This window comes from Streptomyces sp. NPDC048734 (assembly GCF_043198675.1).
GTDB lineage: Bacteria > Actinomycetota > Actinomycetes > Streptomycetales > Streptomycetaceae > Streptomyces.
Genome location: NZ_JBICUZ010000025.1, coordinates 1 through 57,671 on the forward strand (window position 1 = coordinate 1; position 57,671 = coordinate 57,671).

Here is a 57,671-nt window from a genome sequence, read left to right on the forward strand (position 1 = left end):
TTTTGGTGATAGTAAACCGAGCGGCGGGGGGGGGCCTAACTTACCACCCAAAACCCCCCCCCCCCCCCGGGGGTGGCCCGGGGGGGGGGGGCCCCCCGGCCCGGGGGGCGCGCCCCCCCCCCCGCCGGTGCGGCGCGGCCGGCCCCTCCTCCCTCCCCGGGACGGGACCGGCCGCGCTTCTTTGTCCGCCGCGGCTACCCGGCCACGGGCAGCCGCGCCCCGTCCCGCAGGAACAGCGGGATCCGGTCCAGCGGCGCGTCGACCGTCACGGCCGAGCCGCCCTCGTACGTCTCGCCCGTCCACGCGTCCGTCCAGCGCGCGCCCACCGGGAGGTAGGCGGTCCGGACCCTCGCGCCCGCCGTCAGCACCGGGGCGACCAGCAGGTCACGGCCGAGGAGGTAGGAGTCGTCGACGGACCAGGCCGCCCGGTCGTCGGGGAACTCCAGGAACAGCGGCCGCATCACCGGCAGTCCCTCCTCGTGCGCCTCCCGCATGACCCGCAGCACGTACGGCTTCAGCCGCTCGCGCAGCCGCAGGTACTTCTCCAGGACGGCCCCGGCCTCCTCGCCGTACGACCACACCTCGTTGGGACCGCCGGTCATCTCCGGGCCCAGCGGCATGCCCGGGTCGCGGAAGCCGTGCAGGCGCATCAGCGGGGACAGCGCGCCGAACTGGAACCAGCGGACCATCACCTCGCGGTACTCCGGGTCGTCCGGGTCGCCGCCGTGGAAGCCGCCGATGTCGGTGTTCCACCACGGGATGCCCGACAGGGCGGTGTTGAGACCCGCCGCGACCTGCCGGCGCAGGGTCGCGAAGTCGGTGCCGATGTCACCCGACCACAGGGCGGCGCCGTAGCGCTGACTGCCCGCCCACGCCGAGCGGTTGAGGGTGATGATCTCGTCGTCGCCGCAGCCGGACGCGCGCAGGCCCTCGTAGAAGGTCCGGGCGTTCTCGGCCGGGTACAGGTTGCCGACCTCCAGGCCCGGCCCCGCCCAGTACCGCAGGTTCTCCGAGAAGCCCGGCTTCAGCTCCGGCTCGCAGGCGTCCAGCCAGAACGCCGTGATCCCGTAGGGGGCGAGGTAGTTGTCGCGGACCCGCGACCACACGAACTCACGGGCGTCGGGGTTGGTGGCGTCGTAGAAGGCGACCTGGACCGGGGTGGCGACCTCCTTGTCCGGCCAGTCGGCGTGCGCCGCCGGGCCGTACTGGGTGCCGATGAAGTAGCCGCGCTGCTCCATCACCGGATGGTTCTCCGACAGCGGGGACACCGACGGCCAGACGCTCACCACCAGCTTGACGCCCAGCTCGTCCAGTTCGCGGACCATCGCGGCCGGGTCCGGCCACTCCTTCGGGTCGAACTTCCACTCGCCCAGGTGCGTCCAGTGGAAGAAGTCGCACACGATGACGTCCAGGGGCAGCCCGCGCCGCTTGTACTCCCTTGCCACGGAAAGGAGTTCGTCCTGGGTGCGGTAGCGCAGCTTGCACTGCCAGAAGCCGGCCGCCCACTCCGGCAGCATCGGCGTACGGCCCGTCACCGCGCTGTAGCGGCGCTGGGCGTCGGCCGGGGCGCCCGCGGTGACCCAGTAGTCGATCTGGCGGGCCGCGTCGGCCACCCAGCGGGTGCCGTTGTGCGCCAGCTCCACCCGGCCGATCGCCGGGTTGTTCCACAGCAGGGTGTAGCCCCGGCTGGAGGTGAGCACCGGGATGCCGACCTCGGCGTTGCGCTGGACCAGGTCCAGCACCAGTCCCTTCTGGTCGAGCCGCCCGTGCTGGTGCTGGCCCAGGCCGTAGAGCTTCTCGTCGTCGTAGGCGGCGAACCGCTGCTCCAGACGGTGGTGACCGCCTCCGACGGCCGTGTAGAGCCGCGGGCCGGGCCACCAGAAGTGGGCGCGCTCCTCGGCCAGCAGCTCCCGGTCGTCGGAGCTGTCCAGGAACCGGACCAGCCCCTCGGCGTCCACCTCGACGGTGAGCGCGCCGACCGTCAGCCGGCCCCGCCCGTCCTCGATCTTGACCGTGGAGGAGGCCGGCGGGGCCTCGGCGAGCAGCGCGCCGGGCAGACCGTCGAGGACGGGACCGCCGAGCCGCGCACGGACCCGGACCCCGTCCGGACCCCACGGCTCGACACGGACGGTCTCCTGGCGGCCGCTCCACTCCAGCGCACCGTCCCGCTCGCGGAAGGTGCCGACGGTGGGAGACGACTGCGCCAGGCTGACCTGGGGCTGGTTTTCGGCAGGCTGATTCACGTGGCGTGCTCCTGTGCTCCTGGAGGAGTGAGTCATGGAGGGGGAAGAGACGTGGGGGTGCCAGGGACGCGGCACCGGTGCGGCTCGGGACGTCGGGGACGAGTGGGGGCGTGCGGGGACGACTGGGGCGTGCGGAGGCGCGCAGGGGCGTGCGTGTCGGTCAGGACGTCGGGAACGTACGGGTCGGGCGGGAGCGCACGGGGGCGTTGCGGGGGCGGTACGGCCCTCCGGTCAGGAAGCGGCCGGCGCGGGGCCCGAACTCGCGCGGACCGTCAGCTCCGGGGCGAGCAGCACCACGTCGTCGTCACCCCGGCCGTCGAGCTTGGCCATCAGCTGCTCCACGGCCCGCCGCCCCATCTCCTGCGCGGGGACGGCGACCGACGTCAGCCGCACCGACGCCTGCACGGCCACCTGGTCGGGGCAGATGGCGACCACCGACACGTCCTCGGGGACGGCCCGGCCCTGCTGGCGCAGCAGCGCGAGCAGCGGCTCGACCGCCGACTCGTTCTGCACGACGAAACCGGTGGTGCCGGGCCGCTCGTCGAGGATCCGGGCCAGCGTCACCGCCATGGCGTCGTACCCGTTCTCACAGGGGCGGTGCAGCACGCGCAGGCCCAGTTCCTTCGCGCGGGACCGGAGCCCGTCGAGGGTGCGCTCGGCGAAACCGGTGTGCCGCTCGTACACCGCGGGCGCCTCGCCGATGACGGCGAGGTCGCGGTGGCCGAACGTCGCCAGGTGCTCCACGCACAGCGCGCCGGTCGCGCTCCAGTCGAGGTCCACACAGGTCAGGCCCGTGGTGTCGGCGGGCAGCCCGATCAGGACCGACGGCTGGTCGTCCCCCCCTCTCGACTTCGCTCGACCGGGGGTGCCCCCATCGCGCAGCAGCGGCAGCCGCTCGTCGTCGAGCTGGACGTCCATCAGGATCATCGCGTCGGCGAGTCCGCTGCCGGTGACCCGGCGCACCGCGTCGGGACCCTCCTCGCCGGTGAGCAGCAGGACGTCGTAGCCGTGCGTACGCGCCGTGGTGGTGACCGCGATGGCGATCTCCATCATCACCGGCACGTACATGTCGGTGCGCAGCGGGACCATCAGCGCGATGATGTTCGACCGGCTGCTGGCCAGGGCCCGCGCGCCCGCGTTCGGGTGGTAGCCGAGCTGGCGGATGCTCTGCTCCACCCGCTCCCGGGTGGTCGCGGAGATGGACCGCTTGCCGCTGAGGACATAGCTCACCGTGCTCGCCGAGACTCCGGCGTGCTGGGCGACCTCGGCGAGGGTGACCATCCAGCTCTCCAAGATGTGTGAAGCGCTTCGACAGTGCGCAGGGGGAACAAGGGCGGGTGAGGGTGCTTTGACAGTAGCTCTAGCGGGAGTGGGTGTCCATAGGTTGTCGAAGCGCTTCGACAGGGTTTCTCCGGCGTTTCCCCGGCACGGTTCGGCGGGCCGGATTCCGCGGCCGCGGCAACCTTGCGTGCCCGCTGCGACCACTGGGAGGACGTACAGGAACCGTCCCCCCGGAAGGACCCCCGATGCAACACCGCAGACCCCGCCTCTCCCGGACGGCGAAGGGCCTCGTCGCCGCCTCGGTCGCGCTCGCGGCCGCCGCCGGCGTGACCGTCGCCCAGGCGGGTGAGTCGAGCAAGAAGTGCGCGGCCTTCGACACCGTCACGCTCGGCAAGTACTACGTGAACAACAACCTCTGGAACCAGGAGAAGGCCGTGGGCAGCCAGTGCGTCTGGGACAACTCCCTGACGGGCTCGACCGTGTCCTGGGGGACGAGCTACGACTGGGCCAACAGCGCCACCGGCAAGGACTACGACGTGAAGTCCTACGCCAGCACCGTCCTCGGCTGGCACTGGGGCTGGAAGGTCGACAAGGCGAGGACCGGACTGCCGATCCGGGTCGGCGACCGCAAGAAGGTGACCGTGAGCTGGGACTTCTCCGTCTCCGCGAACCCCGGCGTCATGAACGTCGCCCACGACCTGTGGCTGCACGACAAGAACACCGCGGACTGGCAGGACCAGCCCACCGACGAGGTCATGATCTGGCTCAACCGCCAGGGCGGCGCGGGCCCGCTGGGCACCAAGTACGGCAGCGTCAGCCTGGGCGGCGCCATGTGGGACATCTACCGGGGCGACATCGGCTGGAACGTCTACTCCTTCGTCCGCCGCACCAACACCACCAAGGCCACGTTGAACCTCGACGACTTCACCCAGGCACTCGTCCGGCGCAAGCTGCTGAGCAACGACAAGTACGTCTCCGGCATCGAGTCCGGCACCGAGGTCTTCAAGGGCAAGGGCCGTCTGGACACGAAGTCGTACACGGTCACCGTCGGCTGAACGGGCCCGCGAGGGGTGGTGGGTCCGCCCCGGATCGGGTACCAACGATCGGGTAGCACCCATCGGTGACCGATTCGGTGACCGATGCGGTCCGAGATCCCGATTCGCGGCGAGGTGAGCCTCATGTCCGCACCACCCCTCAAGAAGCCCGTCGTCACCGAACGTGAGGCCCGGCAGGTGGCGGAGGCCGCCCGGGAACAGGACTGGCGCAAGCCCAGCTTCGCCAAGGAACTGTTCCTGGGCCGTTTCCGCCTCGACCTCATCCACCCCCACCCCCTCCCCGCCGACGAGGCCGTACGGCGCGGTGAGAAGTTCCTGGCCGAGCTCCGCGCGTTCTGCGAGACGCGGATCGACGGCGCCCGCATCGAGCGCGAGGCCCGCATCCCCGACGAGGTCGTGGCCGGCCTCAAGGAACTCGGCGCCCTCGGCATGAAGATCGACCCCCGGTACGGCGGGCTCGGCCTGACCCAGGTGTACTACAACAAGGCGCTGGCCCTGGTCGGCTCGGTCAGCCCGGCGGTCGGCGTGCTGCTCTCGGCGCACCAGTCGATCGGCGTACCGCAGCCGCTCAAACTGTTCGGCACCGACGAGCAGAAGCAGCGGTTCCTGCCGCGCTGCGCCCGCACCGACATCAGCGCCTTCCTCCTCACCGAGCCGGACGTCGGCTCCGACCCGGCCCGCCTCGCCACCAGCGCCGTGCCGGACGGCGACCACTACGTCCTCGACGGCGTGAAGCTGTGGACCACCAACGGCGTCGTCGCCGACCTGCTGGTCGTCATGGCCCGGGTGCCCCGGAGCGAGGGCCACCAGGGCGGCATCACCGCCTTCGTCGTGGAGGCGGACTCGCCCGGCATCACCGTGGAGAACCGCAACTCCTTCATGGGACTGCGCGGCATCGAGAACGGCGTCACCCGCTTCCACCGGGTCCGCGTCCCCGCCGCGAACCGCATCGGCCCCGAGGGCGCGGGCCTGAAGATCGCGCTGACCACCCTCAACACCGGACGGCTGTCGCTGCCCGCCTCCTGCGTGGCGGCCGGCAAGTGGAGCCTGAAGATCGCCCGCGAGTGGTCGGCGGCCCGCGAGCAGTGGGGCAGGCCCATCGCCGGCCACGAGGCGGTCGGGGCGAAGATCTCCTTCATCGCGGCGACGACCTTCGCCCTGGAGGCCGTGCTCGACCTGTCCTCGCAGATGGCCGACGAGAACCGCAACGACATCCGCATCGAGGGCGCCCTGGCCAAACTCTTCGCCTCCGAGATGGGCTGGCGGATGGCCGACGAACTGGTCCAGATCCGCGGCGGCCGCGGCTTCGAGACCGCCGACTCCCTCGCCGCCCGCGGCGAGCGGGCGGTCCCCGCCGAACAGGTCCTGCGCGACCTGCGCATCAACCGCATCTTCGAGGGCTCGACGGAGATCATGCACCTGCTGATCGCCCGCGAGGCCGTCGACGCCCACCTCTCGGTCGCCGGCGACCTCATCGACCCCGACAAGTCCCTCCAGGACAAGGCGAGGGCGGGCGCGGGCGCGGGTCTCTTCTACGCCCGGTGGCTGCCGAAGCTGGTCGCGGGGCCCGGTCAACTCCCGAACTCCTTCACCGAGTTCAAGCACGAGGTCGACCTCTCCCCGCACCTGCGGTACGTCGAGCGGCACGCCCGCAAGCTGGCCCGCTCCACCTTCTACGCCATGTCCCGCTGGCAGGGCCGCATGGAGACAAAGCAGAACTTCCTCGGCCGGATCGTCGACATCGGCGCCGAACTGTTCGCGATGAGCGCGGCCTGCGTGCGCGCCGAACTCCTGCGCTCCCGCGGCGAGCACGGCCGCGAGGCCTACCAGCTCGCCGACGCCTTCTGCCGCCAGTCCCGCATCCGGGTCGGGGAACTCTTCACCCGCCTGTGGTCCAACACCGACGACCTCGACCGCAAGGTCGTCGAGGGTGTCCTCACGGGCACCTACGAGTGGCTGGAACAGGGCGTCCTCGACCCCTCGGGCGAGGGCCCGTGGATCGCCGACACCACCGCGGGACCGTCCGAACACGAGAACGTCCATCGCACGATCGGGTGAGACCGCGCACACCGGGCCCCGGGTGTCCCGCCCAGAGCCCTCCCGTGAGGAGGGCCGTGGGGGGACACCCTGTCCGCCCACCCGTGCGGTGCGGCAACAATGGGGGCATGAGCGACAGTCCAGCCCCACTCGCCGACCCGCATCTCGTCTACGACCCCGTGGCGGGCGACGGCCCCAAGGACGTGGTGATCCTCGGGTCCACCGGGTCGATCGGCACCCAGGCCATCGACCTCGTGCTGCGCAACCCGGACCGCTTCCGGGTGACCGGCCTGTCCGCCAACGGCGGCCGGGTCGCCCTCCTCGCCGAGCAGGCCCGCCGACTGCGGGTGCGGACCGTCGCGGTCGCCCGCGAGGACGTCGTGCCGGCCCTGCGGGAGGCCCTGAGCAGCGCGTACGGCCCCGGCGAGCCGCTCCCCGAGATCCTCGCCGGACCGGACGCGGCCACCCGGCTCGCCGCCTCCGACGGCCACACCGTGCTGAACGGCATCACCGGCTCCATCGGCCTCGCGCCCACCCTCGCCGCCCTGGAGGCGGGCCGCACCCTCGCGCTCGCCAACAAGGAGTCGCTCATCGTCGGCGGCCCGCTGGTGAAGGCGCTCGCCGAGCCCGGCCAGATCATCCCGGTCGACTCCGAGCACGCGGCGCTGTTCCAGGCCCTCGCGGCCGGCACCCGCGCCGACGTCCGCAAACTCGTCGTCACCGCCTCCGGCGGCCCCTTCCGCGGCCGCACCAAGGACCAGCTGGCGCACGTCACCGTCGAGGACGCCCTCGCGCACCCCACCTGGGCCATGGGCCCGGTCATCACGATCAACTCGGCGACCCTCGTCAACAAGGGCCTGGAAGTCATCGAGGCGCACCTCCTCTACGACATTCCCTTCTCCCGCATTGAGGTGGTCGTGCACCCGCAGTCGTATGTCCACTCGATGGTTGAGTTCACGGACGGATCGACACTGGCGCAGGCGACGCCCCCCGACATGCGCGGGCCCATCGCCATCGGCCTCGGCTGGCCCGAGCGGGTTCCCGACGCGGCGCCCGCCTTCGACTGGAGCAAGGCGTCGACGTGGGAGTTCTTCCCGCTCGACGACGACGCCTTCCCCTCCGTGAACCTCGCCCGGCACGTCGGCGAGCTCGCGGGGACGGCCCCGGCGGTGTTCAATGCCGCCAACGAGGAGTGCGTGGAGGCGTTCCGCGAGGGCGCGCTGCCGTTCAACGGGATCATGGAGACCGTGACGAGGGTCGTCGAGGAGCACGGCACCCCACGCGCGGGAACCTCACTCACCGTGCCGGACGTCCTCGAAGCGGAGACCTGGGCGCGCGCCCGGGCCCGGGAACTGACGGCACAGACGGCGGAGGCCCGTGCATGACGACCCTGATGTTCATCCTCGGCATAGTGGTCTTCGCGTTCGGCCTGCTGGTGTCGATCGCCTGGCACGAGCTGGGCCACCTGTCCACCGCCAAGCTCTTCGGCATCCGCGTCCCGCAGTACATGGTCGGCTTCGGCCCGACCCTGTGGTCCCGCCACAAGGGCGAGACCGAGTACGGCGTCAAGGCGATCCCGTTCGGCGGCTACATCCGCATGATCGGCATGTTCCCGCCGGGTGACGACGGCCGCGTCACGGCCCGCTCCACCTCGCCCTGGCGCGGCATGATCGAGGACGCCCGCTCGGCGGCGTACGAGGAACTCCGGCCCGGCGACGAGACGCGCATGTTCTACACGCGCAAGCCGTGGAAGCGGGTCATCGTGATGTTCGCGGGCCCCTTCATGAACCTGGTCCTCGCGGTCGCCCTCTTCCTCACCGTCCTGATGGGCTTCGGCATCCAGCAGCAGACCACGTCCGTCGCCTCCGTCTCGCCCTGCGTCATCGCCCAGAGCGAGAACCGCGACACCTGCGAGAAGTCCGACCCCGCCTCCCCGGCGGCGGCCGCCGGCATGCAGAAGGGCGACAGGATCGTCTCCTTCGCCGGCAAGCCCACCGAGGACTGGGACACCCTCTCCGACCTCATCCGGGTCAGCGCCGGCAAGGAGGTCGCGATCGTCGTCGACCGGGACGGCCGCGAGGTCACCCTGAACGCGAAGATCGCCACCAACCTGGTCGCGAAGAAGGACGCCGGCGGCTCCTACGTCCAGGGCGAGTACGTCAAGGCGGGCTTCCTCGGCTTCAGCGCGGCCACCGGGGTCGTCAAACAGGACTTCGGCGAGTCCACGGTCTGGATGACCGAACGCGTCGGGGACGCCGTCGACTCCCTCGCCGCCCTGCCCTCCAAGATCCCCGCCCTGTGGGACGCGGCCTTCGGCGACGGCCCCCGCGAACCCGACTCCCCGATGGGTGTCGTCGGCGCGGCACGGGTCGGCGGAGAGATCGCCACCCTCGACATCCCGGCCTCCCAGCAGCTCGCGATGTTCGTGATGCTGCTCGCCGGCTTCAACCTCTCCCTGTTCCTGTTCAACATGCTCCCGCTGCTGCCGCTCGACGGCGGACACATCGCGGGCGCCCTGTGGGAGTCGCTGCGCCGCAACCTCGCCAAGGTGCTGCGCCGCCCCGACCCCGGCCCCTTCGACGTGGCGAAGCTGATGCCGGTGGCCTACGTGGTGGCCGGGATCTTCATCTGCTTCACCCTGCTCGTCCTGGTGGCGGACGTGGTCAACCCGGTGAGGATCTCCTAGTCGTACGGCGTTCAGGGCGGCCCGGCACGATCCGTGCCGGGCCGCCCTCCCCCGAGCGGGGTCCGATGGCCGGCGAGGGTGCCCCGCCCGGGTGTTCCGAGGACGGGGGAGTGCCCGCGCAGGGGCGTCCGTGCCGTAATCTCGAAGCCTGGAGCCCGCCACCGACGGGACCTGGACGTTGATCCACGACTTGGGGTTGCACAGCAGATGACTGCGATTTCTCTCGGCATGCCGTCCGTTCCGACCAAGCTCGCCGAGCGCCGCAAGAGCCGGCAGATCCAGGTCGGGTCCGTGGCGGTGGGCGGTGACGCTCCGGTGTCCGTGCAGTCGATGACGACGACGCGGACCTCGGACATCGGGGCGACGTTGCAGCAGATCGCCGAGCTGACGGCGGCGGGCTGCCAGATCGTGCGGGTGGCCTGTCCGACGCAGGACGACGCGGACGCGCTGGCGACGATCGCGCGCAAGTCGCAGCTGCCGGTGATCGCGGACATCCACTTCCAGCCCAAGTACGTGTTCGCCGCGATCGAGGCGGGCTGCGCCGCCGTCCGCGTCAACCCCGGCAACATCAAGCAGTTCGACGACAAGGTCAGGGAGATCGCGAAGGCCGCCAACGAGCACGGCACCCCGATCCGCATCGGGGTGAACGCCGGCTCGCTGGACCGTCGCCTGCTGCAGAAGTACGGCAAGGCCACCCCGGAGGCGCTGGTGGAGTCCGCGCTGTGGGAGGCGTCGCTGTTCGAGGAGCACGACTTCCGCGACATCAAGATCTCCGTCAAGCACAACGACCCGGTCGTGATGATCGAGGCCTACCGCCAGCTCGCCGCGCAGTGCGACTACCCCCTCCACCTCGGCGTCACCGAGGCCGGCCCCGCCTTCCAGGGCACCATCAAGTCGGCCGTGGCCTTCGGCGCGCTGCTCTCGCAGGGCATCGGCGACACCATCCGCGTCTCCCTGTCCGCCCCGCCGGTGGAGGAGGTCAAGGTCGGCAACCAGATCCTGGAGTCCCTCAACCTCAAGCAGCGCGGCCTGGAGATCGTCTCCTGCCCGTCCTGCGGCCGCGCCCAGGTCGACGTCTACAAGCTGGCCGAGGAGGTCACGGCGGGCCTGGAGGGCATGGAGGTCCCGCTGCGGGTCGCCGTCATGGGCTGCGTGGTCAACGGCCCCGGCGAGGCCCGCGAGGCCGACCTCGGCGTGGCCTCCGGCAACGGCAAGGGGCAGATCTTCGTCAAGGGCGAGGTCATCAAGACTGTCCCCGAGTCCAAGATCGTGGAGACCCTCATCGAGGAGGCCATGAAGATCGCCGAGCAGATGGAGTCCGACGGCGTGACCTCCGGCGAACCCCAGGTCTCGGTAGCGGGCTGACCACTGCCGATCGCCGCAGGCGTCCAGGGCGCGGGGAACCGCGCGCCCGGCCGCAACGCTCCCGCACGGGTACGACCGGCCCGCACCGCCGGGCGCCGCAGGCCGGTCGTACCGCCTCAGGAGTCCGGGAGCGGCGGGAACCGTGCGTACCGGCCCGGAGGCTCCCGCAGGGGATCGTGGCACAGGCCCCTCACAGCGGGCGGCGCCGCACAACCTCGGCGGGTACAGTGCGGAGATCAGGCAGACCCCAGTGTGAGGCCCCGCACGTGTTGACGCAGACCACCTCCCGGGTCCTCGAACCGAGCGACCTGGACGCCGCCCTCGCCGTCCTCGACCGTGAGCCGGTCACCAACGCCTTCGTGACCTCGCGGGTGCAGGTCGCGGGCCTGGACCCGTGGCGCCTCGGCGGAGAGATGTGGGGCTGGTACGAGGACGGCATGCTGACGTCCCTGTGCTACGCCGGCGCCAACCTGGTCCCCATCTGCGCCACCCCCCGCGCCATACGCGCCTTCGCCGACCGCGCCCGCCGGGCCGGCCGCCGCTGTTCCTCCATCGTGGGCCCCGCCGACGCCACCGCCCTGTTGTGGCGGCTCCTCGAACCGCACTGGGGCCCCGCCCGCGAGGTCCGCGCCCGCCAGCCCCTGATGGTCACCGACCGGATGCCGGACGACATCGCTCCGGACCCGTACGTACGCCGCATCCGCAAGGACGAGATGGACACGATCATGCCGGCGTGCGTGGCGATGTTCACCGAGGAGGTCGGCGTCTCCCCGATGGCCGGCGACGGCGGCCTGCTCTACCAGGCGAGGGTCGCCGAACTCGTCGGCTCCGGCCGCTCGTTCGCCCGCCTCGACGACCGGGGCAGGGTCGTCTTCAAGGCGGAGATCGGCGCGGCCACGCCCCGTGCCTGCCAGGTCCAGGGCGTCTGGGTGGCCCCCGAGTACCGGGGGAGGGGCCTGGCCGCCCCCGGCATGGCGGCCGTACTGCGCTACGCGCTCGCCGACGTCGCCCCGGTGGTCAGTCTCTACGTCAACGACTTCAACACGACGGCGAGGCGGACGTACCACAGGGTGGGCTTCGAAGAGGTCGGCGCGTTCATGAGCGTCCTGTTCTGAGGGTTTTGTCCGAGGGTCCCGGGGTCGCTCCCCCCGCGCCGCGTCCGGCTCCGCCCCGGGGCACGACCTGCCCCGTCCGCTCGGCACCCGCCGACCGGACCCCCTGTAGGCTCCCGCCATGGACCTCGTCATCGGCCCCTTGGACCTTCCCGCCCACGTGGACGAGGCTCTCGCAGTGCAAGCCGTGGCCTTCGGGCTGGGCCCGGACGAGGTGGCCGTCCGCCGGCAGATCGTCCTGCGCCACATGACCAGCCCCGGCGCGCGGGCGTACGGGGCGACCGTCGGGAACAGGCTCGTCGGCTTCGTCTACGGCATGCCCAACGACCGCACCCACTGGTGGTCCGCCGTCGTCGAGCCCTACCTGCGCGCCAACGGCACCGACTTCTGGCTCGACGACTCCTTCGTCATCACCGAACTCCACGTCCACCCGCACCACCAGAACCGCGGCGCGGGCCGCTCCCTGATCACCACGATCACCGACACCGCGACCCAGCCGCGCTCGATCCTCTCCGCGATCGACGTCGACAGCCCCGCCCGGGCGCTGTACCACTCCCTGGGCTACCGGGACCTGGCCCGCCGCGTCCTCTTCCCCAGCGCCCCCCGCCCGTACGCCGTGATGGGCGCCCCCCTCCCGCTGCGCCGGGCGTAAACGGATTTCCGGCCGCGCGGGGCTCCCGGCTAACCTCCTAGTGCCGCAACAGGCAACGTTCGCCCCGTCGCGACGCCCGGCACGCTCCCCGGAGGGGGGACCCCGCTCGCCGCACCGGCCGAAAGCCCGAGTACGTCCAGTACGAGGACTTCCGGCCGGCACGCCGAGAGCACGCACCGGACGCCGCTCCTCGACGGGCAGATGTTGCCTGCCGCGGCACCAGCCAGCACCCTCCCCACCCTCGGCCCGTTCCGAGCGGGGCGATTATCCCGATCGGCAGGAGTTCGTACACCATGGCCAACGCACCGGTCCAGCGCATGTCCCAGTTGATGGCGAAGACGCTGCGCGACGACCCGGCGGACGCCGAGGTCCTCAGCCACAAGCTCCTCGTCCGCGCCGGCTACGTCCGCCGCACCGCCGCCGGCGTCTGGAGCTGGCTGCCGCTGGGCAAGAAGGTCCTCGCCAACGTGGAGCGCATCGTCCGCGAGGAGATGGACGCGATCGGCGCCCAGGAGGTGCTGCTCCCCGCCCTGCTGCCGAAGGAGCCGTACGAGGCGACCGGCCGCTGGGAGGAGTACGGCCCCGAACTCTTCCGCCTGAACGACCGCAAGGGCGGCGACTACCTCCTCGGCCCCACCCACGAGGAGATCTTCACCCTGCTGGTCAAGGACCAGTGCACGTCCTACAAGGACCTGCCGGTCATCCTGTACCAGATCCAGACGAAGTTCCGTGACGAGGCCCGCCCCCGCGCCGGCATCCTGCGCGGCCGCGAGTTCCTGATGAAGGACTCCTACTCCTTCGACACCGAGGACGAGGGCCTGGCCGCGTCCTACGCCCTGCACCGCGAGGCGTACCAGAAGGTGTTCGAGCGCCTCGGTCTGGACTACCGCATCTGCGCGGCGACCGCGGGCGCCATGGGCGGCTCGAAGTCGGAGGAGTTCCTGGCTCCGGCCGAGGCCGGCGAGGACACCTTCGCGGACTGCCCGAACTGCGACTTCGCGGCCAACACCGAGGCGATCACGTACGAACTGAAGCCGGTCGACTCCTCCGCCGTGCCCGCCGCCGAGGAGATCCCCACCCCGGACACCCCGACCATCGAGACCCTCGCCGCCGCCCTCGGCGTCCCGGCCTCCGCCACGCTGAAGAACCTCCTGGTCAAGGTGGACGGCGAGATCGTCGCCGTCGGCGTGCCCGGCGACCGCGAGGTCGACATGGGCAAGGTCGAGGCGCACTTCGCGCCGGCCGCCGTCGAGCTGGTCACCGCCGAGGACTTCACCGGCCGCCCCGACCTGGTCCGCGGCTACGTCGGCCCGCAGGGCCTGGGGAAGGTGACCTACGTCGCCGACCCGCGCGTGGCGCCGGGCACCGCATGGGTCACGGGCGCCAACAAGGAGCACACGCACGCGAAGAACGTCGTCGCGGGACGTGACTTCGAGGTCGACGCCTACGTCGACGTCGTGGTCGTGAGGGAGGGCGACCCCTGCCCGAAGTGCGGCACCGGCCTCAAGCTGGACCGCGCCATCGAGATCGGCCACATCTTCCAGCTGGGCCGCAAGTACGCCGACGCCCTCAAGCTCGACGTCCTCGGCCAGAACGGCAAGCCGGTCCGCGTCACCATGGGCTCGTACGGCATCGGCGTCTCCCGCGCGGTCGCGGCCCTCGCCGAGCAGAGCGCCGACGACAAGGGCCTGTGCTGGCCCGCCGAGGTCGCCCCGGCCGACGTGCACGTGGTCGCGGCCGGCAAGGCCCTCCAGACCGAACTGGCCCTCGACGTCTCCGAGAAGCTGCGGGCGGCCGGCCTGCGCGTCCTGGTCGACGACCGGGCCGGGGTCTCGCCGGGCGTGAAGTTCACCGACTCCGAGCTGATCGGCGTACCGAAGATCCTGGTCGCGGGCCGCCGTTCCGCCGAGGGCGTCCTGGAGCTGAAGGACCGCAGGACCGGCGAGCGCGAGGAGCTGACGGTGGACGAGGCCGTCGCCCGCCTCACGACCGCGTAAGCAACGCCCCGGACCACCCCCGGACCCTTCCCGCGCCCTCCCGGGGCGCGGGAAGGGCGCGCCGGGCCGCCCCGGAACCGAGGCCCCGGACCACCCCGCCCGAGGGGAACCCGCCCGGGCCCGCCCGCCCGGAGCCATCCGGCTAGACCCACCCGGCGAACTCCAGCAACAACTCGGCGTCCTTGGGCCGTCCCACGCTCAACGCCCGCACGCCCGACTCCACCGCCCGGAACAGCGTCCACCCCCGCAACCGCTCCTGCTCCACCTCCAGAGACTCCGCGAGCCGCTTCACCCGCCGCCGGGTCGTCGCCGCCCCCGACGGGGAGGCGATCAGGTCCTCCACCCGGTCCCGGACCAGCCGCGCCAGGTCGAAGGCGCACTCGCCGACCACCGGGTCCGGCCCCACCGCCAGCCACGGCATCCGCTCACCCGCGAGCACCTTGCTCTGCCGGAACGTCCCGTGCAGCAGCCGGTGCTCGGGCGGCGCGGCCAGCAGCTCCTCGCGGGCCGCGAGCGCCGCGTCGACGAGCCCGGCCACGTCCGCGCCGGCACGCGCGCGCATCACCGCGGCCTGCCGCCCGGTCCGCTCGGCCACCGTCTCGAAGGAGTGCCCGGCGGGCGGTTCCACCCACAGCCGCCGCAGCGTCCCCGCCGCCTCCAGCAGTGCCTTCGCCTCCGGCAGCGACCGCACCGACACATCGGGGTGCAGCCGCTCCAGCAGGAGAACCCCCTCACTCGCCGGGCCCCCCACCAGCTGTACGGCGCCCAGGCCGTCCCAGTGGGCGAGCGCGGCCCGCTCCGCCTCCGGCCGGAACCGGGGCGGGGCCAGTTTCAGCGCGGCCGGCGTCCCGTCGGCACGCCGCACCAGCACCACGAGGCTGCTGCGGCCGCCGGGCACCTGCACCCGCTCGACGGCCAACTCGCGTAGCGCGACGGCCCGGCCGACCGTCTCCGGCAGCTTCTCCAACCAGTCGTCACCGTCCGGTGCGCTCTCGCCGAGCGCCCTGACCAGACGCTGCGGCGGTTCGAAAGCCATACGCGAGTCGTCCTCTCCTGCTGCGGCCTACGCCGTCGGTGTGGGGGTCGGGGTCGAGGCGGGTGCCGGTGCAACCGAGCCCGCCTTCGTCGCCGCGGGGCCGGCCCCGGTGGCGGCCGGGTCCGTCTCCGCACCGGCCCGCTCGGCGAGACCAGGGAAGGCTACGCTCCCGCCGCGCCAGCGCACCGCACGGACCGCGGCCTCCCGCAGCGCCCCGGCCGCCTCGCGGCGCCGGGCGCCGGTGGCCGCCCGGACCAGGTCCGAGTAGACCCCGGCGACGCGTTCCTCCAGCTCGACGGCGAGCCGGACCGCCGCGGCGGAGTCCGGCACCGCGAACGGCAGCGCGTACGCGGCGCTCGCGGCGATGGGCTCGGCGCCCAGACCGCGCACCTCGCGTGCCAGCGCGTCCCGCCGCGCCCGGTGCGCGTCGTACGCCGCCCGGGCCTCCGTGCGCCGCCCCTCGCGGATCCGGCCGCCGACCACCCCGTAGCCGTACACCGCCGCGTGCTCGGCGGCCAGCGCGGCCTGGAGCGCCGTGACCTCACCGGTGTTCCGCCCGCTCATCGGTCCCCCTCCGTCAGCAGGTACGCGTGCGCCGCCCCGGCCGCCGCCACCGAGGCCAGCAGCCGGGCCAGCTCGCCCGGCACGTCCGCCAGGGCCGCGACCCTGCGGTCCGCGAGGGTCCGCTCCGCGCCGGCCAGGTCGGCGAGCGCGCCCTTGGCCGTCGCGGGGACGACGGTGGATGACGCGGACGGGACCGTCCCGGAAGCCGGAACCGATGCCGATGCCGATGCCGACGACGCCGGTACCGACGCCGGGGCCGACGGGGACACGGAGACCGAGCCCGGCGCCGACGCGGAGGCCGAAGCCGAAGCCGAAGCCGACGGTGAGGCCTTCGCGCTCCCCTCCGCGCCGCCGAACGCCGTCACGTGCCGCACGACCTCCGCCCGCAGCGGCGCCAGCCGCGCCGCCAGCGCCGGATGGGCGGCGAGGACCGCGTCGTAGCGCTCCACCAGTCCCGCGCTGTCCGCGGCGGCACGCGCGCGTGCACGCTTCTGCGCGGAGGCCGACGGGTCGTCGCCGGGGGTCTTCCTCCCGGTGTCCCCCTCGCCGGAGGAGCACCCGGCCAGCAGGACGGCCCCGGCGGCCGAGGCGAGCAGAGTTCTTCGGCGCGGCCCGGAGGGGGTGCGCACAGGCGGCGGGAACGGCACGGCAGACGTCCTCGGGGGATCTCGTACGAAAGGAACCGATCACGGGCCGCTCACGCGCGTGCAGGCCCGTGATCACCGTACCCGCGCGTCGGCCCGGCACCACTCACCGGCACCGTCCGTGCCCCGTCGGGCGCCGCCGGGGGGTGTCGGGCGCCGGTGGGCCACTCGGTGGACGGCAACACACCTCGCGACCGGATACCCTTTGACCAGACACGCGCACCGTCCCACAACAGCACACGCGGCCGAGGAGTCACCCGGATGAGCACCACCCAGAGCGAGAGGCTGCGAGAACTGCTCGAACCCCTCGTCACCTCTCAGGGGCTGGACCTCGAAGAGATCACCGTGGACTCCGTCGGTCGCAAGAGAGTGCTGAGCGTGGTCGTCGACTCCGACACCGGAGCGGACCTGGACCGGATCGCCGATGTGAGCCGCGCGCTCTCGGCGAAGCTCGACGAGACGGACGCGATGGGCGAGGGCGAGTACACCCTCGAGGTCGGCACCCCGGGCGCGGAGCGCGCCCTCACCGAGCACCGCCACTACGTCCGTGCCACGGACCGCCTGGTGAAGTTCCAGCTCCACGAGGGCGGCGAGGTCGTCGCCCGCATCCTCGGCGTGGACGACGACGGCCTCGACGTCGAGGTGCCGGGCGTGAAGGGCCGCAGGGCCACCGCGCGCAGGTTCGCCTTCGGCGACATCGACAAGGCCCGCGTCCAGGTCGAGTTCAACCGCAAGGACAAGCAGGACGTGCAGGACGTGCAGGACATGAAGGAAGAGGAGGAGGCGTAGCCGTGGACATCGACATGAGTGCCCTGCGGGGCTTGGTGCGGGAGAAGGAGATCTCCTTCGACCTGCTGGTCGAGGCGATCGAGTCGGCCCTCCTCATCGCCTACCACCGCACCGAGGGAAGCCGCCGCCACGCGCGCGTGCGGCTCGACCGGGAATCCGGTCATGTGACCGTGTGGGCGAAGGAGGATCCCGAGGACCTCGAGGAGGGCCAGGAGCCCCGCGAGTTCGACGACACCCCGTCCGACTTCGGCCGTATCGCCGCCAGCACGGCCAAGCAGGTGATCCTCCAGCGTCTGCGCGACGCCGAGGACGACGCGACGCTCGGCGAGTACGCGGGCCGTGAGGGCGACATCGTCACCGGCGTGGTCCAGCAGGGCCGCGACCCGAAGAACGTGCTCGTCGACATCGGCAAGCTCGAGGCCATCCTGCCGGTGCAGGAGCAGGTCCCGGGTGAGACGTACCCGCACGGCATGCGCCTGCGGTCGTACGTCGTGCGGGTGGCGAAGGGCGTGCGCGGTCCGTCCGTGACGCTCTCGCGGACCCACCCCAACCTGGTGAAGAAGCTGTTCGCGCTCGAGGTGCCGGAGATCGCCGACGGCTCCGTCGAGATCTCCGCCATCGCCCGCGAGGCCGGCCACCGCACCAAGATCGCCGTACGGTCCACCCGTTCGGGCCTGAACGCCAAGGGTGCCTGCATCGGCCCGATGGGCGGCCGGGTGCGCAACGTCATGGGCGAGCTGAACGGCGAGAAGATCGACATCGTCGACTGGTCGGACGACCCGGCCGAGATGGTGGCGAACGCCCTGTCGCCCGCCCGGGTGTCCAAGGTGGAGGTCGTCGACATGGCGGCCCGCTCCGCGCGCGTGACGGTGCCGGACTACCAGCTCTCGCTGGCGATCGGCAAGGAGGGCCAGAACGCCCGCCTCGCCGCGCGGCTGACCGGCTGGCGGATCGACATCCGGCCGGACACCGAGCAGCCCGGCGAGTGAGCCGGGGGATCACCCCCCCGCGGACGAACCGGGAGACCGGCCCGCGGACGAACCGGGAGACCGGCCCGTGACGCACCGGGGGAATAGATCCAAGCCGTAGCACGCTCAGATCACGTCAGTTATACGCGCGGCAACCGTTCGACCGCTGCCCCGAAGGGGTGAGGTCGCCGCGGGGAGGTAGACTTAACTGTGTCTGGCCGGACGCACGCCCGAGCACGCCCCGAGCGCACCTGTGTGGGGTGCCGGGAGCGGGCGGCCAAGACGGAACTGCTGCGCATCGTGGCGATCGAGGACGCGTGCGTCCCCGATCCTCGCGGTACGCTGCCCGGCCGGGGTGCGTATGTGCATCCCGCCCAGGTCTGTCTCGACCAGGCGGTACGCCGCCGGGCGTTCACGAGGGCCTTGCGAGCCCCGGGAGCGCTCGACACAAAGGTGTTGCGCCAGTACGTCGAGCAGACGACCGTTGCCGAGCAGGCAACACCGTAAGAAGGCGTCGTACGGAACCTCCGTGCGGCTCTGGTACCCCGCGAGTTGGAAGTAGGTCGAGATTGCGATGAGCACTCGATGAGCACGCGATGAGTACGCCCATGAAGTAGCGACGGTCCGGACACACCCGGACCTAAAAGGAGCGAAGTGGCTAAGGTCCGGGTATACGAACTCGCCAAGGAGTTCGGGGTGGAGAGCAAGGCCGTCATGGCCAAGCTCCAGGAACTCGGTGAATTCGTCCGTTCGGCGTCTTCGACCATCGAAGCGCCCGTTGTCCGCAAACTGACTGACGCCTTCCAGGGCGGTGGCAGCGGCAAGTCCGCCAAGCCCGCCCCGCGCAAGGCGGCCCCCAGGCCCGCGGCGCCCTCGCCGGCGCAGGCGGCCCGTCCGGGTCCGGCCGCACCGCGGCCGGCCGCCCCCAAGCCTCCGACGGCCCCGCAGCCCGCGGCGCCCGCCGCGCCCGCGGCTCCGGCCGCCGCGTCGGCCTCCGGCCCGTCGGCCCCCGCGCCGTCGGCCTCCGGCCCGCGTCCGGGCCCCCGGCCCGCGCCGCGTCCGGCTCCGGCCGCCCCGGAGTTCACCGCTCCGCCGGCGCCTCCGGCCGCCCCGGCGGCTCCGGCCGCCCAGAAGCCGGCCTCCCAGGGGCCGCGTCCCGGCGCGCCCCGTCCCGCCGGCCGTCCGGCCGCCGGTCAGGGTCAGCAGGGCGGTCAGGGCCAGCGCCCGGCCGCCGCGCAGGGCCAGCGCCCCGGTGGCGGCGCTCCGCGTCCGGGCGGTGCCCGTCCGGCCGGTCCGCGTCCCGGAAACAACCCCTTCACCTCCGGCGGCAACGCCGGTATGGCCCGTCCGCAGGCCCCGCGCCCGCAGGGCGGCCCCGGCGGTCCGCGTCCCGGCGGTCCCGGTGCCCCCGGCGCCGGTCCCCGTCCCCAGGCGCCCGGCGCCCAGGGCGGCGGTCCGCGTCCGCAGACTCCGGGCGGCGCGCGCCCGTCCCCGTCCGGCATGCCCCGCCCGCAGGGCGGCGCTCCGCGTCCGGGCGGCCCGCGTCCCAACCCGGGCATGATGCCGCAGCGTCCGGCTGCCGGCCCCCGTCCCGGTGGCGGTCCCGGCGGTCGCGGTCCGGGCGGCGGCGGTCGTCCCGGCGGTGGCGGCGGTCGTCCCGGTGGCGGCGGCGGCTTCGCCGGCCGTCCCGGCGGTGGCGGCGGCTTCGCCGGCCGTCCCGGTGCTCCCGGCGCCGGTGGTGGCGGCTTCGCCGGCCGTCCCGGCGGTCCGGGCGGTGGCGGCGGTGGCCGTCCCGGCTTCGGTGGCCGTCCCGGCGGTCCCGGTGGCCGCGGTGGCACGCAGGGCGCCTTCGGCCGTCCCGGCGGTCCCGCGCGTCGCGGTCGCAAGTCGAAGCGGCAGAGGCGCCAGGAGTACGAGGCCATGCAGGCCCCGTCGGTCGGCGGCGTGATGCTGCCTCGCGGCAACGGCGAAGCCATTCGCCTGTCGCGCGGTGCGTCGCTCACCGACTTCGCGGAGAAGATCAACGCCAACCCGGCGTCGCTCGTCGCGGTCATGATGAACCTCGGCGAGATGGTCACGGCCACGCAGTCCGTCTCCGACGAGACGCTCCAGCTCCTCGCCGACGAGATGAACTACACGGTTCAGATCGTCAGCCCGGAGGAGGAGGACCGCGAGCTGCTCGAGTCCTTCGACATCGAGTTCGGCGAGGACGAGGGCGACGAGGACGACCTGGTGGTCCGTCCCCCGGTCGTCACCGTCATGGGTCACGTCGACCACGGCAAGACCCGACTGCTCGACGCCATCCGCAAGACGAACGTCATCGCGGGCGAGGCCGGCGGCATCACGCAGCACATCGGTGCCTACCAGGTGTCGACCGAGGTCAACGACGAAGAGCGCAAGATCACCTTCATCGACACCCCGGGTCACGAGGCGTTCACCGCCATGCGTGCCCGTGGTGCCCGGTCGACCGACATCGCGATCCTGGTCGTCGCGGCCAACGACGGCGTCATGCCGCAGACGGTCGAGGCGCTCAACCACGCGAAGGCGGCCGAGGTCCCGATCGTCGTCGCGGTCAACAAGATCGACGTCGAGGGCGCCGACCCGACCAAGGTGCGCGGTCAGCTCACCGAGTTCGGTCTGGTGGCCGAGGAGTACGGCGGCGACACGATGTTCGTCGACATCTCCGCCAAGCAGGGTCTGCACATCGACTCGCTGCTGGAGGCCGTGATCCTCACGGCCGACGCCTCGCTCGACCTGCGGGCCAACCCGAGCCAGGACGCGCAGGGCATCTCGATCGAGTCCCGTCTCGACCGCGGCCGCGGTGCCGTGTCGACGGTCCTCGTCCAGCGAGGCACCCTGCGGGTCGGCGACACGATGGTCGTGGGCGACGCCTACGGCCGTGTGCGCGCCATGCTCGACGACAACGGCAACAACGTCGCCGAGGCGGGTCCGTCGACTCCGGTCCAGGTGTTGGGTCTCACTAACGTCCCGGGCGCCGGCGACAACTTCCTGGTGGTCGACGAGGACCGTACGGCCCGTCAGATCGCCGAGAAGCGTGCGGCCCGCGAGCGCAACGCCGCCTTCGCCAAGCGCACGCGCAGGTTCTCCCTGGAGAACCTGGACGCGGCCCTGAAGGCCGGCGAGGTCCAGCAGCTGAACCTGATCATCAAGGGTGACGCGTCCGGATCGGTCGAGGCCCTCGAGTCCTCGCTGGTCCAGCTGGACGTCGGCGAAGAGGTCGACATCCGCGTTCTGCACCGCGGCGTCGGTGCGGTCACGGAGTCCGACGTGGACCTCGCGATGGGCTCGGACGCCATCGTCATCGGCTTCAACGTCCGCGCGGCGGGCCGCGCGGCGCAGATGGCCGAGCGCGAAGGCGTGGACGTCCGGTACTACTCGGTCATCTACCAGGCGATCGAGGAGATCGAGGCGGCCCTGAAGGGCATGCTGAAGCCGGAGTACGAGGAGTTCGAGCTGGGCACGGCGGAGATCCGCGAGGTCTTCAAGTCGTCCAAGCTCGGCAACATCGCCGGTGTCCTGGTCCGCTCGGGCGAGGTCAAGCGCAACACCAAGGCGCGCCTCATCCGCGACGGCAAGGTCATCGCGGAGAACCTCAACATCGAGGGCCTGCGTCGCTTCAAGGACGACGTCACCGAGATCCGCGAAGGCTACGAGGGTGGTATCAACCTCGGAAACTTCAACGACATCAAGATCGACGACGTCATCGCGACGTACGAGATGCGGGAGAAGCCGCGGGTGTGACACCCCCGGTTCGTGCCGGCCGGCGGGGCGCTGTCCCCGCCGGCCGGTGCGGCGTTGCGGCGGCGGTGAGCGGGGAAAACCCCGTCGAGCCGCGGCCGCGATCGTTGTACCGTTCGTGATGCCCCCGTCCGTTCAGGGCGGGGCCATCGATCCCGTACCGGCGGGTGAACCGGTTGCACATGTACGTGGGGACCCTGTCCTTCGACCTCCTCCTCGGCGACATACGCTCGCTGAAGGAGAAGCGCTCCGTCGTCCGCCCGATCGTCGCCGAGCTCCAGCGCAAGTACGCGGTGAGCGCGGCCGAGGTGGACCACCAGGACCTGCACCGCCGGGCGGTCATCGGCCTGGCCATGGTGTCCGGGGACACGGAGCACCTGACCGATGTACTGGACCGGTGCGAACGGCTCGTCGCCGCCCGCCCCGAGGTGGAACTGCTGTCGGTCCGACGCCGTCTCCACGGCGAAGACGACGACTGACCACACCAGAGAACGCAAGAGAAGAAAGAACGGGAGACGGACCAGTGGCCGACAACGCGCGCGCCAAGAGGCTGGCGGACCTCATCCGAGAGGTGGTGGCGCAGAAGCTGCAGCGCGGGATCAAGGACCCGCGGCTCGGCTCCCACGTCACCATCACGGACACCCGCGTCACGGGTGACCTCAGGGAGGCGACCGTCTTCTACACCGTGTACGGGGACGACGAGGAGCGGGCCGCCGCGGCCGCGGGCCTGGAGAGCGCCAAGGGCGTCCTGCGCTCCGAGGTCGGCCGTGCGGCGGGCGTGAAGTTCACGCCCACGCTGAGCTTCGTCGCCGACGCCCTCCCGGAGAACGCCCGCACCATCGACGACCTCCTCGACCGGGCGCGGCAGGCCGACGAGAGGGTGCGCGAGGTGTCCGCGGGCGCCGGGTACGCCGCCGGCGCCGACCCCTACAAGAAGCCCGGTGACGACGACGAGACGGACGACGCCGCCGAATGAACCGGAAGCAGACCCCGCCCGACGGCCTTGTCATCGTCGACAAGCCGTCGGGCTTCACTTCGCACGACGTCGTGGCCAAGATGCGCGGGATCGCCAGGACCCGCCGCGTCGGCCACGCCGGCACCCTCGACCCGATGGCGACGGGCGTCCTCGTGCTCGGCGTGGAGAAGGCCACCAAGCTCCTCGGGCACCTCGCGCTCACCGAGAAGGAGTACCTGGGGACGATCCGGCTGGGCCAGAACACCCTGACGGACGACGCCGAGGGCGAGACCACCTCCGCCACCGACGCCTCCGGGGTCGGCCGGGACGCCATCGACGCCGGGATCGCCAAGCTGACCGGCCGGATCATGCAGGTCCCGTCCAAGGTCAGCGCCATCAAGATCGACGGCGTGCGCTCCTACAAGCGCGCCCGCGACGGCGAGGACTTCGAGATCCCCGCCCGCCCGGTGACCATCTCCTCGTTCACCGTGTACGACGTCCGGGACGCCGTCGCCGAGGACGGCACCCCCGTCCTGGACCTGATCGTCTCGGTGGTCTGCTCCTCCGGCACCTACATCCGCGCCCTCGCCCGCGACCTGGGCGCCGACCTGGGCGTCGGCGGTCACCTCACGGTCCTGCGCCGCACCCGCGTCGGCCCGTACAAGCTGGACTCCGCCCGCACCCTCGACCAGCTCCAGGAGGAGCTGACGGTGATGCCGATCGCGGAGGCCGCCGCGGCCGCGTTCCCCCGCTGGGACGTGGACGAAAGGCGGGCCCGGCTGCTCCTCAACGGTGTGCGGCTGGAGATGCCCGAGGAGTACGCGGGCGCCGGCGCGGTCGGCGTCTTCGACCCCGAAGGCCGCTTCCTGGCACTGGTGGAGGAACAGAAGGGCAAGGCCAAGAGCCTGGCCGTCTTCGGCTGAGGCTCCCGGGACCGGCCCGGCGGATCATGCCGTGACCGCCGCGCTCCGCCCGTGGAGCGGCGGCCACGGGGTGTCGCTCCGCCGCCGCTCCACGGTCCCCCTCGGTTCCCCCCACCTCCAGGATGTGTCCGACGAGCCCCGTTCATTCACCCGTCCGGACGGGCGCTCGGAGTGAACCCGGGGAGTGCACGGGGGCGCGTTCGTATCGCGGCCTGTCCCGCCGATCACCGCGCGCCTACCGTCGACCGGAGAGCACGCGGGCGGGGCGGGGAGGTACGGCGATGGAGGGACGGGGCCCGCGCACCGGCGACGGCCGCGACACACCGCGGTACGGCCCCCGGGCGGCGCACGAGGACGACCCGCGCCCCTTTCCCGAGCCCTCGCTGGTCCGCGTCCAGGACCTCGCCGGGCGCCCCCGCGGCACCGGCTTCCTGGCCGACCACCACGGCACCGTCGTCACCAGCCACGAGGCCGTCGACGGCCTGACCCGCCTCGTCCTGTTCGGCGCCGGCGACCGCGGCTGCGTCGTCACCGCCGACGCGGTCACCCCGCTCCCGGAACTGGACCTGGCCCTCGTCCGCACCCATGGCCTCGACGCGGCCCCCCTGCCGGTCACCGTGCGCGGGGGCGCCGGCAGCGGCACCCACGTCCGGCTGGCCGCCGGCTGCTGGCGCGAGGCGCGGGTGCTGACGGCGACCTCCGTGACGTACACGGCCACGGACCGCTTCCACCGCCTCGCGCACTGCCTGGAGCTGGCCATCGGTACGGCGGGGCGGGACGCGCTGCGGCTCGGCGGGGGCGCGGCCGGCGGGCCCGTGCTGGACGCGGAGACCGGCGCCGTCGTCGCCGTCCTGGGCACCGCCCTGCGCTCCGACCGCCACGACACCGGTTTCGCCGTCCCCCTGCGCCACGGCCCGCCGGGCGGCCCCCTCGCCGACCTGCTCGCCCGCAACGCCGCCACCGTCCCCGCCTACGGCGCCGACCTCAACCTGGCGGGCGTCCTCGAACTCGCGGCCACCTCCGTCGGCTCCGACGGACCGCCCGCCCAGCCCCACGCCGTGATCGAACGCGCCCTGCCCGCCGAGGAGTTCGCCGCCTTCACCGAGAGCGGGGCCACCGTCCTCGCCCTCGTCGGCGCCCCCGGCAGCGGCCGTACGACCGAACTCGCGGCCCTCGCCGGCCGGCGCGCCCGGGGCCCGCAACCGGCGCCCACGCTGTGGCTGCGCGGCGCCGACCTGCGGGAGACGGACCGCTCCGTCGCCGACGCGGCCCGTCGCGCACTGACCCGCGCCGCCCGGATCGTCGCCGCGTCCCGCCCGGTCCCCGCCCTCGACGACCTGACCCCGGAACGGCTCGCCCACCTCGCCCGCGCCGCCGGCCGGCCGATGCTGCTCCTCCTCGACGGCCCCGAGGAGATGCCGCCCCTCCTCGCCCCCCACCTCCCCGAGTGGACCGGGGGCACCGTCGGCTGGCTGCGGGAGACCGGAGCCCGGCTGGTGGTGGCGTGCCGGGCGGAGTACTGGGAGCAGGCGGGCCGGCACTTCCCGACGGGCGTGCTGCACGGCCGCGCGGACCGGGACCTGCCGCCCCGCGTCCCGCTCGAGGACCTCACCGCGGCCGAGGCCGAGGAGGCCCGTGCCCTGCTCGGCGTCCCGGACACCGCCCTCGCGGGCCCCGACGCCCGGCACCCCCTCACCCTCCGCCTGTACGCGGAGGTCCGTGCCGCACTCCCCGACACCGACCACGCCACGCCCGTCGGACGCGACGACGTCTTCGCCGCCCACCTCGACCTGCTGTGCCTGCGGATTGCGGTCCGGCTGGCCGCGGAGAACGGTGTGCGCCGCACCGCCGTACGCCTGCTCGCCGCGAAGGTGTCCGGGCAGGTCCACGAGGCGGCCCGGCGCAGCCTCGGGGCGGGCCGGGGCGAGCTGGACCGGGCCTCGTTCGAGGCGGTGTTCCCGTGGGGACCCGCGCCCGCCCGGCTCGGTGGCGGAACCGGCTGGGCGTCCGCCGTCCTCGCCGAAAAACTCCTGGTGCCCGCCTGCGGCGGCTACCGCTTCGCCCACGAGGAACTCGCCGACTGGCTCCAGGGCCTCCACCTCGACCTGGACGAGGCCCTGCGCGTCCTCGTCCACCGCCCGCGCACCGCCGACGGCGTCCACCCGCTGCCCGTCCCGCACCACCGCATCGGCCCCGTCGTCCAGGCGCTGCTGCACCTCGGCCGGCAACAGGGAGCCCGGCAACTCGGCCTCCGCCTGGCGGAGTTGACCCACGTGCTGGAGGTCGACCCGCAGTCCTGGTGGGCCGCCCGGCTGCTCGCCGAGACCCTGCCGCGGGTCCCGGACGCGACCCCGTACGCCGGCGTCCTGCGGATCCTGGCCGACCTCGTCGTCAGCCGGTGCGACCGGCCGGACCGGCCGGCCGGGTTCGGCCCGGACTTCTGGGCCGCCCTGCGGCTCCCGGCCGGCCTCCGCCTCGACCTCCTGCGCCGGCTGGTCCTCGCGGACCCGGCCCCGGACGCCGAGGACGTCCCCCGCCACCTCGACGCCGTCGCCCGGCTGCTCGCCGTCGACACCGCCGCCGTACAGCCGCTGCTCGCGCTCTGGTTCGACGACGAACGGCCGCTGCCCGCGACACCGCACGCCACCGTGGCGACGGCCGCCCAGGCCCTGCTGCACACCCACCGGCACCGCGGCCTGGACGACCTCACCGAGGTCCTCATGGACCGCGCGCACCCGCGCGCCGACGAACTCCTCGCCGTGCTCGCCGAGGAGGAACCCTCCGCGCTGTGCCGGGCCGTGGACCGGTGGGCGCACGACGAGCGGCCGCGGCGACGGGCCGCGGCCATGACGTACGGACCGCGCGCGGCGGCACACGTGCGCGCCCGCCCCGACCGCGACCTGCTGCGGTACGCCGCCCTCGCGGTCCTCGCCCACCCCGCCGACCGGGACCTCCACGGGGCCGCGCTCGCCCTCCTCGTACGCGACCCCGAAGCCCGCGGCCGGCACCTTCCACGGGCTCTGGAGCGGTTCGCCCAGGGCGATCCGCAGCTGCCCCCGAGCGCGCTGCTCACCGCGCTCACCACCCACCCGGAACCGGTCCTCGAGGCCTGCCGCGCCCGGCTGGACGGACCCGGCGCCGACACCGGACCCCTGCTGCGTGCCCTGGTCGACGCCACCACACCCGCCCTGGCCCGCCGGGTGGCGCCGCTCCTGCGCGAGGTGCTGGAACGGCACCCGGAGGCCGTCGGCGACCTCGCCGCGTGTCTCGACGAGCGCCTCGACCTCGGACAGCCCGCCCCGGCCGTGCTGTTCTCCCTGGTCACCGGGTTGCTGGACGGCGGATCCGAGGTCCTGCGGGCCGCCCTGGCCGGTGTCCTGGCCGGACCCGGCGCCCTCCGCGGGGAACTGCTGGACTTCCTGCTCGCCCACGAACACGACGTCGCCGTCCTGGACGCCGTGCTCCACGCGGCCGGCCGGCTCAGCGGCCCGGACCTGCGCGTCCTCGTCCACCGCACCGGCCTCCTGCTCGGCCGCACCCCACAGGGCGCCGCCCGCCTCGACCGCGGCCTGGCCGACCTGGCCCACCGCGTTCCCGGCTTCGCCGCACAGCTCGCGGACTGGCTCGCCGGACAGCCGGCGCAGTGGGTGGCGCTGGTCGGCCCGGACGCCCGCCGCACGATCGAGCACCTGGCGGGTGCGCGGGTCCCCGTCTGATCAGGGGCCGCGCCGGACGGCCCGGGGCAGTGGGGCGAGTCACAGCGCCCAAGCCCGATGCGGGCCGGAGACACCCGGCATGGCACCCTTAGAGCTGCGTACGCGGTCAACGGAACACACGAACACACCACCACACGACAAACACGGACACGGGTTCGAGGAGCGGTCACAGTGCAGCGCTGGCGTGGCTTGGAGGACATCCCCCAGGACTGGGGGCGCAGCGTCGTCACCATCGGCTCCTACGACGGCGTCCACCGCGGACACCAGCTGATCATCCGGCACGCCGTGGACCGGGCCCGCGAGCTGGACGTGCCCTGCGTCGTCGTCACCTTCGACCCGCACCCCAGTGAGGTCGTGCGCCCCGGCAGCCACCCGCCGCTGCTCGCCCCGCACCACCGCCGCGCCGAGCTGATGGCGGACCTGGGGGTGGACGCGGTCCTCGTCCTCCCCTTCACCACCGAGTTCTCGAAGCTGTCGCCCGCCGACTTCGTCGTCAAGGTCCTGGTCGACAAGCTGCACGCCAAGGCGGTCGTCGAGGGCCCCAACTTCCGCTTCGGCCACAAGGCCGCGGGCGACGTCGAGTTCCTCACCGAGCAGGGCAAGGTCCACGACTTCGAGGTCGAGGTCGTCGACCTGTTCGTCTGCGGCGACGCGGGCGGCGGCGAGCCGTTCTCCTCGACGCTGACCCGGCGCCTGGTCGCCGAGGGCGACATGGAGGGCGCCGCGGAGATCCTGGGCCGGCCGCACCGCGTCGAGGGCGTGGTCGTGCGGGGCGCTCAGCGCGGCCGGGAACTCGGTTTCCCCACGGCGAACGTCGAGACCCTCCCGCACACCGCGGTCCCGGCCGACGGCGTCTACGCCGGCTGGCTGCACGTGGGCGACGAGGCGATGCCGGCCGCCATCTCCGTCGGGACCAACCCGCAGTTCGACGGCACCGAGCGCACGGTGGAGGCGTACGCCATCGACCGCGTCGGCCTCGACCTGTACGGCCTTCACGTGGCCGTCGACTTCCTGGCCTTCGTCCGCGGCCAGGCGAGGTTCGAGTCCCTGGAGGGGCTGCTGGAGCAGATGGCGGTGGACGTGAAGCGCTGCCGGGAACTGGTGGCGGAGGCGGGCCGGTAGCCCGCTCCTACGACGGCGAAGGGCGGCCGGTGTCATCGGACACCGGCCGCCCTTCTTCCGTCGCCGCTACCGCTGCGGGGGCGGCGGGGGAGGGGTCTGGCCGTCCGGGCCCTGGGGGTGGGGCGGGTAGGCGGGCTGCTGCTGGTAATGCTGGTCGTGGTTCGGATAGGGCTGGCCGGGCTGCGGCGCCTGCGGGTAAGGCTGTTGGGGCCCGCCGTACGGCGTCCGGCCCTGCGGGGGATAGGGCTGACCGCCCGGCTGCTGGGGCGCGGCGGGATACGGCTGGCCGGGCTGCGGCTGCGGCTGGGCCTGAGCCTGGGCTTGGTACTGGGCCTGGTAGGGCTGGGGCTGACCCGGCAGGGGCGGGGCGGCGACCGGCGGCGGGTTGCCGTCGTTGGTCCACAGGCCGTGCATCTGCTGGTGCCGGACGAAGTCCTCCGCGACCAGCGCCGCGAGGTTGAAGTACGACTCCCGCACCTTCGGCCGCATCATGTCGAGGTCGACCTCGGCACCGGCGGCGAGGTGCTCGTCGAACGGCACCACCACGACACCCCGGCACCGCGTCTCGAAGTGGCTGACGATGTCCTCCACCTTGATCATCTTGCCGGTCTCGCGGACGCCGGAGATGACGGTGAGGGACCGCGAGACCAGCTCGGCGTACCCGTGCGCGGACAGCCAGTCCAGCGTCGTACTGGCGCTGCTCGCGCCGTCCACCGACGGCGTCGAGATGATGATGAGCTGGTCCGCGAGGTCGAGCACCCCGCGCATGGCGCTGTAGAGCAGACCGGTGCCCGAGTCGGTGAGGATGATCGGGTACTGCTTGCCCAGGACGTCTATCGCGCGCCGGTAGTCCTCGTCGTTGAACGTCGTGGAGACGGCCGGGTCCACGTCGTTGGCGATGATCTCCAGGCCGGAGGCGGCCTGCGAGGTGAACCGCCGGATGTCCATGTAGGAGTTGAGGTACGGGATCGCCTGGACGAGGTCGCGGATCGTGGCCCCGGTCTCGCGCCGCACCCGGCGGCCGAGCGTGCCGGCGTCGGGGTTCGCGTCGATCGCGAGGATCTTGTCCTGCCGCTCGGTGGCGAGGGTCGAGCCGAGCGCGGTGGTCGTGGTCGTCTTGCCGACGCCGCCCTTGAGACTGATGACCGCGATGCGGTAGCAGGACAGCACCGGGGTCCGGATCAGCTCCAGCTTCCGCTGCCGCTCGGCCTCCTCCTTCTTGCCACCGATCCTGAACCGGCCGCCGCCCGCCGTCGGACGGCTGCTCTTCGCCTTCTGCTTCTTGTTGTTGAGCAGCCGGTCGGAGGACAGCTCGACGGCCGCGGTGTAACCCAGCGGCGCGGCACCGGGGTTGACCGGCTGCCGCTGATCGTGCTGGATCGGCTGCGGCCAGGCGGCCCCGGCCCGGGGGTCGACGGGGGCCTGGGGCGGCTGGGGAGCCTGGGGTGCGGGAGCGCCCTGCGGCGGCTGGGCCGCCTGTGCCGCGTGCGGCGGCTGTCCGGGGAAACCCTGGGGAGAGCCCTGCGGGAACCCCTGGGGCGGGGCGGCCTGGGGGTGGCCCTCCACCTGGTGGGGGATACCGGGCTGGGCCTGAGAGGGCTGGGGGGTCTGCGGCGCTTGCGGCGCATCGGGGGCGTGCGGGGCCGGGGGCGAGGGCTGCGGGAACCCGTAGCCGCCGGGGGCGGCCTGTGCCTGCGGGGCGGCCTGTGCCTGCGGGGCAGGAGGGGCCGGGGCCTGGTGGGGGCCGGGCGCGGGCGGCTCCGGGGCGGCCTGGGCCTGCTGGGGGAAGCCGTAACCACCGGGGTTGGCGGGGGGCGTGGGCGCAGAGGGCTGCGGGAAGCCGTAGCCGGGCTGGGAGTTGGGCGCCGAGGGCTGCGGGAAGCCGTAGCCCGGCTGGGAGTTGGGAGCGGGCGGCGGGGTCCCCGGCTGCTGCTGGGGGGCAGGGGCGGGTGGCTGCGGGAAGCCGTACCCGGCCGGGTGGTTGGCCGCGGGAGCCGGGGGCTGCGGGAAGCCGTAACCTGCCTGCGCGCCGGGCGTGGGCTGCGGGCCCGGCTGCTGCGCGGCGGGGGGCTGCGGGAAGCCGTACGCCGGCTGGGGCGCGGGCTCCGCCGTGGGTGCGGCGGGTGGCGCGGGGGTCCAGGCCGCCGGCGCGGGCGGCTGGGCCTGCGGCTGGGCGGGCGGCTGCGGAGCCGCCGAAGCCGCTGCGGGAGCGGGCGGCTGCGGTTGAGCCGGCCACTCGGGCGCCGGGGCGGGCGTGGCGGGCTGGTACGACGGCGGCAGCGGCGGCAGTCCGCTCTGCGGGGCCGGCGGGGGAGTCCAGGCGGGCGGAGCCACCGGCGGTGCGTCGCCCTGCGGAGCGACCGCGTCCGCGGGGAGGGAGTCCGACGGCGGGGCGGCCGGTGCCGGTGCCGCGTCCGCGGCGGTCGGCGGCTCGGTCGCCGCCGGGGCGTCCGGTTCGGCGGCGGGCGTGTCGTCCGAAGGGACCTCGTCCGCCGACTCCGCGTCGACGGACGAGGCGGCGGAATCCCCGGTGACGGTGGACCCTGCCGAGGGAGCCGCGTCGCCTTCGGCGGTCGGTCCGGCGTCCTGCCGGACCCCGTCCGCCGCTTCGGAGGCAGCGCCCTCGGGCGCCGCCCCGCCGGACCCGGTCTCGGTCTCCCCGGTGTCCGTCTTATCGGCGTCCATTCCCTCGGCTTCGGCTTCGGCTTCGGAGGGCGAAGTCTCGCGGACCTCGTCGCTCGCGGCCCCGGCATCACCCGCTGGGGCCGTGGCGTCCGTCTCGGCCGCGCTGTCGGCCGTCGGGTGCGCCGTCTCGGCCCGCTCCGCGAGCTGCCGCTTCAGGGCGACCGCCGAGAAGCGCATGGTCGCGCCGCTCTCGAGATCGCCGTTCCCGGAACCGCCCTCTTCTCCGGCGGCGGGCGCCGCGGGCCGCGGCTGCTGCGGCTCGAACCCGGCCTCCGCCGGCAGTCGGGGCGCGGCGACCGGCTCTCCGACGGGAGCCGGCGAGGCCACGGGTGGCGCGGGCGGGGCGAACGGCGCCTCCGGAGCGGGAGCCACGGGCGGCGGGTACGGTGCTCCGGCCTCAGCCCCGGCCGCCGGTGCGGGCGGTGCGAAGGGAGCCCCGGTCACCGGAGGGCCCAAAGGCGCGTACGGCGCCCCGGGCGTCACGTTCGGGTGGGCCGGCGGAGCCGACCCACCGGCACCCGCGGCCGATCCGGTGCCCGACCCGGAGTCGCCCGCAGCGTTCTGCGTGTACCAAGCGGGCGGCGCGTAGTCGATGGTGAACTCGCCCGTCGTCTCGATGGCGGACTCCGCGTCGGTCTGGTCATCGCCGGGTGTGGCCCAGCCCCCGCGGATCCCGTCCCGATCGCTGCTCACAGTTCCTCCTGGTGTGGTCGAGCACCCTCAAAGCCGTGCCGGGGCGACCGTTTCTCGTCGTACGCGGTGGTCCGAGGCCGTCTGGGGTCGTCCTGAGTGCCGGCTTCCCCCGGGACGCAGACGCCCACCCCACGGTTTCCGGCATCGCGCCCGGCACCAGCCTAATCATCGGATGCCCCGCCCAGGCAGGTCCGCCCACCCCCGGCACCAGTCCATCACGTCACCGGCCTCCCGACGAGTGACCTCGCGTGCGCCACGACCCGGCAAAGCGGCCATAACGCCACAACTGCCGTACGAGGCAGCCGGAAAGAGGGAAACCGGGAAGCCGTAGACCGGCTCAGTCCATACGCCGGGGCGTGCCCAGCAGCCCGACCTCCGCGTCCGTGGGCTGCGTCATCACGTACTGCCGGTCGCGGTCGGCGCACCACAGGGTGAAGCCGTCGGCGAGCGTCGGCAGGGCCTCCACGTCCGCGCGCGGCAGCGCCAACGCGCGGCCCAGCTCCGCAGACTCGTCCGGCGAGATCCGCTGCACGCCGACGAGCCTGGCCTGCCGCAGCAGCCGGGGGGCGACCGGGGAGAGGTACGGCAGCAGGGTGAGCACGGCCTGCCAGGGTCCGGAGGCGACGCGCCCGCGCGGCGGGCGCATCCCGCAGTCCCGCACCACCAGCACCGGAGTGCCCGCCGACGCGCCCTGCGGGGGCACCCGGCCGACCTCGTACACCGCCAGGCCGTTCTGCCCGCCGCCCATGGCGTGCACCATCTGCGCCCACGCCTGCGGCCGGCCCGTCTCCACGGCCACCCGCGCTCCGGTGGCCGCCGCCCTGAGCGCGAGCACCTGCGCGGTCCACAGGCCTCCGATCAGGACGACGTCGTACGGCGTGGGCCGGTTGACGCCCAGGACGGCGGGCCGGCCCTCGGCGTCCACCCCGATGACGACGCCGTCGTCCCCGATCGGCAGCGCCAGCGCGCCCAGTTGGTCCATGGACACCGAGTGCCGCCCGTGCCGCGGGCCGATCAGTCCGAAGCCGGCGCGCGGCAACCGGTGTCCCTGGGAGCCGGAAGAAGGCTCGGGTGCGCCGGTCCCTGCCGTCGTCGCCGTCATCGGGCACCTCCGAGGGGCAGCGTGGCCAGGATGCCGGGCACCTGTTCGCGGTCGAGGCGGGCGAGCCCCGCGCCGGTGTGCCGGGCCGCACCCTGCACCGCGCGCCTGGCCGCCACGAGTTCGTCGTCACTGCGTCCCGTCACCCGGACGTGCCCGCTCAGGGACACCTCCTGCCGCTCGCCGCGCGCGAGGGTGAGGCTGAAGGTCGTCGCCAGCGCCGGGACGGCGGTGATCAGGGCGACGAACTGCGGCAGCGACGGACCGCCGCCACCGTTCAGCGCGGGCCACCGGCGCATCCAGTACGTCGTGTGCCGCCGGTTGTCGCACCGCCAGCTCCGGCCGGACTCCTCGGTGCGCCGGTCCACCGCCCCGGTCCGCCCGGCCTCCGCCGTCACCAGCGGGTTGGCGCACACCGAGGTGGCGAGGGCGGCCGTCAGCCCCTCCTCGTCGAGCACGGTCGCCCGGAACCCGGCGCCGGTCAGCCGGCTCGCCAGATGGTCGGCCGCCCGTACGACGCACTTCTGCGCGCCGACGAGACCGCCGCCGCGCGCGGCGACGGCCTCCGGGCACAGCTCCGGGTCCAGCTTCAACGCGATCCACGTGATGCGCACCGCCGGTGCGCCGGTCTGCTCCTGCAGCGGCGCGTAGTTGGCGACGGCCACGGACTGGCGCGGCAGGTGCAGCGCGGGCGCGGGCTGGGTGTGCAGCACGATCTGCGCGGACTCCAGACGGATGCCGTCCACGTCGAGCGCGTCGTGCACCAGGGCGAGCGGCAGCGGCTGCCGGCTGCGCTCGGCCCGCAGCGCGGTCGCGTCCGCCTCGACCTGGAGCACGGCGGTGACGAACGTGCCGTCGCCGACGATCCCGACGGGCCGCCGGTCACGGCTGCCGTACTCGTAGGTGCGCAGGCTCGGGTCGCACTCCAGGGCCGGGGCGAACCCCGGCTCGGTCCCGGGCGGTATCTCCAGCTTGGCGGCCTGCCGGCGGCGGGCCTTCAGCGCCCGCGCGGTGGCCAGCCACTCCGGGAGGGAACGGCCCCGTCGGCGCGCCACCGAGAGCACCACCAGCACCGCCGCGACGACACCGGCCACGCCCAGGGCCACCGGGCCGATCGCCCAGCCGACCAGCAGGACGGCGGCCGCGGTCTCCCACAGGACGAGGCGTTGCAGCCGGAACGCCCCGGCGGCCCCCGAACGCACCTTGAGATGGAGCGCCCCCGAGGCCCCCGACGCCGCCGACCGCTGCGACGCCCGCGGCGGCTGCGGTCCGGACGCCGAGGAGCCCCGCGTCCGCGACCGGCCACCGGAGCGCACGCGCGTTCCCGAAGCCATCACTCCATCTCCCCGTTCTGCTCACGACTCGCCCGTAAATCAGCACCCCACAGGGCACTTGACGGCCCGGGAACCCTACCCGCTCCCCAAGTCCGCGCGGATACCAGGCATAGTAGGGGGCCGCTCCGACATCGGGGGCGGGGGACCGCGTCACCCGCGCGTGCGGCCCGGACGGAAAACGGGGAGAGACACAGACAGATGGCATCCCGGCGCGATCAGCTCAATGCCTACACCTTCGCGAAGCGCCGCATGCTCGCGGCCTTCCTGCAGTCGTCGCCCGACGGTTCGGAGGAGGGAGCGCCGCGCCCCCTGCGGTCCGTCCTGCCGGGCATCGTCGTCGGAGTGATCGTCATGGCGGTCTTCGGGGCGTGGGGCATGTTCAAGCCGACCGCGCCCAAGGGCTGGGACGAGCCCAACGCCAAGGTGATCGTGGCCAGCAAGTCCACGACGCGGTACGTCGTCCTGAAGACCGACGGCCAGGTCCAGCTCCACCCCGTCCTCAACATGGCCTCCGCCAAACTGCTCCTCGCCGACGGCCGGGGCGACGTCGTGACCGTCGCCGAGTCCGTCCTCGACAACGGCAAAATCCCGCACGGCGTCACCATCGGCATCCCGTACGCGCCGGACCGGCTGCCCCCGGCGTCCGAGGCGGGCACCGGCAAGCGCTGGGTGGTCTGCGAGCGTCCGGGCGCGGGCGGCGACGGCTCCGTCCAGAAGGCCGCGCTGGTGCTCTCCTCGCGCGACATGAAGCTCACCGACGGCAAGGGCCGCCTGCACGGCGGCCAACTGCTCTACGTCGCCGACCCGGACGGCAAGCGGTACGTCGTGGACGCGAGCGGCGCCGTCTACCCCGTCGACAAGGGCGACGAACTGCTGCTGCGCGCCGTGGTCGGCTCCGGCCGGGAGCCCCAGCGGGTCTCCGCGGAGTGGCTGGCCACCCTGCACCCGGGCGACGCGATCACCTTCCCGGCGGTCACCGGGCAGCCGGGCGCGGCGGCCGGGGCGCCGGGGCAGCTGGACGCGTCGGTCAACAAGGTCGGCATGGTCCTCAAGGCGTTCGACAACAACACGGAGCAGTACTACGTGGTGCTGCCCGGCCGGGTCGCCCCGGTCTCCGCCTTCACCGCCCAACTGCTGCTGTTCAGCGAGGAACTGGCCCCCCTCGGCCAGGCCGGGCAGGCCCACGAGGTCAGCCCCGGCGCGATCGTGCCGGGCCAGGCGTTCGGCACCGAGCGCAACTGGCCGACCGGGGACCCCGTCCCCGTCAACGAGGCGTCGGCCGCCTCCGGCAGCCGCAGCACGATCTGCAACGTCCTGCGCGACGTGGACGCCGACTCGGGCGCCACCACCCTCAGCACCTGGGTGGGCACGGACTACCCGGCCAAGCTGCCCACCGGGGCCTCCAGCGCCTACGTCACCCCAGGCTCCGGCCAGCTCTACCGCCAGTTCCAGGGCGAGCAGACCAAGACCGGCCCGGTGTTCCTCGTCACCGACACGGGCCTGCGCTACGTCCTCCAGTCCAACGCCGACAGCGCCACGGACGACGCCGGGATCGGCACCACGGCCAAGGAACGCGAGCAGCTCCAGCGCGAGGCGCGGCAGGCCCAGAACCGGCTCGGCTACAAGGACGTGGACCCGGCGCCGATCCCCGCCGCCTGGTCGGAGTTCCTGCCGACGGGCCCGCGCCTGTCGACGGCCGCGGCACGCCAGCCGCAGGGCTCGTGAGGAACGTGAGGAAGGGGACGACAGTGCTTCGTACGACGCTGGCGGCGGCCGCGACGCTGCTGACCACGGCCACGGTCCTCGCGCCCCCCGCCGGGGCGGCCGACGAACTGCCCTACTCGGACCAGTGCAGCTTCCCCAACGGCCTGTACCCGGGCCGCCCCTGGTCCCTCCAGCGCGTCCTCCTGGACGAACTGTGGAGCCGGTCCAAGGGCGAAGGCGTGCGGGTCGCGGTCATCGACACCGGCGTGGACGTGAAGAACCCGCAGCTCACCGCCGCGGTCGACGCCAAGAGCGGCCGCAACCTCCTGCCGAGGAACCTCAAGGACGACAACGGCGACCCGATCGAGCGGGGCGCGGAGAACGGCACGACGGACACCGTCGGGCACGGCACCAAGGTCGCCGGCATCATCGCGGCCCGCCCCCTCGGCGGCACCGGCTTCGTGGGCCTCGCGCCCGAGGCGACGATCATCCCGATCCAGCAGAACGACGCGGAGGGCCACGGCGACACGGGCACCCTGGCCGACGCGATCCGCTACGCCGTCCAGGCCAAGGCCCAGGTCATCAACATCTCCCAGGACACCTCGCAGGCGGTCCGCCCCGACTCCGACCTGGAGAAGGCGATCGACGAGGCGCTGGCTCAGAGGATCGTGGTCGTGGCCTCGGCCGGCAACGACGGCGTCGGCGGCAACACCAAGAAGACCTACCCGGCGTCCTACGAGGGCGTCCTCGCGGTCGCCGCCTCGGACCGCAACAACGAACGCGCCTCGTTCTCGCAGTCCGGCGACTTCGTCGACGTGGCGGCACCCGGCGTCGACATGATCTCCACGGTCCCGCAGGGCGGCCACTGCTCCGACAACGGTACGAGCTTCTCGGCGCCGTACGTCGCGGGCGTGGCGGCCCTGATCAAGGCCAAGCACCCCGACTGGACCGCCCGCCAGGTCGTCGCCCAGATCGAGCAGACCGCCGAGCGCACGATCGCCGGCCACGACCGCCTGGTCGGCTGGGGCGTCGTCGACCCGGTCCGCGCCCTGACGGAGGACGACCACCCGATCGAGTCGCCGAGCCCCCAGGACGGCCTCACCCGGGCCAAGGCCCCGACGGCCGCGAAGTTCCAGGTCGGCGAGACCCCCGACGAACGCAACGCCCGCCTCGCCACGTACGTGGCCGTGGCCGCGGCGGTCCTCGTCGCGGGCCTCGGCGGCACGGCGGTGGCGATCCGCGACGCGCGGCGCCGGGCACGGAGGGTGGCGGGGACGCAGTAGGGGGCAATGCCGGTTTCCGACTGCCGTGTGCGGACGGCCGGTTGCCGCCTGTGAAGGATCGGTGAAGCCCCGGCGGGCAGTAGCAGAGCTGTTTCATATGACAGTTGGGGCTGTCGGTGGAAGTCACTACAGTGGACGTGTAGCGGTCATGAACACCTGGGGAGCGCGGGCTGCCCGGGACGGCCGCTGACAACGGGGAACGGGGAGGGAAGGCTTCATGCTTCCTGCAGACACGGGCGGTGGTGCCGCCGACGTACGGCGCGGTCTGATGGCGCTTTCGACGTTCAAGAAGCGCGTGGACGACCTGCTGACGGCCTTCGAGGACTCGGCGGGCGGCTCGTCCAAGGTCGCGACGCACAGCCTGTCGGAGACCGCTTTCGGGACGGGCAACTTCCCGGAAGCGAAGACACTTCACCTGGAGTACGAGCGCGTTCACGAGCGCATCACGACGCTCTCCAAGTCGCTCGGCCTCCAGCTCGAGGCGATGCAGATCGCCGTCCACGGCGTGGACGTCACCTTCGACAACCTCGAAGACGACCTGCGCTACCGGTTCCACGAGATCCGGACCGAGGTCAACCAGGACCGCACCGAGATGCTCAACGAGCACCTCAAGCGCGACAACAAGGCCGACCACACGGACGCGGGGTACTGATGAGCGGCGGCGACAAGAAGCCCGACCACTACCAGGCCGAACGCCAGGACGCGGCCGAGCAGAACTCCACCGTGGACACCGTCCGGAAGGTGGCCGCCGCGGTCAGCCCGTTCTACAGCGGCGGCCACGTGAACTTCGGCAAGACCAGCTTCGAGGGCTACGACCTCAACGAGATGATCGACATCGTGGAGTCGGCGAGCCCGGAAACGCTGGAGAGCGCGGCCAAGGCCCTCGTCGACGCCCGGGACGCCATCAAGGAGGCCGCCGACGAGCTCAGCCGCAACCTCGGCTCCGTCGACTGGGAGGGCGAGGCCCACACCGCGTTCTACACCTGGGGCACGGACCTGACCACCACGGCTCGGGCACTCGCCGACTACGCCGACGAGGTGGGCACCCAGATCCTGGCGGCAGGCTCCGGCCTCGCCTCCGTACGCAAGTCCATGCCCCCGCGCGACACCCGCACCGACCGCAAGACGGCCGACGACTTCCCGGTGCCCGCCCAGGTCGACTCCAACAAGGACTACGCCGCAGCGGTCAAGGCCGAGAAGGACCGCCAAGAGGCGATCAACCAGATGTACCGACTGGCGTCGTTCTACACGGTGTCGAGCGGGATGATGCAGCTGGCGGAGGAGCCTGTGTTTCCGAAGATGCCGGATGTGGGGGTGCCGGCGCCGACAGTTGTCAGAGGGGAGGAACCTCCTGGAGAACAGAAGGTCAGCCTCCACCCTCGCTCTAGTGGCGTGGAAGAAACAGCGCACTACTCTGCGAATGCCACGACCGGGCGATCGCAGCCTGAGTCTTCCCTGCCGTCTACAGGGGGGCTGGTCGATCCCGCGACGCGGCCCGAGAACCACGTCGGTACGGAGATCGACAGCGTCGGTACGCTGCCGCCACAGGAAGCAGCGAGACCGACGACCGTAGGCCCCTCGTCGACGGCTGTTTCCAACGGATCTCCGTCGGGGGCAGTTCCAGCCTTTCCCCCTGTGGGCGTTCCTCCAGCCTTTCGAGGACAGGCCGGGCGTACCTCAGGGTTTGGCGGTGTGCCGGCAAGCAAGCTTCCGGCCTCCGCTCAGGGGCGAGTCGGTGGTATGCCGGGTGGCGCCGCGGCAGGGCGTACGGGAACAGGTCCCATGGGGCCGACGGGGCGTGCGCCCGCGCCAGGTCAGGCAGCCGGACGTGGCACTGGCCCTATGGGGCGCGGCGTTGTGGGTGGGGTGCCAAAAGCCGGAGGGCAGGTAACTGGACGTACTGGGGGCGTTCCCCGAGGCCCAGTCACCGGCATGGGGGCGATCAATCCCGGGCGCACCGGTGCCGGACGTTCCGGGGCTGGGCGTACCGGCGATGGGGTCGTTGGCGGGAGGCCTGTCACTGGTGGCACCTCCAGCACCAACCGTTCCAGACTGCCGCGCGGCACGGTCGTCGGTGGTGAGGGTGTGCCGACCTCGCGTGCTATGGGCGAGAAGCCTGGCCAGCGTGGGGTGATCGGGAAGCCCGGCCCGACAACGAGCACGGGTTCGGGACAGGCGGCTCGGCGCCCTGTCGGCAGCACTGAGGGCGTGGTCGGAACGACGAAGGGCCGAACTCCTGGAAACAGGAATGGTGGAAACACGTCCGGTGATCCGGGGGTGATCCGCGGTGCCGCACACAATCAGCGTTCCGGTAAGAAACGTTCGCGCCGGGACGAGCGGCGCGATGACGCGTCGTCGACCGACTGACCGACAAGAGCGAGGACAGGCAGAGGCATGGTGGCAGGGATCAGCCGGCGCGGCGGGCGGAGCGTGTCTTCCGCGGGGCGAAACGGGAGACGGGTGTCCGCCGTCTGTTCGGCGCTCGGTGCCTTGGCAGTCCTCTCGGCAGGTCTGGCTCCGAGCGCATCGGCCGCCGACGTCCAGTCGCAGCAGTGGTATCTGTCGGCGATGAAAGCCGAGGAAATGTGGAAGGTGAGCACCGGGAAGGGAGTGAAGGTTGCCGTCATTGACAGCGGAGTCAACCCTGATACCCCATCTCTTAAGGGGCAGGTACTTGCCAATGAGGTGCCTCCGGTCGTGGGGTATGGCGCAACACGGGACTACTTGGGCCACGGAACGACCATGGCGGAACTGATCGCCGGTACCGGTGCTGGTGAGGGACTTAAGGGCCTTGCCCCCGAAGCCAAGATTGTCCCTTACCGCATCAAGACCGACGATCTGAAGGGCGCGGTAGAGCGAAATAAGACCGCAAGCTCTGCCCAGGCGATCAGAGCCGCCGCTGAAAGTGATGCCAAAATCATCAGCATGTCCTACGGGAGTCCTGGCGACAACCCGGAGGAGGCGGCGGCCGTCAAATACGCTCAGTCCAAGGGCAAGCTGATGTTTGCGGCCGTGGGAAATGACGCGGAGCGCAAGGCCCCTATTGGGTATCCGGCTGCGTACCCTTATGTCGTGGGAGTTGCCGCATCGGACGAGAACGGAAAAGCCGGAGACTTCTCGGAGTACGGGAACTACGTTGACCTGGCCTCCCCTGGACTGAACGTCCCCACATGGTGCGACAAGACCTTCCGCTCATACTGCACAGGCCAGGGCACAAGCCAAGCCACCGCCATCGCCTCCGCCTCCGCCGCCCTGATCTGGTCCGCCCACCCCGACTGGACGGCGAACCAGGTCCTCGCCAGCCTGATCGACACCGCAGGCCGTGACTGGGCTAAGGACGACCCGAGCACGTACCTCGGTTACGGACTGATCCGCCCCCGCAAGGTGCTGGAGAACAGCAACTTCAATCCCGGCGCGGCCGACACCGACCCGCTCGCCAAGGAGAACACGGTGGGCGTCACAGGCGACGACACCTCGACCTCCCCGTCCGCATCAACCTCGTCACAGCTCCCGAAGACCCCTTCAGGTGGCCAGACTTCGGCGGCAGGATCGAGCGCGAACTCCTCCGACGACAACACCACGATGTGGGTCACCCTCGGAGCGGCGGCGGCCGTGTTGGTGATCGGCGGTGGCGCCTTCGCGATGGTGCGTTCACGGCGCGGCGCATGACGGGCGACGTACCACGACCAGCCACACACAACCGTTCTGGTGCGGAAACGCACGCAGAGACGAACCACAGCTCATACGAAAAGGGGTGCCGAAATGGTCGACCGCAAGCTTAATGACGGCGACGTACAGAAGCTCCAGACGGAAGTCATCGACCGGTACGACAACATCCGGGGCTCGCTGGCGAAGCTGCAGGGCACGATCGACATGATCGAGAAGGCCTGGACGGGTCAGGGCGCCAACGCGTTCAACGTCAAGCAGACGGAGATCAACGGCCACATGGTCGCGATCGGCAAGATGCTCGACGACTTCCTCGAGGGCATCCACATGAACAAGACCGACAAGCGCAACCTCGAGGACCAGATCGAGGCCGACCTCAAGCAGATCTCGGTCGAGGACCTGGGCGGGAAGACGTCGGCGCTGAACAGCTACTGACGGTTCGGTGGCGGTACTGAGCCACACCGTTGTCCGGGCTGTGCAGTCCGGCTGAAAATCTTCAAAGAAACGAGGAAACATGTCCGGAGCCCACTACGACGACCTTGCCGTCACGTACGGCACCATGGACGCGCTCGCCACCGAGCTCGGCAACCAGGCCAAGAAGCTCGAGGAGGACCTCGAGGCCCTGCGGCAGGCCGTGCTCAACGTGTCCGCGGGCTGGGGCGGCGAGGCGTTCCAGACGTTCCAGGGCAAGAGCGAGGAGTGGAACAAGCACGCGCGTGGCATTCACACCGCGCTGGTCCAGATCTCGCAGAAGGTCCACACCGCCGGCGGCGACTACCGCGGCGGCGACCTGAAGGGCGCGAGCTACTTCCAGTAGGAGAGCGCGCAGACACGACACCAGGGTGGGCACGCACGGGAGGTGCCCACCCCGGTGCTGTGTCACGTCACTTCAGGTCGGCTACGCTTCGGCCGCGCATTGTGGTGAGAAGTGGTCCGGAGAGCGATCAGCCGCACTCATCGGAGTCTTCGAGCGCCTTCGTATAGGCCATGATCAGTTTCTTCATCGCGCCCGAGTCGGATCGATCGGGGGTGAACACCTGGATCACGGCATACAGGTTCTGATCGGGATGATCCGAGGACCTGCACGATGTCGCGGTCTTCCCCACGGCGCCCGTGCCCGAATAGAGATAGCGATTGTCGTCGGTCACTTGGCCGTCGTCGATCTTGTCGTACGCGGCGGCGACGGTAGACGCGCCCTCCCCGTTGCTCCACCACGTCTGGGTCTGCCGGACTGAGACATCGCCGTCGACGACGAGGTCACAGCGTTTCGTCCCCCCATTGGGTGACGAGGGCTTCACGGCGAAGGAATTACCTTCGGAAGGAAAGCGTCGAGTAACCAGGGGTCGAGTGGAATGCCGCAGGGGGCGTTGGGTATCGTGTACTTCTTTCCCTCTTCTTCAGCTCCGCCTGAGCAAGCAAAAATTTCCAGCGCTCCGGTCAGTGCGACGACGGCATAAGTCGGAACTTGGATGATTCGTGCGAGATGGCCAGGTCGCTTCCTGAACAAAAAAGGGCGCTCTCCCGCGCAAGCTAGATGTCGGTGTCGATGAATTATGTCATGTGCACGGTGTTCGTGCTAGCTTCTCTGAAGCTCCTGCGTTCTGGAATAGTTTTTCTAAGGTCATGCTGCTGATAGTGTCGGATATCCTGCCGCTGCAGTGCCGACTAAACTTGCGATGAATGTGATTCCGGTGTATCCGTTCCGGCAGGATTCAGATTCATGTGAGTCGGTTGTCAGCTTTTTCCGAAACGAGGAAGCTTTTCCGGGAAATCTTGGGGACTCTGGCAATCCCCCAAGGAGTAAGCGCGCCGGGTGATCTGGTAGGCGAAGTCGGTCAGTGCTTGATGTAGATCGATACCAGTAGTTCTGCTCTCTCCGATGACACGCACTTCGGTTACCAGGGCGTATTCTTGAGAAGCGTCATCCGACCTACTTTCATTAGGGACGCACGGCGTGTATACGCTGGCAAAATCTTCTTTTGCGAGAGCGTAAATTCCATCCGAGGAAGTCTGTACGGTTGCCCCTTTCGGTTCTCCACCGTAGGATTTATAGTATTTTTCCCATGTTTTCTGGGAAGAATCCTGGATCTTCGCTTCTCCCGACAAGATGGAATCGTTGGCGGTGTAGATACGGCAGCTGAAGATGAAGCTGTCCCCGGATCCGTTGATGTCCGCACCTTCTTCGGCTGACCTGGTGTCCGGGAGGACCCGTCTCACCGTATCCCTCTCAACTCCTTCATCGCACACTCTGCTCGGAAGGTTATCGAGCCCTTTGGTGAAGAATTCTTGATAAGAGAACCAAGCTCCAATCGCCAGAGCCAATGTTGCGGTTCCGGTAATCGCGATTTTTTTATTCTTGTCCATGGGGATCCTGTCGGATTTTCCTCAGTTCGGGACCTGCTTGTTGGACCTCAAAATGATTTCGCTCGATTCCCAGCCTTCATTTACAGCTTTTCCGATCATTGTATTGGTTCCGTCTATCGGAAGGTTCACATGGTGTCGCTTCAGTGCATCCTGAACCGACCATTGTGTCTGCTGGCTGACCGATTCCTGAGTGCTGCTGAGGTCCTGTCCATTTCGATAAATTGCCTCGTCCAGTGCGCCGTCCAATTCCCTACCCTCGAGCAAGCGGCCGACGGCCATTCCTGCGGCGCCGGTGATGAACCCTCCAGCTCCGGCGTAAGCGGCTCCCGCCGGTCCCGCTGGAGCCAGTGCGGCAGTGCCGTACCCGATGCCGGCCGATAGTGCGGTATTGAAGAAGTTGCCTTGAGCCTCCAAGCTGTCATTGAACTCTTTTTCTGTCCCGACCGACGATTCGATATCTGCATTCGCGACGGAGCGGGCGACGATACCTTCGATTATTCCTGCATTTCTCCCGACGCCTTGAAGGACTTGGTTGCGGTCTCCATCGAACAAGGAAGGGTCTGCCAGATGCGCATCAAGGAGGCTGCCGGTGTAGATGCTCTCTCCGTAAACGATTCCTGCCCTTCCTGACGGGTCTGATGAGATTGCTGACAGGAATCTCGTTACATCTGTCTGTTTGAGGCCTGTGGGGGCATCGCTCGGCGAAAGGAAAATGGCTTCGGAGTTTGGCCCTCCGAACGCCCGGCTGATTTCCGGCATGTAGGAGGCTGCCATGTGCCCAAAACTTTCACCCATTCCGCGTCCCACGAGGTCTGCGCCGCCATCGGACTGCGCCACAGCGTGCATGACGTTTGCCATGATCTGGACCTGGGCTTCGCTGTGTGGTGGAGCTGCCTCCATTGAGTCCCCCAACCCAATTCCGGTCACTGCGGCTTCCAGCGCATGCCCCAGTGAGTGGCCTCGGTCCGTGTACGCGGTCGTGGCCAGCAAACGATCGAGATCGGACCTGGACTCGAAGGCATGCACCGCTGCCTCCGGGTTGTGAGAGAGCCCCTCGAAGAGTCCTTCTAGTGGATCTCGGCCGTTGCCATCTCCGAAGACGAGGTCGAGAGCGTCGTACCCCTTTACCCACAGTGCATCGGTGTTGTTTTCTCCCCCTACCTTGTCCGCCTTGAAAAGCGTCTTCCGGTAGTCGTCCAAGAACTCGGTGTCGTACTGCCCCTCCCGCATCAGGCTGCTGATCACCTGCGAGCCGAGGGCTCCGACGGGGCTGAAAGAGTTCGTGGCGCGGAAGTTGGTGTTCCGTTCGGCGACGAGGTCCTTCTTCCAGTCCTGCATAGCCTCCGAGTCGGAGAACGACGCCGTGGCCAAGGTCAGACCCAGATTGCTCTGCAGACTCTTCATCGTGTCGAGTTCCGAGCCCCTGGCACCGGCGTGCGCAGAGGTCATCTCGGTCCAGAACTGGAGCGTCCCCTTGGGCCCGAGGCGGGTGGCGAACTGTTCCGCGAACAGGGAGTCGCCGTTGTAGAGCTCCAGGGTGCGGTTGAAGTCGGCGATGTCGTCGAGGCTCATGTCGGCCGGGTTCTTGGCCATCTTCGCCAGTTTCTCCGCGGCCGCGACGGCCCTGGCCGCGGAGTCCCGGTCGGCGTAGGAAGCGTCGGCGAAGCCGTACTTGGCCTGGTCGACGAGCAGGCGCAGGACTTTCGCGGCACTGTTGTCGCTCTGCGTCGCCTTGGTGAGGATGCCCTGGATCTCGTCGCGGAGGTCGTTCACCGCCTTCTGGTCCGTCGCGCCGGTCTTTCCGCTGGGGTCGGAGGCCCAGTCCGGCCGGGTGTTGCCGGTGACCGTGAACGTGCCTTCGCCGGTGTCGACCACCGTCAGGTTCTGTTGCGCGGCCCGCGTGATCGCGTCGTTCAACTGCGTGCGGTAGCCGATGAGCTCACCGCGGGTATCGCTGAGGATCTTGGTGATGGAGTCGGCCTGGGTGTGCGCGTCGGCGAACTCCGCTGCCGTCCTGGTGATGAACTCGCGGCTGACGGTGGCGTTGACGCCGGCCCATTTAGCCTTGTCGGCCTTGGCCTTGAGGTTGTTCTCGGCGTCCTTCTGCAGGTCCGCGAGCTTCTTCGTCATCTGTTCCCAGTCGGTGACCGCTTCACCGAGTTTGGAGAAATCCCCGTAGCGCAGGGCGTCGAGGTCCATCGGTGTCAGTGACCCTTCCGGTCGTCGAAGCCCTCGTCCAGCAGGGAGATGCTGCTCACCGTGCCGGAGATGTACGAGTCGTCGGCGGCATGCTGGTTCTTCGTGAACCGCAGATGGTTGGAGATGTGGGCGCAGGCGTCCAGCAGAGACTTCGTCTGCTCGCTCCAGCGCTCCGTCACATGATCCAGCGCGGCTCCCAGGGCAAAGCCCTCCCCTTTGAGGCCGCCCGCGGCCGCCGCGGAAGCCACGCGCGCGTGCCCGCTGTAGGTCGTGAAGTCCTCGAACAGGTCATGGGCCGCCTTGCCGACCGCCTCGAGATCCTGATGACCCGCTACGAGGTCTCCCTGAGTGCCGTCCCCACCCTGGTCGGCGGGGTACTGGTTGAGCTGCATCCGTGTGGATTGCCGCTCCGCCGCCGCGCCCTTGAGCTGCTCCCACTCGTCCCACGCCACGTGCGAATACCTCCCGTGATGGTGAGTCCTGACGGAGGGTGGCGGACCGTGACCGCATCGGCCCCGTCTCGCGCCCCACCTGTCTCACATCTCAGCGGCCAGAGAGAACGTCCAGATGGCCATGCCCACCATGAGCGCCGCACACAGGAAGGCCGCGACCCGCTGCGACCGGTACGCCGAGTCCGACGGCTCGTTCGCCGCCGGATCCCGGAACCGCCTCGCCTGGAAGCGCCACCACAGCGCCCGCTGGTCGGCCGAGCCGAGCCCGACCATCACCAGAGCCAACAGAAGCAGGAAAATCCCCACACCGACCATCAGTACGTCCCTCCCGATACCGGACACGACACCCCGGTCGTGTCCGGTACGTCAAACCGGCTCTCCGTCAGGGCACTTCATTCGGTCCCGTCCGCCATCAACCCCACCTGAACCAACGGCTTCCCCCGCCGCCGGGACACGAAGATCCCCCGGCCCGCCGGCATCGGACGCGGCCGTACCCCGCCGAGGAGGTCGCCCTCCCCGGGGTCGCCGGCCAGCACCACGCCCTGGGCACCGAGTTCCTTGATGCGCTGCATGAACGCCTCGTACGAGGCACGGCCGGCGCCGGCCGTCGAGCGGGCGACGATGAAGCGGACGCCGACGTCCCGGGCGAAGGGGAGCAGCTCCGTCAGCCCCGCCAGCGGGTTGCCGCTGGACGTGGCGACGAGGTCGTAGTCGTCGATGACGACGAACACGGTCGGTCCGCGCCACCAGCTGCGGTCCCGGAGCTGCTGCGCCGTCACGTCCGCCGTCGGGGAGCGGCGCTTCATCAGGTCGGCCAGCGCGGACATGTGGTGGTCCATGGCGTTGGACATGGGGATGTACTCGGCCAGGTGCGAGGCCGGCGTCGCGTCCAGCAGGGAGCGCCGGTTGTCGACCACGAAGAACTTGCACGCGTCGCCCGCGTACCGCTGCGAGAGCTGCTTGATCAGCAGGCGCAGCAGGTTCGACTTGCCCGACTCGCTCTCGCCGAAGACGAGGAAGAAGGGGTCCTGCTCGAAGTCGAGGTACACCGGTTCGAGGTTGTCCTCGTCGAGGGCGAAGGCGACCCCGCGCCGCGGGAACCGGTCGCCCGCGGGGAGCTGTTCGGCCGGGAACTCGCGCGGCAGCAGCCGTACGTCGGGGGCGCCGGGCGCCTCCCAGTGGCGGGAGACCTCGGCGGACAGCGCCTGGGTCGCGTCGGCGAGGTCGGTGTCGGAGGCGAGGCCGTCGATGCGCGGCACCGCCGCCATGAAGTGCAGCTTCTGCGGGGACAGGCCCCGGCCGGGAACGCCCGTCGGGACGTTCGCGGCTGCCTTGCGGTCGATCTCGGAGTCCATCGTGTCGCCGAGCCGCAGCTCCAGGCGGTTCATCAGGTGGTCCTTGAGGGCGGCCCTGACCTCCATCGAGCGGGACGCCGTCAGGACCAGGTGGATGCCGTAGCCGAGGCCGCGGCCCGCGATCTCGTGGATGATCTGGTCGAGCGCCTCGTAGTCGGAGCGGAAGTTGCCCCAGCCGTCGATGACGAGGAAGACGTCGCCCCACGGCTGGTCGGTGACCGAGATCTCGCCCCGGGCCCGCCTGTTGCGGAAGTCGGCGATCGAGGGGATGCCCGCGGAGCGGAAGTACTCCTCGCGGCGGGTCAGCACGCCGTACACCTCGGCCACCGTGCGCCGCACCCGCTCCGGGTCCAGCCGCGAGGCCACCCCGCCGACGTGCGGCAGTCCGGCCAGCGAGGCCATGCCGCCGCCGCCGAAGTCGAGGCCGTAGAACTGGACCTCGTGCGGTGTGTGGGTGAGGGCGAAGGAACAGATCAGCGAGCGCAGCAGCGTCGACTTGCCGGACTGCGGGCCGCCGAGGATCTGCATGTGGCCCGCGGCACCGGAGAAGTCCACCCACAGGGCGTCACGGCGCTGCTCGAACGGCTTGTCCACCAGGCCGACCGGAACGACCAGGCGGCCCGCGCCCTCGTAGCCGGGCTGGGTGAGCCCGCGGCCCGGCACGGCCGTGAGGCCCGGCAGCAGCGCGTCGAGCGAGGGCGGGCTGTCCAGCGGCGGCAGCCACACCTGGTGGGCCGCCGGACCCTGGGCCTCCAGCCGGCGCACGATGACGTCCAGGACGGTGTCGGCGAGGGCCTCGTCGACCTCGGGACCGTCGCCGGAGGGGCGCTGCTGGGGCACGGTCGCGTACCGCACCGGCACCTCGGCCGCGGTGAACAGCACCGGCTGCCGGTCCACCGGCAGTTGACCGCCGCCCAGCGCCGCCCGCTGCGGGCCGGAGCGGTAGACGCCGGAGACGTACGCCGCCTTGAACCGCAGCATCTCGTCCGTACCGAACTTCAGGAAGCCGGAACCCGGCACGTTGGGCAGCGAGTACGCGTCGGGCACGCCCAGCGCCGCCCTCGACTCGGCCGCCGAGAAGGTGCGCAGACCGATGCGGTACGACAGGTACGTCTCCAGGCCGCGCAGCCGGCCCTCCTCCAGGCGCTGCGAGGCCAGCAGCAGGTGCACACCGAGCGAACGGCCGATGCGGCCGATCTGCACGAACATCTCGATGAAGTCCGGCTTTGCGGTGAGCAGTTCGCTGAACTCGTCGATCACCAGGACGAGGGAGGGGATCGGCTGGAGCGGGGCGCCGGCGGCGCGCGCCTTCTCGTAGTCGTGGATGTTGGCGTAGTTGCCCGCGTCGCGCAGCATCTCCTGGCGGCGGTTCAGTTCGCCGCGGATGGAGTCGCCCATGCGGTCGACCAGCGTCAGGTCGTCCGCCAGGTTGGTGATCACGGCCGCGACGTGCGGCATCTGTGCCATGCCCGCGAAGGTCGCGCCGCCCTTGAAGTCGGCGAGGACGAAGTTCAGGGTCTCCGAGGAGTGGGTCACGGCCAGGCCCAGCACCAGGGTGCGCAGCAGTTCGGACTTGCCGGAGCCGGTGGCGCCGACGCACAGACCGTGCGGGCCCATGCCCTCCTGCGCCGCCTCCTTGAGATCCAGCATGACCGGACGCCCGTCCTCACCGACGCCGATCGGCACCCGCAGCCGCTCGGCCAGCGAACGCGGCCGCCAGGTGCGCTTCGGGTCCACGGACGCCGCGTCACCGAGGTTCAGCAGGTCGGTGAACTCCAGGTTGGCCAGCAGCGGTTCGTCGTCGTCGCCGCCGGAGGCCATCCGCAGCGGCGCCAACTGCCGGGCGAGCACCTCGGCGGACTCGTACGACAGCGCGTCGGGCGTTCCCTCGTAGACGGTCCCGTGCCCCGACTCCAGGTGCAGCACACCGGGTTCCACGACGATGGACAGCTCGCCGCCGGGCCCGGACAGCTCGCCGGGGACGACCTCGAGGACCGTCACGCCCTGGAGCCCCTCGGGGTTGGCCAGGAACGAGTCGGGCGGCAGCGAGACGCCGTCGAGGACGACGACGATGTGCGGCTCCTCCGGCAGCGGGGCCGCGTCCGGGTGGAACCGCGGGCGGCCGCTGAGCCGGGAGGCGATCAGGTTCTCCAGTTCGCGCGTGTCACCGCCGATCAGCCTGCGGCTGCCCGCGCCGTCCACCGTGCCAGGCGCCTGCACGTGCGGCAGCCACTTGGCCCAGTCCCAGTGCGCGAGTTCGTCCCGGCCCGCCGCGACCACGAGCACGAGGTCCTCGGGCGAGTGCAGTGCGGCCAGCGAACCGGCCATGGCGCGGGCGGAGGACCGTACCGACTGCGGATCTCCGCTCACCGTGACGTGGTAGAAGGCGCGCAGCGACACCGCCATCGGCAGGGCGTCCAGGGTGCCGTGGACGGCGAGGAAGCGCTGGAAGGCGCCCGCGGTCAGCGGCTCCAACTGCTCCACGGGGCCGGTCTCGGGGCTGACGAGCGGGGTGGCCAGCGACTGGGCGCCGAGGCCGACGCGGACCTGGGCGAAGTCCTCGTCGCCGGGCCGCCGTTCCCACACCCGGCTGCCCTCGGCGACCAGGGCCCACAGCTGCTCGGGGGAGGGGTGCAGGTAGTACTGGGCGTCCCGCTGCGCCTTCGCGGTGGCGATCGTCGTCAGCCGGGTCTGCGCCAGATAGCTCAGGTAGTCGCGGCGCAGGTCCGCCAACTGCCCCTGCGTGCCGCGGCGGAAGCGGACCACCATCGCGATGGACATCGCCACCGTCGAGGCGATCATGATCATGCCCATGATGCGCATGAACGGCTGTCCGCTCGTGAAGAAGAAGACGACCGAACCGCCCATGCCCAGCGTGGGCAGCAGTTGCATCAGCACGCTCTCCTGATGCCCCCGCGGCAGCTCGGGCGGGGGCTGCACGGCGATCTCGCCCGTGGGCACCTCGGACGGCAGTGCCCGGGGAGGGCGCTTCACGACGATGTGGCTCACTGCTCACCAATTCCCTTGCCGGCCCCGGGTAAGTACCGTCCGCCACCCCGTGTCAGGCGGACGCGGGCCGCCGCGTGATCCTACTGACTTCCCGTGCGACGAGGGGGCGGTAGGGTGCCGGATGTTCGCGTGAGCACATGCGAGTCGGTCCGGGTGAGCCGGGACATTCCGTGAGAACGGGAACGGTTCGGCGCTCTCCGGCCGCCCGACGGCGGCCGTTTCGCCGCCCGGTCGGACCCACCGGTCCCACGCGGCACGGCACGGACCGGAAATTTTCACACCGCCGACGCGGAACCATCACTGAGGGGGAGCAGCAGGTGAGCATCACGGCCTCCGCGGCAGCCACTGGAGGAGGGCAGGGACCGGGCGCCGCCTCCGGGACGGGCCTCGGCTTCTGCCGGGTCACGATCGTCGCGCCCGACAGCCGGATCGACGTGGCGCTGCCCGACGACATCCCGGTCGTCGACCTCTACCCGGAGATCCTCCGACTCTCCCGGCAGAGCCCCGCCGAGGGCGCCCCGGTCGGCTACCACCTCGTGCGCCGGGACGGCACCGTCCTGGACGGCTCCCGCTCGTTCGCCGCGCAGCACATCCTCGACGGCGAACTCCTCTCGCTGCGCCCCTTCTCGGAGTCGCTGCCGCCCGCCGTCTTCGACGACGTCTCCGAGGCGGTCGCCGCGGCCGTGACCCGCGAGCACGCCCTGTGGGGCGGCGACCTGACCCGGGCCGCGGGCCTGGTCGGGGGAGGCGTCCTGCCGGTCCTGCTCGCCTTCGTGGCCTGGACGGGCGACCCGCGCCACGACATGCACTCCCTGCCGGGCATCCTCGCCGCGGTCGTCGGCGTCCTGCTGGTCGCCCTCGCCTGCGTCCGCGCCCGTGTCTACGACGACCGGCCCTCCGCCGTCGCCCTCGGACTCGGCGCGCTGCCCAACGTCGGCGTGGCAGGCTCGGGACTCCTCCCGCTCGCCGACGGCCAGGGCGTCGGCAAACTCCAGTTCCTCCTGGCCTGCGCGGCGGTCCTGCTGGCCGCGGTGCTCCTCACCCTGTGCTCGCCGGGCGGGGACGGCCCGTTCGTCGCCTTCGTCGTGGCGTCCGGCGCCGGTCTCGCGGCGGTGTTCGCGGCGATCCTCGCGCACTGGACGCCGTCCGAGACCGCCGCCCTGTGCGCGCCCGTCGCCGTGGGCGCCCTCGCCTTCCTGCCCGGCCTCTCCATGCGCTTCGCCCGGCTGCCGATCGGCTTCGACACCCCCGACACCACCCGGCGCAGCGCGTACGGCGCCGATCCCGCCCCCCAGGAGCCGGTCGACGTCGAGCGGATCACCGCCCAGGCCCGCCGCGGCCACGAACTGCTCGTCGGACTGGTCGGCGGCTGCGCCCTGATCGCGGTCGGCGCCTGCTCGGTCCTCGGCTTCTCCGACGGCTTCTGGGCCCAGCTGCTCGCCCTGGCCGTGGGCATCGCCCTGCTGATGCGCGCCCACCTCTTCCGCTACACCGCGCAGGTCGCCCCCGTCCTCGCCGCCGGCCTCGCCTCCCTCGTGCTGCTCGGCCTCGGGCTGGCGCTCAACCCGCCCGTGTCGGTGTTCCGCGACGCCCTCGCGGGCGACCGCACCGACCTGGACGTGCGGACGATCTGGCTGGTCGCCGCGATCGCGGCGGCGGCCGCGCTCGTCACCGCGATCGGCCTGATCGGCTCGCGCGGCGGTCTCACGCCGTTCTGGGGACGGTTCACGGAGATCGCCGAAGGCTTCGTCCTGCTCACCCTGGTGCCCCTGGCGCTGGCCGTCTTCGACGTCTACGCGGCCGCCCGCGCGATGACGAGCTGACCGGTCGGCAAGTCGGCCGACCGCCGCCCCGCCGCCCCACCGCCCCGGCGGGGCGGCGGGGCGGCGGGGCGACGTCACAGCCGTCAGGCCATGACAGCCGTCAGGTCATGACAGCGATCAGGTCATGACGGTGATCAGGCCACGACAGGACCAGACCGTCACGGGCAAGGACCGGGACCGCCGAGGGTGTCCGGTCACTCGCCGTACGTGTGAGCGACGACCACCTCACGCTCGACGCACGGGCGCCCCCGGCCCCGGAGACCGGCGACGAGAGGCCGTACTTCCCCTTCGGCCTGCGGGCCGAGGCCGCGCTGACGACGATGACCGACCACAACGTCGTCGTCCAGAACGGCCGCCTCTTCTCCGGCGTCAAGAAGGCCGGGGCCCGCCGCCGGCCTGCCGAAGCGGACTTGCCCGGTCCCCGGTCCCCGGCCCCCGGGGCGCGGTGGCGGGAAGGCGACGGCGCGGACGCGAGCCGCCTGTCGCGCCGCCTACCGCGCCGTCTGTCCGCCGTTGTGCGGCGCCGGCTCCAGGTCGAACTCGCCGTCCCGCGCTCCCAGGACGAAGGCACGCCACTCCGCCTCCGTGTAGCGCAGCACGGTGCCGGGGTCGAGCGACGACCGCATCGCCACCGCGCCGGCGGGAAGGTAGGCGATTTCCACCCGCTCCTCGTGCTCCTCCGTGCCGGGCGCGCTGTGCCACTCGACGCCGGAGATGTCGAGGGCGTACAGCTCGTCCCTCTCCCGCTCCTTGCGCGCCTTGGTCTCCTCTGCCGTCTCCGCCATGTCGCAGCGACCCCTTCCCGACGTACGGACGAACAACGTTGCTTCCCTGAAAGAACGATCCGAGCGCCACCCTAGTGGCCACCCCGACGCCTCCTCAGGGGTTCGCGGACCGCGGCGAAGGCGCCCGCCACCTCCTGGTACCCTGATGGACGGACGTTTGTGTACGCACCCCCGGATCGCCCTCAGCAGACCTGATGGTCCCTGATGGTCCTGGAGGCCGCGCCCAGCGGATCCCCGCCTCCCGAGTAACGGAAGCTCCCCCGAGACACAGACCGGGGGCACTCGGTGGCCCACCACGGACTACGAGGAGTACGCGTGTCGCTCGACGCCGCTACGAAGAAGCAGATCATCGCCGAGTTCGGCCAGAAGGAGGGCGACACCGGCTCCCCCGAGGTCCAGGTCGCCATGCTCTCCCGTCGGATCTCCGACCTGACCGAGCACCTCAAGACCCACAAGCACGACCACCACTCCCGCCGTGGTCTGCTCATCCTGGTCGGTCAGCGCCGCCGGCTGCTGCAGTACCTGGCCAAGAAGGACATCCAGCGCTTCCGTGCCCTGGTCGACCGCCTCGGCATCCGCCGCGGTGCGGCCGGCGGCGCCAAGTAGGACGCCATGAAGGGAGCGGTTCCCGTCATCATGCGGGGACCGCTCCCTTTGCCGTACGTGCGCAAACGTGCGGAGTGTCACCCACGCTTTGTAGTGTGGTAGCAGAACGCAATAGGCACGAGACAGACGAACAGACGAGGAGAGGCGCACGTAGCCGCCGCCGGTCCTCGGTAGTGGCCCCCGGGGGAAAGCGAGCCCCGGGTGCTTCGATCGAAGACCGGCCCGCACCGCACGGAGCGCCTCTCCGCCACCGTCCCCCTGCCACACGGGCAGCCCAGGGGACGAAGACGAGGAGAAAACGCTAGTGGAGAACGAGACCCACTACGCCGAAGCCGTCATTGACAACGGCACCTTCGGCACCCGCACCATCCGCTTCGAGACGGGCCGTCTGGCCCGCCAGGCCGCCGGCTCGGCCGTGGCCTACCTGGACGACGACACCATGGTGCTGTCGGCCACCTCCGCCTCCAAGAACCCCAAGGACCAGCTCGACTTCTTCCCCCTCACGGTGGACGTCGAGGAGCGGATGTACGCCGCCGGCAAGATCCCCGGCAGCTTCTTCCGCCGTGAGGGCCGCCCCTCCGAGGACGCCGTCCTCACCTGCCGCCTGATCGACCGCCCGCTGCGCCCGTCCTTCAAGAAGGGCCTGCGCAACGAGATCCAGGTCGTCGCCACGATCATGGCCCTCAACCCCGACCACCTGTACGACGTCGTGGCGATCAACGCCGCGTCCGCGTCCACGCAGCTGGCCGGCCTGCCCTTCTCCGGCCCGATCGGCGGCGTCCGCGTCGCGCTGATCCGCGGCCAGTGGGTCGCCTTCCCGACGCACACCGAGCTGGAGGACGCCGTCTTCGACATGGTCGTCGCCGGTCGCGTCCTGGAGGACGGCGACGTCGCGATCATGATGGTCGAGGCCGAGGCCACCGAGAAGACCATCAAGCTGATCGAGGGCGGCGCCGAGGCGCCGACCGAGGAGGTCGTCGCCGCCGGTCTGGACGCCGCGAAGCCCTTCATCAAGGTGCTCTGCAGGGCCCAGGCCGACCTCGCCGCCAAGGCCGCCAAGCCGACCGGCGAGTTCCCGATCTTCCTCGACCACCAGGACGACGTCCTGGAGGCGCTGTCCGCCGCCGTCCGCCCGGAGCTCTCCGCCGCGCTGACCATCGCGGGCAAGCAGGAGCGCGAGGCCGAGCTGGACCGCGTCAAGGCGCTCGCCGCCGAGAAGCTCCTGCCGGAGTTCGAGGGGCGCGAGAAGGAGATCTCCGCCGCGTACCGCTCGCTCACCAAGCAGCTGGTCCGCGAGCGCGTGATCAAGGAGAAGAAGCGCATCGACGGCCGCGGCGTCACGGACATCCGTACGCTCGCCGCCGAGGTCGAGGCCATCCCGCGCGTGCACGGCTCCGCGCTGTTCGAGCGTGGCGAGACCCAGATCCTGGGCGTCACCACCCTCAACATGCTCCGCATGGAGCAGCAGCTGGACACCCTCTCCCCGGTGACCCGCAAGCGCTACATGCACAACTACAACTTCCCGCCGTACTCCGTCGGCGAGACCGGCCGCGTCGGCTCCCCCAAGCGCCGCGAGATCGGCCACGGCGCCCTCGCCGAGCGCGCCATCGTGCCGGTGCTGCCGACGCGCGAGGAGTTCCCCTACGCGATCCGTCAGGTGTCCGAGGCCCTCGGCTCCAACGGCTCGACGTCCATGGGCTCCGTCTGCGCCTCCACCATGTCGCTGCTGAACGCCGGTGTGCCCCTGAAGGCCCCCGTCGCCGGTATCGCCATGGGCCTGATCTCCCAGGAGATCAACGGCGAGACGCACTACGTCGCCCTCACCGACATCCTCGGTGCGGAGGACGCCTTCGGCGACATGGACTTCAAGGTCGCCGGCACCAAGGAGTTCGTCACCGCCCTCCAGCTCGACACCAAGCTGGACGGCATCCCCGCCTCCGTCCTGGCCGCCGCCCTCAAGCAGGCCCGTGACGCCCGCCTCCACATCCTCGACGTGATGATGGAAGCGATCGACACGCCGGACGAGATGTCCCCCAACGCCCCGCGGATCATCACCGTCAAGATCCCCGTGGACAAGATCGGCGAGGTCATCGGCCCCAAGGGCAAGATGATCAACCAGATCCAGGAGGACACCGGCGCCGACATCACGATCGAGGACGACGGCACCATCTACATCGGCGCCGTCGACGGCCCGTCCGCCGAGGCCGCCCGCGCCACGATCAACAGCATCGCCAACCCGACGATGCCCGAGGTCGGCGAGCGCTACCTGGGCACGGTCGTGAAGACGACCACCTTCGGCGCGTTCGTGTCGCTGATGCCGGGCAAGGACGGTCTGCTGCACATCTCGCAGATCCGCAAGCTCGCCGGCGGCAAGCGCGTGGAGAACGTCGAGGACGTCCTCGGCGTGGGCGCCAAGGTCCAGGTCGAGATCGCCGAGATCGACTCCCGCGGCAAGCTCTCCCTCATCCCCGTGATCGAGGGCGAAGCGTCCGACGACGACAAGAAGGACGACGCCGAGCAGTGACGTCCCGTAGCTCCAAGGTGACGGCCCGCCCCTCTTCGGAGGCGCGGGCCGTCGCCCGTACCCAAACCCTCATCAAGGGCGAGAACGGCATCGGCACGGTCCGCAAGACCACCCTCCCGGGCGGCCTGCGCATCGTCACCGAGACCCTCCCCTCGGTCCGCTCCGCGACCTTCGGCATCTGGGCACACGTCGGCTCCCGCGACGAGACCCCGGCGCTGAACGGCGCCACCCACTACCTCGAGCACCTGCTCTTCAAGGGCACCCGGCGCAGGTCCGCGCTGGACATCTCCTCCGCCCTCGACGCGGTCGGCGGCGAGATGAACGCCTTCACGGCGAAGGAGTACACGTGCTACTACGCGCGCGTGCTCGACGCCGACCTGCCGCTCGCCATCGACGTCGTCAGCGACATGCTGACCGGCTCCCTGATCCGGGAGGAGGACGTCGACGTCGAGCGCGGCGCGATCCTCGAGGAGATCGCGATGACGGAGGACGACCCGGGCGACTGCGTGCACGACCTGTTCGCGCACACGATGTTCGGCGACAACGCCCTCGGCCGCCCCGTCCTCGGCACGGTCGAGACCGTCAACGCCCTCACCGCGGACCGCATCCGCCGCTTCTACAAGAAGCACTACGACCCCACCCACCTGGTGGTCGCCGCCGCGGGCAACATCGACCACAACAAGGTCGTACGGCAGGTCCGCGCCGCCTTCGAGAAGGCCGGCGCGCTCAAGGAGACCGACGCCGCCCCCATCGCCCCGCGCGACGGCCGGCGCACCATCCGCACCGCGGGCCGCGTCGAACTGCTCGGCCGCAAGACCGAACAGGCGCACGTCGTCCTCGGCATGCCCGGCCTGCCCCGCACCGACGAGCGCCGCTGGGCCCTCGGCGTGCTGAACACCGCTCTCGGCGGCGGCATGTCCTCCCGACTGTTCCAGGAGGTCCGCGAGAAGCGCGGCCTGGCCTACAGCGTCTACTCCTACACCTCCGGCTTCGCCGACTGCGGACTGTTCGGCGTGTACGCCGGCTGCCGGCCCAGCCAGGTGCACGACGTGCTGAAGATCTGCCGCGACGAACTCGACACCGTCGCCGAGCACGGCCTCTCCGACGAGGAGATCACCCGGGCCATCGGCCAGCTGCGCGGCTCCACGGTCCTCGGCCTGGAGGACACCGGCGCGCTCATGAACCG

The 57,671-nt window shown here is 71.5% G+C and carries 43 protein-coding genes (1 of these 43 running past the window's edge); 28 read left to right on the forward strand and 15 right to left on the reverse strand.

The features are described from left to right. Nucleotides 1-194: 194 nt before the first annotated feature. Complete coding sequence (locus ACGFQC_RS34650) at nt 195-2,243, reverse strand: glycoside hydrolase family 31 protein (RefSeq protein ID WP_363092016.1); 2,049 nt, start codon at nt 2,241-2,243, stop codon at nt 195-197. A 231-nt stretch (nt 2,244-2,474) separates the two neighbouring features. Then, nucleotides 2,475-3,524 carry a LacI family DNA-binding transcriptional regulator gene (locus tag ACGFQC_RS34655; protein ID WP_363092017.1) on the reverse strand — a complete coding sequence of 350 codons (1,050 nt, stop codon included), beginning with the start codon at nt 3,522-3,524 and terminating at the stop codon, nt 2,475-2,477. Between the two features lie 245 nt (nt 3,525-3,769). On the opposite strand from ACGFQC_RS34655, the gene ACGFQC_RS34660 reads away from it, so the two are divergent. From ACGFQC_RS34660 to ACGFQC_RS34695, 8 genes are all read left to right on the forward strand, one after another. Beyond that, complete coding sequence (locus ACGFQC_RS34660; protein ID WP_363092018.1) at nt 3,770-4,579, forward strand: endo-1,4-beta-glucanase; 810 nt, start codon at nt 3,770-3,772, stop codon at nt 4,577-4,579. 123 nt (nt 4,580-4,702) lie between these two features. Then, entirely contained in the window at nt 4,703-6,637 is a 1,935-nt protein-coding gene (locus ACGFQC_RS34665) for an acyl-CoA dehydrogenase family protein (protein WP_363092019.1), read from the forward strand. A 107-nt stretch (nt 6,638-6,744) separates the two neighbouring features. Continuing rightward, nucleotides 6,745-8,001, forward strand: coding sequence for a 1-deoxy-D-xylulose-5-phosphate reductoisomerase (dxr, locus tag ACGFQC_RS34670; protein WP_363092020.1), 1,257 nt, complete (start codon nt 6,745-6,747; stop codon nt 7,999-8,001). Nucleotides 8,002-8,009: 8 nt separating this feature from the next. Then, nucleotides 8,010-9,302: a site-2 protease family protein gene (locus ACGFQC_RS34675; protein ID WP_363092067.1), complete on the forward strand. Its 1,293-nt coding sequence runs from the start codon at nt 8,010-8,012 to the stop codon at nt 9,300-9,302. Between the two features lie 207 nt (nt 9,303-9,509). Next, the gene (gene ispG, locus ACGFQC_RS34680) at nt 9,510-10,667 is read left to right on the forward strand and encodes a flavodoxin-dependent (E)-4-hydroxy-3-methylbut-2-enyl-diphosphate synthase (protein WP_363092021.1); all 1,158 of its coding nucleotides are present in this window, start codon (nt 9,510-9,512) and stop codon (nt 10,665-10,667) included. Nucleotides 10,668-10,933: 266 nt separating this feature from the next. Next, on the forward strand, nt 10,934-11,782 hold the full coding sequence (locus ACGFQC_RS34685; RefSeq protein ID WP_363092022.1) for a GNAT family N-acetyltransferase: 849 nt from the start codon (nt 10,934-10,936) through the stop codon (nt 11,780-11,782). A 118-nt stretch (nt 11,783-11,900) separates the two neighbouring features. Then, nucleotides 11,901-12,431 (forward strand): GNAT family N-acetyltransferase, encoded by a 531-nt coding sequence (locus ACGFQC_RS34690; RefSeq protein WP_363092023.1) that lies wholly within the window; start codon nt 11,901-11,903, stop codon nt 12,429-12,431. A gap of 293 nt (nt 12,432-12,724) precedes the next feature. Continuing rightward, a complete protein-coding gene (locus ACGFQC_RS34695; RefSeq protein ID WP_363092024.1) occupies nt 12,725-14,428 on the forward strand; it encodes a proline--tRNA ligase in 1,704 nt (567 codons plus the stop codon). Between the two features lie 142 nt (nt 14,429-14,570). Here the strand turns inward: ACGFQC_RS34695 and ACGFQC_RS34700 are convergent, their stop codons facing one another. Genes ACGFQC_RS34700 through ACGFQC_RS34710 form a run of 3 tightly spaced genes read right to left on the reverse strand, consistent with a single transcriptional unit; the run spans nt 14,571 to nt 16,675 of the window. Then, nucleotides 14,571-15,464 (reverse strand): aminoglycoside phosphotransferase family protein, encoded by an 894-nt coding sequence (locus ACGFQC_RS34700; protein WP_363092025.1) that lies wholly within the window; start codon nt 15,462-15,464, stop codon nt 14,571-14,573. 27 nt (nt 15,465-15,491) lie between these two features. Then, nucleotides 15,492-16,028, reverse strand: coding sequence for a ferritin-like domain-containing protein (locus ACGFQC_RS34705; protein WP_363092026.1), 537 nt, complete (start codon nt 16,026-16,028; stop codon nt 15,492-15,494). Then, nucleotides 16,025-16,675 carry a hypothetical protein gene (locus ACGFQC_RS34710; RefSeq protein WP_363092027.1) on the reverse strand — a complete coding sequence of 217 codons (651 nt, stop codon included), beginning with the start codon at nt 16,673-16,675 and terminating at the stop codon, nt 16,025-16,027. The genes ACGFQC_RS34705 and ACGFQC_RS34710 overlap by 4 nt, the downstream gene beginning before the upstream one ends. A 258-nt stretch (nt 16,676-16,933) precedes the next feature. Between ACGFQC_RS34710 and rimP the strand changes: the two genes are divergently transcribed. From rimP to ACGFQC_RS34755, 9 genes are all read left to right on the forward strand, one after another. Further along, nucleotides 16,934-17,461: a ribosome maturation factor RimP gene (gene rimP, locus ACGFQC_RS34715; RefSeq protein ID WP_363092028.1), complete on the forward strand. Its 528-nt coding sequence runs from the start codon at nt 16,934-16,936 to the stop codon at nt 17,459-17,461. A gap of 2 nt (nt 17,462-17,463) precedes the next feature. Beyond that, a complete protein-coding gene (nusA, locus tag ACGFQC_RS34720) occupies nt 17,464-18,450 on the forward strand; it encodes a transcription termination factor NusA (RefSeq protein ID WP_363092029.1) in 987 nt (328 codons plus the stop codon). Nucleotides 18,451-18,639: 189 nt separating this feature from the next. Then, a complete protein-coding gene (locus ACGFQC_RS34725) occupies nt 18,640-18,936 on the forward strand; it encodes a YlxR family protein (RefSeq protein ID WP_363092030.1) in 297 nt (98 codons plus the stop codon). Nucleotides 18,937-19,083: 147 nt separating this feature from the next. Further along, nucleotides 19,084-22,191, forward strand: coding sequence for a translation initiation factor IF-2 (gene infB / locus ACGFQC_RS34730; protein WP_363092031.1), 3,108 nt, complete (start codon nt 19,084-19,086; stop codon nt 22,189-22,191). Between the two features lie 179 nt (nt 22,192-22,370). Then, nucleotides 22,371-22,667 carry a DUF503 domain-containing protein gene (locus ACGFQC_RS34735; protein ID WP_363092032.1) on the forward strand — a complete coding sequence of 99 codons (297 nt, stop codon included), beginning with the start codon at nt 22,371-22,373 and terminating at the stop codon, nt 22,665-22,667. Nucleotides 22,668-22,711: 44 nt separating this feature from the next. Then, nucleotides 22,712-23,164 (forward strand): 30S ribosome-binding factor RbfA, encoded by a 453-nt coding sequence (gene rbfA / locus ACGFQC_RS34740; protein ID WP_363092033.1) that lies wholly within the window; start codon nt 22,712-22,714, stop codon nt 23,162-23,164. Beyond that, on the forward strand, nt 23,161-24,066 hold the full coding sequence (gene truB / locus ACGFQC_RS34745; RefSeq protein ID WP_363092034.1) for a tRNA pseudouridine(55) synthase TruB: 906 nt from the start codon (nt 23,161-23,163) through the stop codon (nt 24,064-24,066). Before rbfA ends, truB begins: the two co-directional genes overlap by 4 nt. A 281-nt stretch (nt 24,067-24,347) precedes the next feature. Beyond that, nucleotides 24,348-27,782: a trypsin-like peptidase domain-containing protein gene (locus ACGFQC_RS34750; RefSeq protein WP_363092035.1), complete on the forward strand. Its 3,435-nt coding sequence runs from the start codon at nt 24,348-24,350 to the stop codon at nt 27,780-27,782. 171 nt (nt 27,783-27,953) lie between these two features. Next, nucleotides 27,954-28,904, forward strand: a complete 951-nt coding sequence (locus ACGFQC_RS34755) for a bifunctional riboflavin kinase/FAD synthetase (protein ID WP_363092036.1) — start codon at nt 27,954-27,956, stop codon at nt 28,902-28,904. A gap of 66 nt (nt 28,905-28,970) precedes the next feature. Here the strand turns inward: ACGFQC_RS34755 and ACGFQC_RS34760 are convergent, their stop codons facing one another. The 3 genes from ACGFQC_RS34760 to eccE form a co-directional block, all read right to left on the reverse strand. Then, complete coding sequence (locus ACGFQC_RS34760; protein ID WP_363092037.1) at nt 28,971-32,282, reverse strand: SCO5717 family growth-regulating ATPase; 3,312 nt, start codon at nt 32,280-32,282, stop codon at nt 28,971-28,973. Between the two features lie 337 nt (nt 32,283-32,619). After that, complete coding sequence (locus ACGFQC_RS34765) at nt 32,620-33,384, reverse strand: hypothetical protein (protein WP_363092038.1); 765 nt, start codon at nt 33,382-33,384, stop codon at nt 32,620-32,622. Further along, nucleotides 33,381-34,715 (reverse strand): type VII secretion protein EccE, encoded by a 1,335-nt coding sequence (eccE, locus tag ACGFQC_RS34770; protein WP_363092039.1) that lies wholly within the window; start codon nt 34,713-34,715, stop codon nt 33,381-33,383. The genes ACGFQC_RS34765 and eccE overlap by 4 nt, the downstream gene beginning before the upstream one ends. Nucleotides 34,716-34,913: 198 nt before the next feature. Here eccE and eccB point away from each other — a divergent pair, with 198 nt between their 5' ends. The 7 genes from eccB (at nt 34,914) to ACGFQC_RS34805 (ending at nt 42,185) form a co-directional block, all read left to right on the forward strand. Next, nucleotides 34,914-36,440, forward strand: a complete 1,527-nt coding sequence (gene eccB / locus ACGFQC_RS34775) for a type VII secretion protein EccB (protein ID WP_363092040.1) — start codon at nt 34,914-34,916, stop codon at nt 36,438-36,440. A gap of 23 nt (nt 36,441-36,463) precedes the next feature. Next, a complete protein-coding gene (gene mycP, locus ACGFQC_RS34780) occupies nt 36,464-37,702 on the forward strand; it encodes a type VII secretion-associated serine protease mycosin (RefSeq protein ID WP_393289087.1) in 1,239 nt (412 codons plus the stop codon). 217 nt (nt 37,703-37,919) lie between these two features. Next, nucleotides 37,920-38,354: a hypothetical protein gene (locus ACGFQC_RS34785; protein WP_363092041.1), complete on the forward strand. Its 435-nt coding sequence runs from the start codon at nt 37,920-37,922 to the stop codon at nt 38,352-38,354. Beyond that, on the forward strand, nt 38,354-40,069 hold the full coding sequence (locus ACGFQC_RS34790) for a hypothetical protein (protein ID WP_363092042.1): 1,716 nt from the start codon (nt 38,354-38,356) through the stop codon (nt 40,067-40,069). The genes ACGFQC_RS34785 and ACGFQC_RS34790 overlap by 1 nt, the downstream gene beginning before the upstream one ends. 93 nt (nt 40,070-40,162) lie before the next feature. Continuing rightward, nucleotides 40,163-41,371 (forward strand): S8 family serine peptidase, encoded by a 1,209-nt coding sequence (locus tag ACGFQC_RS34795; protein WP_363092043.1) that lies wholly within the window; start codon nt 40,163-40,165, stop codon nt 41,369-41,371. A gap of 93 nt (nt 41,372-41,464) precedes the next feature. Next, nucleotides 41,465-41,803 carry a WXG100 family type VII secretion target gene (locus tag ACGFQC_RS34800; protein WP_252547269.1) on the forward strand — a complete coding sequence of 113 codons (339 nt, stop codon included), beginning with the start codon at nt 41,465-41,467 and terminating at the stop codon, nt 41,801-41,803. A gap of 79 nt (nt 41,804-41,882) precedes the next feature. Beyond that, nucleotides 41,883-42,185 (forward strand): WXG100 family type VII secretion target, encoded by a 303-nt coding sequence (locus tag ACGFQC_RS34805; RefSeq protein WP_363092044.1) that lies wholly within the window; start codon nt 41,883-41,885, stop codon nt 42,183-42,185. Between the two features lie 127 nt (nt 42,186-42,312). Here ACGFQC_RS34805 and ACGFQC_RS34810 read toward each other — a convergent pair whose 3' ends face one another. The 6 genes from ACGFQC_RS34810 to eccCa all read right to left on the reverse strand — a co-directional run bounded on the left by ACGFQC_RS34810 (nt 42,313) and on the right by eccCa (nt 50,747). Continuing rightward, a complete protein-coding gene (locus ACGFQC_RS34810; RefSeq protein WP_363092045.1) occupies nt 42,313-42,666 on the reverse strand; it encodes a hypothetical protein in 354 nt (117 codons plus the stop codon). Between the two features lie 436 nt (nt 42,667-43,102). After that, on the reverse strand, nt 43,103-43,732 hold the full coding sequence (locus tag ACGFQC_RS34815) for a hypothetical protein (RefSeq protein WP_363092046.1): 630 nt from the start codon (nt 43,730-43,732) through the stop codon (nt 43,103-43,105). 21 nt (nt 43,733-43,753) lie between these two features. Then, nucleotides 43,754-45,931 carry a hypothetical protein gene (locus ACGFQC_RS34820; protein WP_363092047.1) on the reverse strand — a complete coding sequence of 726 codons (2,178 nt, stop codon included), beginning with the start codon at nt 45,929-45,931 and terminating at the stop codon, nt 43,754-43,756. A 5-nt stretch (nt 45,932-45,936) separates the two neighbouring features. Next, nucleotides 45,937-46,383, reverse strand: a complete 447-nt coding sequence (locus ACGFQC_RS34825; protein ID WP_363092048.1) for a hypothetical protein — start codon at nt 46,381-46,383, stop codon at nt 45,937-45,939. An 84-nt stretch (nt 46,384-46,467) separates the two neighbouring features. Beyond that, a complete protein-coding gene (locus ACGFQC_RS34830) occupies nt 46,468-46,698 on the reverse strand; it encodes a DUF6199 family natural product biosynthesis protein (protein WP_363092049.1) in 231 nt (76 codons plus the stop codon). Nucleotides 46,699-46,775: 77 nt separating this feature from the next. Next, the gene (gene eccCa, locus ACGFQC_RS34835) at nt 46,776-50,747 is read right to left on the reverse strand and encodes a type VII secretion protein EccCa (RefSeq protein ID WP_363092050.1); all 3,972 of its coding nucleotides are present in this window, start codon (nt 50,745-50,747) and stop codon (nt 46,776-46,778) included. Between the two features lie 317 nt (nt 50,748-51,064). Between eccCa and eccD the strand changes: the two genes are divergently transcribed. Beyond that, nucleotides 51,065-52,570 carry a type VII secretion integral membrane protein EccD gene (eccD, locus tag ACGFQC_RS34840; RefSeq protein WP_363092051.1) on the forward strand — a complete coding sequence of 502 codons (1,506 nt, stop codon included), beginning with the start codon at nt 51,065-51,067 and terminating at the stop codon, nt 52,568-52,570. A gap of 491 nt (nt 52,571-53,061) precedes the next feature. Here eccD and ACGFQC_RS34845 read toward each other — a convergent pair whose 3' ends face one another. Further along, entirely contained in the window at nt 53,062-53,355 is a 294-nt protein-coding gene (locus tag ACGFQC_RS34845) for a DUF397 domain-containing protein (RefSeq protein WP_363092052.1), read from the reverse strand. Nucleotides 53,356-53,670: 315 nt separating this feature from the next. On the opposite strand from ACGFQC_RS34845, the gene rpsO reads away from it, so the two are divergent. From rpsO to ACGFQC_RS34860, 3 genes are all read left to right on the forward strand, one after another. Continuing rightward, nucleotides 53,671-53,961, forward strand: a complete 291-nt coding sequence (gene rpsO, locus ACGFQC_RS34850) for a 30S ribosomal protein S15 (protein ID WP_363092053.1) — start codon at nt 53,671-53,673, stop codon at nt 53,959-53,961. A gap of 304 nt (nt 53,962-54,265) precedes the next feature. Beyond that, complete coding sequence (locus ACGFQC_RS34855) at nt 54,266-56,485, forward strand: polyribonucleotide nucleotidyltransferase (protein WP_363092054.1); 2,220 nt, start codon at nt 54,266-54,268, stop codon at nt 56,483-56,485. Then, nucleotides 56,482-57,671, forward strand: partial view of a pitrilysin family protein gene (locus ACGFQC_RS34860; RefSeq protein ID WP_363092055.1) — the 5' portion only. It continues 190 nt past the right edge of the window; 1,190 of the gene's 1,380 nt are visible here — the first part of the coding sequence; its start codon is at nt 56,482-56,484; its stop codon lies off the right edge, out of view. Before ACGFQC_RS34855 ends, ACGFQC_RS34860 begins: the two co-directional genes overlap by 4 nt.

What these genes read in the sequence shown, in the direction of transcription:
- ispG (WP_363092021.1), top strand. Translation starts at nt 9,510, where the DNA reads ATGACTGCGATTTCTCTCGGCATGCCGTCCGTTCCGACCAAGCTCGCC.
- ACGFQC_RS34700 (WP_363092025.1), bottom strand. Translation starts at nt 15,464, where the DNA reads ATGGCTTTCGAACCGCCGCAGCGTCTGGTCAGGGCGCTCGGCGAGAGC.
- ACGFQC_RS34805 (WP_363092044.1), top strand. Translation starts at nt 41,883, where the DNA reads ATGTCCGGAGCCCACTACGACGACCTTGCCGTCACGTACGGCACCATG.
- ACGFQC_RS34695 (WP_363092024.1), top strand. Translation starts at nt 12,725, where the DNA reads ATGGCCAACGCACCGGTCCAGCGCATGTCCCAGTTGATGGCGAAGACG.
- rimP (WP_363092028.1), top strand. Translation starts at nt 16,934, where the DNA reads ATGAGCACCACCCAGAGCGAGAGGCTGCGAGAACTGCTCGAACCCCTC.
- ACGFQC_RS34665 (WP_363092019.1), top strand. Translation starts at nt 4,703, where the DNA reads ATGTCCGCACCACCCCTCAAGAAGCCCGTCGTCACCGAACGTGAGGCC.
- ACGFQC_RS34735 (WP_363092032.1), top strand. Translation starts at nt 22,371, where the DNA reads ATGTACGTGGGGACCCTGTCCTTCGACCTCCTCCTCGGCGACATACGC.
- ACGFQC_RS34655 (WP_363092017.1), bottom strand. Translation starts at nt 3,524, where the DNA reads ATGGTCACCCTCGCCGAGGTCGCCCAGCACGCCGGAGTCTCGGCGAGC.
- ACGFQC_RS34690 (WP_363092023.1), top strand. Translation starts at nt 11,901, where the DNA reads ATGGACCTCGTCATCGGCCCCTTGGACCTTCCCGCCCACGTGGACGAG.
- ACGFQC_RS34785 (WP_363092041.1), top strand. Translation starts at nt 37,920, where the DNA reads ATGCTTCCTGCAGACACGGGCGGTGGTGCCGCCGACGTACGGCGCGGT.
- dxr (WP_363092020.1), top strand. Translation starts at nt 6,745, where the DNA reads ATGAGCGACAGTCCAGCCCCACTCGCCGACCCGCATCTCGTCTACGAC.
- ACGFQC_RS34790 (WP_363092042.1), top strand. Translation starts at nt 38,354, where the DNA reads ATGAGCGGCGGCGACAAGAAGCCCGACCACTACCAGGCCGAACGCCAG.
- ACGFQC_RS34815 (WP_363092046.1), bottom strand. Translation starts at nt 43,732, where the DNA reads ATGGACAAGAATAAAAAAATCGCGATTACCGGAACCGCAACATTGGCT.
- eccB (WP_363092040.1), top strand. Translation starts at nt 34,914, where the DNA reads ATGGCATCCCGGCGCGATCAGCTCAATGCCTACACCTTCGCGAAGCGC.
- ACGFQC_RS34820 (WP_363092047.1), bottom strand. Translation starts at nt 45,931, where the DNA reads ATGGACCTCGACGCCCTGCGCTACGGGGATTTCTCCAAACTCGGTGAA.
- ACGFQC_RS34675 (WP_363092067.1), top strand. Translation starts at nt 8,010, where the DNA reads ATGTTCATCCTCGGCATAGTGGTCTTCGCGTTCGGCCTGCTGGTGTCG.
- ACGFQC_RS34765 (WP_363092038.1), bottom strand. Translation starts at nt 33,384, where the DNA reads ATGACGGCGACGACGGCAGGGACCGGCGCACCCGAGCCTTCTTCCGGC.
- eccE (WP_363092039.1), bottom strand. Translation starts at nt 34,715, where the DNA reads ATGGCTTCGGGAACGCGCGTGCGCTCCGGTGGCCGGTCGCGGACGCGG.
- ACGFQC_RS34800 (WP_252547269.1), top strand. Translation starts at nt 41,465, where the DNA reads ATGGTCGACCGCAAGCTTAATGACGGCGACGTACAGAAGCTCCAGACG.
- truB (WP_363092034.1), top strand. Translation starts at nt 23,161, where the DNA reads ATGAACCGGAAGCAGACCCCGCCCGACGGCCTTGTCATCGTCGACAAG.
- ACGFQC_RS34660 (WP_363092018.1), top strand. Translation starts at nt 3,770, where the DNA reads ATGCAACACCGCAGACCCCGCCTCTCCCGGACGGCGAAGGGCCTCGTC.
- ACGFQC_RS34705 (WP_363092026.1), bottom strand. Translation starts at nt 16,028, where the DNA reads ATGAGCGGGCGGAACACCGGTGAGGTCACGGCGCTCCAGGCCGCGCTG.
- ACGFQC_RS34830 (WP_363092049.1), bottom strand. Translation starts at nt 46,698, where the DNA reads ATGGTCGGTGTGGGGATTTTCCTGCTTCTGTTGGCTCTGGTGATGGTC.
- ACGFQC_RS34845 (WP_363092052.1), bottom strand. Translation starts at nt 53,355, where the DNA reads ATGGCGGAGACGGCAGAGGAGACCAAGGCGCGCAAGGAGCGGGAGAGG.
- ACGFQC_RS34750 (WP_363092035.1), top strand. Translation starts at nt 24,348, where the DNA reads ATGGAGGGACGGGGCCCGCGCACCGGCGACGGCCGCGACACACCGCGG.